The organism is Shimazuella alba (assembly GCF_009831235.1).
Classification (GTDB): Bacteria; Bacillota; Bacilli; order Thermoactinomycetales; family Thermoactinomycetaceae; genus Shimazuella; species Shimazuella alba.
Window position 1 is genome coordinate 1 of record NZ_WUUL01000006.1, and the last position, 57671, is coordinate 57671.

General features: G+C 39.0%; 50 protein-coding genes, 3 tRNA genes, 2 pseudogenes and 1 other annotated feature. Of the genes and pseudogenes, 17 read left to right on the forward strand and 38 right to left on the reverse strand.

Annotation, left to right across the window (positions count from 1 at the left end; all coding sequences use genetic code 11):
- Window positions 1-102: 102 nt before the first annotated feature.
- The 3 genes from GSM42_RS09950 to GSM42_RS09960 all read right to left on the reverse strand — a co-directional run bounded on the left by GSM42_RS09950 (window position 103) and on the right by GSM42_RS09960 (window position 2863).
- Window positions 103-684, reverse strand: coding sequence for a hypothetical protein (locus GSM42_RS09950; RefSeq protein ID WP_160801396.1), 582 nt, complete (start codon window positions 682-684; stop codon window positions 103-105).
- A gap of 132 nt (window positions 685-816) precedes the next feature.
- Window positions 817-1578 (reverse strand): nucleotidyltransferase domain-containing protein, encoded by a 762-nt coding sequence (locus GSM42_RS09955; protein ID WP_160801397.1) that lies wholly within the window; start codon window positions 1576-1578, stop codon window positions 817-819.
- A gap of 367 nt (window positions 1579-1945) precedes the next feature.
- Window positions 1946-2863: an NAD(P)-dependent oxidoreductase gene (locus GSM42_RS09960; protein ID WP_160801398.1), complete on the reverse strand. Its 918-nt coding sequence runs from the start codon at window positions 2861-2863 to the stop codon at window positions 1946-1948.
- A 136-nt stretch (window positions 2864-2999) separates the two neighbouring features.
- Between GSM42_RS09960 and GSM42_RS09965 the strand changes: the two genes are divergently transcribed.
- Window positions 3000-3368 (forward strand): MerR family transcriptional regulator, encoded by a 369-nt coding sequence (locus GSM42_RS09965; RefSeq protein WP_160801399.1) that lies wholly within the window; start codon window positions 3000-3002, stop codon window positions 3366-3368.
- A gap of 448 nt (window positions 3369-3816) precedes the next feature.
- Here GSM42_RS09965 and GSM42_RS09970 read toward each other — a convergent pair whose 3' ends face one another.
- Complete coding sequence (locus GSM42_RS09970) at window positions 3817-3981, reverse strand: hypothetical protein (RefSeq protein WP_160801400.1); 165 nt, start codon at window positions 3979-3981, stop codon at window positions 3817-3819.
- Window positions 3982-4161: 180 nt separating this feature from the next.
- Between GSM42_RS09970 and GSM42_RS09975 the strand changes: the two genes are divergently transcribed.
- Window positions 4162-5511, forward strand: a complete 1350-nt coding sequence (locus GSM42_RS09975; RefSeq protein WP_160801401.1) for a tetratricopeptide repeat protein — start codon at window positions 4162-4164, stop codon at window positions 5509-5511.
- Window positions 5512-5733: 222 nt separating this feature from the next.
- Here the strand turns inward: GSM42_RS09975 and GSM42_RS09980 are convergent, their stop codons facing one another.
- Window positions 5734-5931, reverse strand: coding sequence for a hypothetical protein (locus tag GSM42_RS09980; protein ID WP_160801402.1), 198 nt, complete (start codon window positions 5929-5931; stop codon window positions 5734-5736).
- Window positions 5932-6587: 656 nt separating this feature from the next.
- On the opposite strand from GSM42_RS09980, the gene GSM42_RS09985 reads away from it, so the two are divergent.
- Window positions 6588-6866, forward strand: a complete 279-nt coding sequence (locus GSM42_RS09985; RefSeq protein ID WP_160801403.1) for a hypothetical protein — start codon at window positions 6588-6590, stop codon at window positions 6864-6866.
- Window positions 6867-7326: 460 nt separating this feature from the next.
- Here the strand turns inward: GSM42_RS09985 and GSM42_RS09990 are convergent, their stop codons facing one another.
- Window positions 7327-8211, reverse strand: coding sequence for an Rpn family recombination-promoting nuclease/putative transposase (locus GSM42_RS09990; protein WP_160801404.1), 885 nt, complete (start codon window positions 8209-8211; stop codon window positions 7327-7329).
- A 272-nt stretch (window positions 8212-8483) separates the two neighbouring features.
- Between GSM42_RS09990 and GSM42_RS09995 the strand changes: the two genes are divergently transcribed.
- Window positions 8484-10430 carry an MATE family efflux transporter gene (locus tag GSM42_RS09995; protein WP_160801405.1) on the forward strand — a complete coding sequence of 649 codons (1947 nt, stop codon included), beginning with the start codon at window positions 8484-8486 and terminating at the stop codon, window positions 10428-10430.
- Window positions 10431-10824: 394 nt separating this feature from the next.
- Here GSM42_RS09995 and GSM42_RS10000 read toward each other — a convergent pair whose 3' ends face one another.
- The gene (locus tag GSM42_RS10000; protein ID WP_160801406.1) at window positions 10825-11286 is read right to left on the reverse strand and encodes a DinB family protein; all 462 of its coding nucleotides are present in this window, start codon (window positions 11284-11286) and stop codon (window positions 10825-10827) included.
- Between the two features lie 189 nt (window positions 11287-11475).
- On the opposite strand from GSM42_RS10000, the gene GSM42_RS10005 reads away from it, so the two are divergent.
- Together GSM42_RS10005 and GSM42_RS10010 are read left to right on the forward strand one after the other, a co-directional pair.
- Window positions 11476-12387: a LysR family transcriptional regulator gene (locus GSM42_RS10005; protein WP_160801407.1), complete on the forward strand. Its 912-nt coding sequence runs from the start codon at window positions 11476-11478 to the stop codon at window positions 12385-12387.
- Window positions 12388-12594: 207 nt separating this feature from the next.
- Window positions 12595-13278, forward strand: a complete 684-nt coding sequence (locus GSM42_RS10010) for a hypothetical protein (protein ID WP_160801408.1) — start codon at window positions 12595-12597, stop codon at window positions 13276-13278.
- Window positions 13279-13581: 303 nt separating this feature from the next.
- On the opposite strand, the gene thrS is transcribed toward GSM42_RS10010, so the two are convergent.
- The 7 genes from thrS to mqnC all read right to left on the reverse strand — a co-directional run bounded on the left by thrS (window position 13582) and on the right by mqnC (window position 20274).
- On the reverse strand, window positions 13582-15504 hold the full coding sequence (gene thrS / locus GSM42_RS10015) for a threonine--tRNA ligase (protein WP_160801409.1): 1923 nt from the start codon (window positions 15502-15504) through the stop codon (window positions 13582-13584).
- 40 nt (window positions 15505-15544) lie between these two features.
- Window positions 15545-15770, reverse strand: a binding site (T-box leader).
- 33 nt (window positions 15771-15803) lie between these two features.
- On the reverse strand, window positions 15804-16688 hold the full coding sequence (gene ytxC / locus GSM42_RS10020) for a putative sporulation protein YtxC (RefSeq protein WP_160801410.1): 885 nt from the start codon (window positions 16686-16688) through the stop codon (window positions 15804-15806).
- A gap of 101 nt (window positions 16689-16789) precedes the next feature.
- Window positions 16790-17395 (reverse strand): metal-dependent hydrolase, encoded by a 606-nt coding sequence (locus tag GSM42_RS10025; protein ID WP_160801411.1) that lies wholly within the window; start codon window positions 17393-17395, stop codon window positions 16790-16792.
- A gap of 169 nt (window positions 17396-17564) precedes the next feature.
- On the reverse strand, window positions 17565-17861 hold the full coding sequence (locus tag GSM42_RS10030; protein WP_160801412.1) for a hypothetical protein: 297 nt from the start codon (window positions 17859-17861) through the stop codon (window positions 17565-17567).
- A gap of 28 nt (window positions 17862-17889) precedes the next feature.
- Window positions 17890-18099 carry a hypothetical protein gene (locus tag GSM42_RS10035; RefSeq protein WP_160801413.1) on the reverse strand — a complete coding sequence of 70 codons (210 nt, stop codon included), beginning with the start codon at window positions 18097-18099 and terminating at the stop codon, window positions 17890-17892.
- Window positions 18100-18263: 164 nt separating this feature from the next.
- On the reverse strand, window positions 18264-18647 hold the full coding sequence (locus GSM42_RS10040) for a hypothetical protein (protein ID WP_160801414.1): 384 nt from the start codon (window positions 18645-18647) through the stop codon (window positions 18264-18266).
- A gap of 514 nt (window positions 18648-19161) precedes the next feature.
- On the reverse strand, window positions 19162-20274 hold the full coding sequence (gene mqnC / locus GSM42_RS10045) for a cyclic dehypoxanthinyl futalosine synthase (protein ID WP_160801415.1): 1113 nt from the start codon (window positions 20272-20274) through the stop codon (window positions 19162-19164).
- A gap of 66 nt (window positions 20275-20340) precedes the next feature.
- On the opposite strand from mqnC, the gene GSM42_RS10050 reads away from it, so the two are divergent.
- Together GSM42_RS10050 and GSM42_RS10055 are read left to right on the forward strand one after the other, a co-directional pair.
- Window positions 20341-21183: an ABC transporter ATP-binding protein gene (locus tag GSM42_RS10050; protein WP_237446556.1), complete on the forward strand. Its 843-nt coding sequence runs from the start codon at window positions 20341-20343 to the stop codon at window positions 21181-21183.
- A 357-nt stretch (window positions 21184-21540) separates the two neighbouring features.
- The gene (locus tag GSM42_RS10055) at window positions 21541-22425 is read left to right on the forward strand and encodes a putative RNA methyltransferase (RefSeq protein ID WP_160801416.1); all 885 of its coding nucleotides are present in this window, start codon (window positions 21541-21543) and stop codon (window positions 22423-22425) included.
- A 147-nt stretch (window positions 22426-22572) separates the two neighbouring features.
- Here GSM42_RS10055 and GSM42_RS10060 read toward each other — a convergent pair whose 3' ends face one another.
- On the reverse strand, window positions 22573-23490 hold the full coding sequence (locus GSM42_RS10060) for a PhzF family phenazine biosynthesis protein (RefSeq protein ID WP_160801417.1): 918 nt from the start codon (window positions 23488-23490) through the stop codon (window positions 22573-22575).
- Between the two features lie 121 nt (window positions 23491-23611).
- On the opposite strand from GSM42_RS10060, the gene GSM42_RS10065 reads away from it, so the two are divergent.
- Entirely contained in the window at window positions 23612-24493 is an 882-nt protein-coding gene (locus GSM42_RS10065; protein WP_160801418.1) for a LysR family transcriptional regulator, read from the forward strand.
- A gap of 61 nt (window positions 24494-24554) precedes the next feature.
- Here the strand turns inward: GSM42_RS10065 and GSM42_RS10070 are convergent, their stop codons facing one another.
- The 4 genes and pseudogenes from GSM42_RS10070 to GSM42_RS10085 form a co-directional block, all read right to left on the reverse strand.
- Complete coding sequence (locus GSM42_RS10070) at window positions 24555-24983, reverse strand: efflux MFS transporter permease (RefSeq protein ID WP_160801419.1); 429 nt, start codon at window positions 24981-24983, stop codon at window positions 24555-24557.
- Window positions 24984-25163: 180 nt separating this feature from the next.
- Window positions 25164-26249 carry an RNA-guided endonuclease TnpB family protein gene (locus GSM42_RS10075; RefSeq protein ID WP_160801420.1) on the reverse strand — a complete coding sequence of 362 codons (1086 nt, stop codon included), beginning with the start codon at window positions 26247-26249 and terminating at the stop codon, window positions 25164-25166.
- Between the two features lie 4 nt (window positions 26250-26253).
- A pseudogene (tnpA, locus tag GSM42_RS10080) lies at window positions 26254-26651 on the reverse strand (IS200/IS605 family transposase).
- 1173 nt (window positions 26652-27824) lie between these two features.
- Entirely contained in the window at window positions 27825-28604 is a 780-nt protein-coding gene (locus tag GSM42_RS10085) for an NUDIX domain-containing protein (protein WP_160801421.1), read from the reverse strand.
- Window positions 28605-28774: 170 nt separating this feature from the next.
- Here GSM42_RS10085 and GSM42_RS10090 point away from each other — a divergent pair, with 170 nt between their 5' ends.
- On the forward strand, window positions 28775-29911 hold the full coding sequence (locus GSM42_RS10090; protein WP_160801422.1) for a conserved virulence factor C family protein: 1137 nt from the start codon (window positions 28775-28777) through the stop codon (window positions 29909-29911).
- A 46-nt stretch (window positions 29912-29957) separates the two neighbouring features.
- Here GSM42_RS10090 and GSM42_RS10095 read toward each other — a convergent pair whose 3' ends face one another.
- Together GSM42_RS10095 and GSM42_RS10100 are read right to left on the reverse strand one after the other, a co-directional pair.
- The gene (locus GSM42_RS10095) at window positions 29958-30788 is read right to left on the reverse strand and encodes an undecaprenyl-diphosphate phosphatase (protein ID WP_160801423.1); all 831 of its coding nucleotides are present in this window, start codon (window positions 30786-30788) and stop codon (window positions 29958-29960) included.
- Window positions 30789-31896: 1108 nt separating this feature from the next.
- Window positions 31897-32235, reverse strand: a complete 339-nt coding sequence (locus tag GSM42_RS10100) for a hypothetical protein (protein WP_160801424.1) — start codon at window positions 32233-32235, stop codon at window positions 31897-31899.
- Between the two features lie 731 nt (window positions 32236-32966).
- Between GSM42_RS10100 and GSM42_RS10105 the strand changes: the two genes are divergently transcribed.
- The 3 genes from GSM42_RS10105 to GSM42_RS20365 all read left to right on the forward strand — a co-directional run bounded on the left by GSM42_RS10105 (window position 32967) and on the right by GSM42_RS20365 (window position 35211).
- Window positions 32967-33629, forward strand: coding sequence for an NAD-binding protein (locus GSM42_RS10105; protein WP_160801425.1), 663 nt, complete (start codon window positions 32967-32969; stop codon window positions 33627-33629).
- 1 nt (window position 33630) lies between these two features.
- Window positions 33631-34944, forward strand: coding sequence for a TrkH family potassium uptake protein (locus GSM42_RS10110; protein ID WP_160801426.1), 1314 nt, complete (start codon window positions 33631-33633; stop codon window positions 34942-34944).
- A gap of 96 nt (window positions 34945-35040) precedes the next feature.
- Window positions 35041-35211: a hypothetical protein gene (locus GSM42_RS20365; protein ID WP_202404873.1), complete on the forward strand. Its 171-nt coding sequence runs from the start codon at window positions 35041-35043 to the stop codon at window positions 35209-35211.
- 52 nt (window positions 35212-35263) lie between these two features.
- Here the strand turns inward: GSM42_RS20365 and GSM42_RS10115 are convergent, their stop codons facing one another.
- The 6 genes and pseudogenes from GSM42_RS10115 to GSM42_RS10140 form a co-directional block, all read right to left on the reverse strand.
- Entirely contained in the window at window positions 35264-36724 is a 1461-nt protein-coding gene (locus GSM42_RS10115; RefSeq protein WP_160801427.1) for a protein adenylyltransferase SelO, read from the reverse strand.
- A gap of 335 nt (window positions 36725-37059) precedes the next feature.
- Window positions 37060-38217 (reverse strand): MFS transporter, encoded by a 1158-nt coding sequence (locus GSM42_RS10120; RefSeq protein WP_160801428.1) that lies wholly within the window; start codon window positions 38215-38217, stop codon window positions 37060-37062.
- Between the two features lie 115 nt (window positions 38218-38332).
- Window positions 38333-38794, reverse strand: a complete 462-nt coding sequence (locus GSM42_RS10125) for an Rrf2 family transcriptional regulator (protein WP_160801429.1) — start codon at window positions 38792-38794, stop codon at window positions 38333-38335.
- Between the two features lie 1081 nt (window positions 38795-39875).
- On the reverse strand, window positions 39876-40100 hold the full coding sequence (locus tag GSM42_RS10130) for a hypothetical protein (protein ID WP_160801430.1): 225 nt from the start codon (window positions 40098-40100) through the stop codon (window positions 39876-39878).
- A 434-nt stretch (window positions 40101-40534) separates the two neighbouring features.
- Window positions 40535-40983: pseudogene (locus tag GSM42_RS21370) on the reverse strand (RNA-guided endonuclease TnpB family protein).
- A 674-nt stretch (window positions 40984-41657) separates the two neighbouring features.
- On the reverse strand, window positions 41658-42920 hold the full coding sequence (locus tag GSM42_RS10140; protein WP_160801432.1) for an NAD(P)/FAD-dependent oxidoreductase: 1263 nt from the start codon (window positions 42918-42920) through the stop codon (window positions 41658-41660).
- A gap of 578 nt (window positions 42921-43498) precedes the next feature.
- On the opposite strand from GSM42_RS10140, the gene GSM42_RS10145 reads away from it, so the two are divergent.
- Entirely contained in the window at window positions 43499-44929 is a 1431-nt protein-coding gene (locus tag GSM42_RS10145; protein ID WP_160801433.1) for an FAD-binding protein, read from the forward strand.
- 270 nt (window positions 44930-45199) lie between these two features.
- Here GSM42_RS10145 and GSM42_RS10150 read toward each other — a convergent pair whose 3' ends face one another.
- On the reverse strand, window positions 45200-45337 hold the full coding sequence (locus tag GSM42_RS10150) for a hypothetical protein (protein WP_160801434.1): 138 nt from the start codon (window positions 45335-45337) through the stop codon (window positions 45200-45202).
- A 485-nt stretch (window positions 45338-45822) separates the two neighbouring features.
- Between GSM42_RS10150 and GSM42_RS10155 the strand changes: the two genes are divergently transcribed.
- On the forward strand, window positions 45823-45990 hold the full coding sequence (locus GSM42_RS10155) for a hypothetical protein (RefSeq protein WP_160801435.1): 168 nt from the start codon (window positions 45823-45825) through the stop codon (window positions 45988-45990).
- Between the two features lie 123 nt (window positions 45991-46113).
- Here GSM42_RS10155 and GSM42_RS10160 read toward each other — a convergent pair.
- The 5 genes from GSM42_RS10160 to nrdR form a co-directional block, all read right to left on the reverse strand.
- A tRNA-Leu gene (locus GSM42_RS10160) sits at window positions 46114-46201 on the reverse strand.
- A 13-nt stretch (window positions 46202-46214) separates the two neighbouring features.
- Window positions 46215-46289, reverse strand: a tRNA-Gly gene (locus tag GSM42_RS10165).
- A gap of 2 nt (window positions 46290-46291) precedes the next feature.
- Window positions 46292-46367: transfer RNA gene (locus GSM42_RS10170), tRNA-Phe, on the reverse strand.
- 72 nt (window positions 46368-46439) lie between these two features.
- Entirely contained in the window at window positions 46440-47741 is a 1302-nt protein-coding gene (locus GSM42_RS10175; protein ID WP_160801436.1) for a DnaD domain protein, read from the reverse strand.
- Window positions 47742-47826: 85 nt separating this feature from the next.
- Window positions 47827-48333 carry a transcriptional regulator NrdR gene (nrdR, locus tag GSM42_RS10180; RefSeq protein ID WP_160801437.1) on the reverse strand — a complete coding sequence of 169 codons (507 nt, stop codon included), beginning with the start codon at window positions 48331-48333 and terminating at the stop codon, window positions 47827-47829.
- 230 nt (window positions 48334-48563) lie between these two features.
- On the opposite strand from nrdR, the gene GSM42_RS10185 reads away from it, so the two are divergent.
- Entirely contained in the window at window positions 48564-49343 is a 780-nt protein-coding gene (locus GSM42_RS10185) for an SDR family NAD(P)-dependent oxidoreductase (RefSeq protein WP_160801438.1), read from the forward strand.
- A 27-nt stretch (window positions 49344-49370) separates the two neighbouring features.
- On the opposite strand, the gene GSM42_RS10190 is transcribed toward GSM42_RS10185, so the two are convergent.
- From GSM42_RS10190 to polA, 5 genes are all read right to left on the reverse strand, one after another.
- Window positions 49371-50405, reverse strand: a complete 1035-nt coding sequence (locus tag GSM42_RS10190; RefSeq protein ID WP_160801439.1) for a glyceraldehyde-3-phosphate dehydrogenase — start codon at window positions 50403-50405, stop codon at window positions 49371-49373.
- A 156-nt stretch (window positions 50406-50561) separates the two neighbouring features.
- A complete protein-coding gene (locus tag GSM42_RS10195; protein ID WP_160801440.1) occupies window positions 50562-51173 on the reverse strand; it encodes a lytic transglycosylase domain-containing protein in 612 nt (203 codons plus the stop codon).
- Window positions 51155-51745: a dephospho-CoA kinase gene (gene coaE / locus GSM42_RS10200; RefSeq protein WP_160801441.1), complete on the reverse strand. Its 591-nt coding sequence runs from the start codon at window positions 51743-51745 to the stop codon at window positions 51155-51157. The genes GSM42_RS10195 and coaE overlap by 19 nt, the downstream gene beginning before the upstream one ends.
- A gap of 30 nt (window positions 51746-51775) precedes the next feature.
- Window positions 51776-52603 carry a DNA-formamidopyrimidine glycosylase gene (gene mutM, locus GSM42_RS10205; RefSeq protein ID WP_160801442.1) on the reverse strand — a complete coding sequence of 276 codons (828 nt, stop codon included), beginning with the start codon at window positions 52601-52603 and terminating at the stop codon, window positions 51776-51778.
- A 24-nt stretch (window positions 52604-52627) separates the two neighbouring features.
- Entirely contained in the window at window positions 52628-55288 is a 2661-nt protein-coding gene (polA, locus tag GSM42_RS10210) for a DNA polymerase I (protein ID WP_476712894.1), read from the reverse strand.
- Window positions 55289-55473: 185 nt separating this feature from the next.
- Between polA and GSM42_RS10215 the strand changes: the two genes are divergently transcribed.
- Window positions 55474-57150, forward strand: coding sequence for a YndJ family protein (locus GSM42_RS10215; protein ID WP_160801443.1), 1677 nt, complete (start codon window positions 55474-55476; stop codon window positions 57148-57150).
- The last annotated feature ends 521 nt before the right edge of the window (window positions 57151-57671 follow it).

Genomic DNA, 57671 nt, shown 5'->3' on the forward strand with positions numbered 1-57671 from the left:
GGGAGTTCTATAATAGAACTCCCTTTTATTCTATATGAATGTATTATCTTTCGGCGGGCGGATCAGCAGGTGAAGTCCTACTAACCCACCCGCACGCCGTTGCTACTTGGAGAGGAGTTCTCCGGATTCTTCCATGCACCAAGTGTGCAGCTTCTCAAAGCCGGGACCAGCATCCCGGAGGCCTCCCAGCACCTCCAACAGATCGAGCATCAGCTTCCACTGCTCCTTCTCCAGAGGAGCGAGATCAGAGCTCATCGCCCTGCTGAAGACAGCCTGGTAGTCATCGATCGAAGAGAGGTCGAGTTTCTGACCGTCGTTTCGATCCCATCGCCAGAGCAGCGAAAGGCTCTGGATGACAAGACTCCGGAGTCGTTCCCACCACCACAGGATCTGGTCGTTCTGCGAATCACGCACCTCTTCCTCAACCAGTGCATACCACTCGAACAGATCCCGTCCGGGAATCTCTTTGTGGTAGCGAAGGAGGTGGCGCAGAATGGTGCCCAAATCGCTGTCTTCTGCAAAATGCTTCTTCATCTCGCGAAGAGCGGCATGGTTGTTGAGGACGATGTAGTCGATCACATCCATGCCAACACAGTAGCTGGTCGGATCGAGACTGTACATCTCTCCCTCATTGGAGGTCCAGAAGTTCTCCTTGACAGCAACGCCGTGCTTGAAAATCGTCATCACATGCCCTTTCGGCATAGTAGCGTCGAATTACTACTATTTTAGCAATAATTTATTTTTAAAACAATGTATCAATAGGAAATGGATCTTTCGTTTTAATAAACTAACCTTGAATCATGAAGCATAGTCTGACTAAAGTTCCAACCCTTTTTGATTGATTTCCATCAATAGTTGATTGATTTTCTGATAATCAGGCGTTTTTGGAAGCTCAGACTTCTCTAAAGCAATTTGCAATTGATTCTGATACATTTCTATCATGTTCAATGCTTCTTCAAATGTATATTTATTATTTCTACAATCCAGTAGCAATTGGCGGTTAGGACGATAGGTACGAAAATCTCCTGTTTCCAAAATCTCAATTGCACTTGTAAGCAATCTAATACTATGCATGAAAAACTTCGTATCATATCCAAATTGTTGAACCAGATCTTGTCTTCCTGTATGGTTAACCTTTTTATTTTTTAACTTTTGAATTTGCGAATACGCATATCCGCTAAATTTCTTTTCCATATGTTTGGATAAAAACAAATGACGATTATCGATCAGTATCTGTCCTAGTGGTGTTACTTTCAAGTAATCTTCTGCTCTCAAAAAAAGCAGCTCGATATTGTTTGGGACCCCTTGCATCGCATCTTTTACAAACTTATTGATATGGATGATAGTCACATCTACATCATCTTTTGTATTACGAAAATTTTTTCCTCCGCTGTTATTGTACTCATTAAAAGAATCTAAGCCTAAATAATACTCGATAGGCGGAATACAGACTCCTTTATAATCCTTGTCGGAAGTTTCTGTATTAGTTCCATAGGCATAACTCCCTGTTGGTGCAAGCAAAATTGTTCTTTCCTCCAGCCACTTCAAGTTACTCTCTTTTAGATTTATCTCATGCATAAATTGATCTTCCTTTATCTAAAATCTATTCCTTGAGACGTTTTCTTCTTGCTAATCCCATTTCCTCCGCTTTACTTCATTTTGAAATTACTGCTTCCCTCTTGCAAATAATTCAGGAACATTGATCAAACCTTTTTACCAACTTGAAACTGTTACTAGTTATATTACCATCTGATAAAAAAGTAGAAAGTTCTTTTAAATCACTTGTAAAATTATCCAGTAACCAGAGTGAAAAACTCCCACTGAGTACCAGCTAAAATAATTCTTTCCACCATTCCTGCTATAACGGAAATGCGAATACTAAATATTTTTCGAGGAATGCATGTCTTCCATTAATGTTAACTAATCCCTACGTTTATAAATTAATTTATGCTCTATTAACTACCTCAACTAGGCGAGAATACCCATCAGTGCCGTATCCCTCATCAATTGCCTTTTGAGCAATAGCTTTAATAGCACTTAGTACACTTGCATCAATCCCATGACCTTGTACAGTGTGAATAATATGCTCCATTCCTGCTTTTGCTGAGATCATATTGGATTGCCCTCCGGGATACTGGCCTGTATCCACATCGTCTGCAAAATGAGTCATAATATACGGGAATGTTTTTATTAGCTCTTGGGCATATTTAGCAAAGTCTTTTGCAGCAATATTTTCCGATTTGGCAACTGCAAGCGCATGAACATAGCCGCTTATAGAGGTCCAAAACATATCGAGTAAAGAAATATCATATGCTGCAGCTCTTCCAGGATCAGTACCGAGGTAGGTCGCAGTTCCACCCAGACTTTTTAATGTTTTCTGATGTTTGTTGTAGGCGTATTCTCCTCCGCTATATAAGATGAGGGCATCAGAAGTTCCAATAGCTAAAGGCGGGGTCTGGATTGCTCCGTCTAGATAGTCAAATCCATGCTCAGAAGCCCATATTGCTGTTTTACGTGCTTTCTCTGGTGAGCTAGTCGTCAAATTCACAAGAGTTCGCCCTTTCAAATCATTCACTACTTGTGTGAGAATTGCTTGTGAAGCGTCGTAATCTAACACACAAATGACAATAAGTGAACTCGCTGTAATCGCATCAGCAACAGTGTTTGCTAGAACAGCACCTTGCTTAACAAGACTCTCTGCTTTCTCAGCTGTACGATTCCATACAGTCGTAGGGTGACCATATTTCAAAAAAGCTTCAGCCAGTGATTGCCCCATTGGACCTAATCCTAAAACGGTGACAGGTGTGCAACCTTTATCATTCTCATTGTTTTTTTCTTTTTGACTTATTTTTGTATGATCCATGACATCTATCTCCTTTAAATGAGTTTACAAATGAATTCTAAAGGATGACACTAATGTCAGAGCAATAGAAAAACCATTAGTAAACATGAAAGATATTCTTGGATTAAATAATTTTACAAGGAGGGAGCTGTTTCCAATGAAAATTAGTCAGTTGTCAAAAATCACCGGCACTAGTATTCGATCAATTCGTCACTACGAAAAGAAAAATTTACTTACTGTTTCCCGCCTAAAGAATGGTTATCGCCAGTTCGATGAATCTGCTATTCATCGTATAAAAACCATTCAGATCTATTTAGGTTTAGGACTAACTACTGATCAAATCAAGGAAATCTTAAATTGTCATGATAACTATATCTATCCTGATTATGAATATCTTTGCGGTGAATCTCATGAGATATTTGAAGAAAAATTAAATGAAATTAACAAAAAAATGGACATATTGGCCATTGCTAAACAACGTTTGAAAAAGCAAATCAACCAATTTAAAAAAAGTAATTCACACTGATTTCCTATCATCTTCAGAAAAATACACAAACTAAAAGGATAAAAACTTCTTTAAAAAAAAAGGAAATACATCTGCAAAGTTAGTCTCTCCCCGAAAAGCGAATAAGATCATCCAAGAGACTAGTGCAAGTATTCAGTATGATAAAAGACAGAGGTTCCCTCTTTTACTTATCAAGAAGAAAGAAACAAAAAGCTTGGTATGAAAATGAACAGAGGGCACAAGTGAAGTTTAATCTGAGAAAAAAGTATAAACTTCGAAACATCGTGCTATTTAGTAATTAGCCATCGTGATTCCCCCCGAAACTGGACAAGATTTTCAAATCCAAAAATACAAAAACAGCCCAACTGGGCTGTTTTTCTTATTTACACTCTATGATTTTGCTGTCATTTCATTTTATTCAGCTTTAAATACTGTAATAATCCTGTCTTGAATATAAAAAAATAAAATTCTAATCTTCATGACTAAAAATTATAGATATACCTGATGGAGTACGAAAAACAGTTACATTTTGCAGATGAATACAGGCTGATTCATATCCATCTTCACCCTCTATATACAGCATTAAATCTGACGAATGAGTTTTCGATCTAGATATATCTTGCAAGTTCAGCATGTGGAAGACTCCCTTTGATCGATTTGTATATATTAAAATTATAAAACGAAAAATAAAATAACTCAATATTTATATTTATTTGATTATTAATTATGATTATCTTCTCTTATTAAAGGAAATAGCAATTCTCTCTCGAATCTATAATAAAAAAATCTCTTTCCATTATGGGAGTTGTTTGTAATGAATAGAAAAATACTAGGAGCAAGATTAAAAGAGCGAAGAAAAGAAATAAAAGAGAGCATGGAGAGTTTAGCAGATGAATTTATTTCCGCAGCTACCATCGGAAACATCGAACGTGGATTACCAAATGTAACCGAAGAAAAAATGGAGTACTACGCAAAAAAAATCGGGATGGGTAGTGAGCTTTTTGGAATCATTAGTGAAGCAGAAAAAAAAGAAAAAGAATTAGAAGCTGAGTTACTATATTTAGAGGATATTATATCTGCTGATATTGATAATTCCTTACAAAGATTAGAAGGAGAAATGAGTTTTATAAAAAGAGATAGTAGACTTTCAGCCTTGTATCATTATTTACTGGGTCGTTGTTATTTTGTTAAAAGAAAAAAGAACAACGAAGTGATGTTACGAAAAGCGGATAAACACTATAGTGAAGCGCTTCGTCTGCTGGAAAAGAGTCCAGAATTAAGTGATTCTAATTTACAAGCTGCCTCTTTAAATGAACAAGGTAGAATTTATTACCATCTACATGACGTAGAAAAGGCTTTGAAACTTACGGAAAATGGTATAAAAGAATTTCAAAAGGATGGAAAACGGCAAGAAAATATCTATTTCCTGCTCTTAAATAAAGCAAATTACCTTGAACAATTAAACAGAGATGAACTAGCTTTAAAAACGTTAGAAGAATTATGGAAAAAGGTTTCTGCTATTGATGGAACAAAAGTTTTGACGCTAATCGGACTGGACGCCATCTTGCAAATGTATGTCATTTTTGCAGGTGTTCTTACCAAATCCAAACACTATAAAAGCGCTCTAGAATTTGCAGATGAAGGAGTAAGGATAGCGAGAATTAACGGGAAGTTCGATAAATTAGTACTACTTTGGATCACGATCGGGGAAATATACGAAAGCATGAACGATACCACTGAAGCGGAAGACTATTATATCAAAGCATTATCGATTAGAGAAAAAGTCGACGACCAAGATATTTTTTACGCACTTACTAGTCTAGGCAAACTTTACCTGACAAAACAAAAATACAAAGATGCACAGCCATTGATAAATGAAGCATTTTTAATCGCTGAACATAATAAGGATGAGTTAGCAATGCTAGATTCCTTGATATTGTTAGGAAATTGTTATCATGAGCAAAAACAGTACCAAAAAGCAATAATTCCCTTACAAAAGGCATTCAAATTAGCAAACAAATACAAATTAACCAAAAAACAACATGAAGTAATTTTAGGTTTGTGCTATGGTTATAAAAAAATAGAAGACCACGCTTCTTATATGAAGTATTTGGAAAAGATGTTTGAGCTGCAGGCACACATGAAGTGGGGGATTCAAGGGTAGGAGGTGCATCTATGGCATATTTTGGGCGCAAAGATCCTATCGGAAAATAATACATAATGAAAAAGACATCTATTATCTGGAATCATTATCCATAAGACAGCAAAGAGCTGTCTTATTTATTTACGCATGGTAAAACCTCTTATATGAAAATGGAGCGGTCGGCTAACATCACAAGACATGACATTAGCCGACCATGCACCCCCTCAGGAGCGCGTAGGTTTTTCAGCTTTGCTCGCTCTGGGTACGGTATCTGTGCACGATGGCGAACACAGCGATGGGCAGAACACCGGTCACCATGACCACCCCCCCTACGACGATGAGGATGTTCATCTGGTGCTCCAAACCATACTCGATGAAACTCCATCCCATCAGAAGGCTCACCAAGCCACTGCATTGACGGATCAAAGCTGCGATTTTCATCACAACGTCCCCTCAGCTATTCAACCTATTCGTCTATCATATCATGTTTATAACAGTATGTAGGAATTTTTTAAAGTAACTACACTTCTCATCGTGTGTGGTCTGGCCGATGAAGTTGGACTTCTTAAATATAAGAGAAATCAAGGATATCCATCACAACACATTTCTTCAGCTTTTTATAAGGTTAATCTTTGCAGCGACTCTGAGGATTCACTCACCAGCACAAGTATCATGACCACAGAGCACTACTTGCCTAAAAGAAGGGAGAGAGCAGAGACAAACCCCTGTATCTTACCGATGTTCTCTCTGCGACGGAACTTCTCAATGACTTCGCGGACTTCTTCTGTCACCGTTTCCCTTATGCCGGTTTCACTAGCCACAAGAACGTTCTTCTCAATCAATATCTATATAGAAAATCATATGTACCAGCCTGTGTCGCTTATCGATGATGATAAATGTTCCTTTTACGGATTTGATCAAGTAAAACAAGTTTTATACGAGCGGCAAGTAAGATTGGAAAGGAGGGGATAACACACAATAATGATAAAACTAATCTTAGACTTAGATAAAACTAATAGTTCAATCCATTACAAATCAAACTACAAAAATGTTTCTTTTTTCGGTTATCGGATGTATCAGATAATCAAGAAAAGCAATTGAAACTTTATGAATTGGTAAGGGAAGGAGTTCTAGAAGACTCCGGACAAAACGGGAAATTCGAATCTTTCGATCAATTTATGGACAAAATCTATTACCGTTGTTATTGGAATCATCAAAGAGATAGTCAATTCATTGCAGCAGTATACCATAACCGGATCGGTCTTAGCAGTATTACTTTGGACAGGGATAAAAAACTTGCAGTTAGTGGGCTTACTGTTGTAAAGGCAATATTCAAAGGAAACGGAATTGCTTCTATGTTGAAGAAAAAACAATAGATTATGCAAAAGAACAGGGAATCCAAAAACCCATGTACATGAGGAAAATCCCCCAATGTTAACAGTCAATCAAAGATTGGATTTCATGAAACGAAATAGATATTCCTTGATAGCTGCTAACGAGCTATCTTTTTTATTATCAACACGACAAGAAAACTGTCCCTTTGTCGCAAAGATTCTATCGGAAAATAATACATACAAATCAAATAGGTATACTTATAGACAGCATATCTGCTGTCTTTTTTTCTCATTAAATAAAAAAGCTCAAAATAACTAGACAGTTATTTCAAAGCATCTCAAGATCATACTAACTTTTAGTTTTTAGTTTTGATATCCCCAACTATTCTTTCGCTCCTGCAATAGAAGTGGCTTCATCATGGAGTGATTTTTGACGCATTTCATATAATCAGTAGGCTTCTTCATCATGATGGATCAATCTTATTTTTCCTCTCCTGTTCGACTAACTGGATTCATTTTTTCGCTTTAAACTGAAAATATTTGATTTTAGTTGCAATATAACATCTTCTGTTAAACCTGTTGCCTTCATAATCAATGGAACATCCATATTTTCTTGTAACAAAATCTTTGCTACTTTCTCTTTTTCTTCTAACTTACCTTCCTTCTTACCTTCCTCCTTCGCTCCTGCAATAGAAGAAGCCTCATCATGAAGCGCTTTTTGGCGCATTTCATATAATCGCCGTGCTTCTTCATCTTGGCTTAAATACTCCAATTCTTTCATCGCTTTCCCTAGAATGGGCTCATTCATTTTTAACACCTCCCAATATCGCTTGTTTTTTGTTTTCAAAAACAATAACCAATTGAGTAGACCACTTGTTTTAGGGGCACTTTTCCCGATAAGCTTGGATAGTTCAAGAATATGGATCTCTTCATCTTCAGAAAAAAGAATCCGTTCGCTATCTTCCCATAAACGAAATACGTTGTGATACCTCTCATTTTGGATAATCGTGAAATCAAGAATATTTATGACAACACACTTTTTGAGTCGTTTATAAGGTTCGCCTTCCTTTAGTTGTTCGGTGTACTGTTTGCCCCAATAGTACAATGCGCGCTTTTCATTATCATAACGATTAAACAGCTGCATTTCCACATTTACAATGGAACCATCAGCTCTTTTGGCTTTAATATCAAAAATGGATTGTTTATCACTCGGTGAATCCTTATCTGTATACGGATTTAACAAAACAATCTCCGTGAGCATTGGCTCCTCCACATCTTTATGCAAGATACGATTGAGAAAAGCCAGTAAAATTTCGGTGTTCTTTTCACTGCCAAAAATACGCTTAAACACAAAATCATTCTTTGGATCGAGTAAATCATAGGTCACTGGAAGTCATCCTCCATGCTTCATATTAGTATATCACGAACCACTCATCTGTTTACTTCGTATGTACGTTCGTATTATTCCAAATATGATAAAGGAATTTTTTCAAAAATCAAGCACTTTTTGGAATGTTCTTTTTTATATTTTACAAGTAAATTAAATTCCACATCGAATACTCGCACTTTTTGCAATACTCTCCGCTAAAGAGAATATGATTTATTTCATTTTTGGACTACAATTAACGTAAGTGTTCCTCTATCTAGAAAGAAAAGGACATGAAAAAGACAGAGCATCCACTAAAATCAATGGCTCGCTTTGGCTGGCAACCGACACTGCTAACCATCTGTTTGGCAATGGAAGGAATCGTTGACACCTTCTTCGTTGCCCACATCGGCCTCTCCGCGATTGCGGCTGTCACAGTCGCAACTGAAAGCATTATGGTGATCCTGTGGTGCTTCTATGCAAAGGTCGGAACTGCAGTCAGGCACTTCACTGTTACTACCAAAAATAAGGCAGACGCACTGATGATCATCATCCAAGGTGTCTACCTAAGCTGTGCTCTGAGCTTGGTGCTGGGTGGTGGGACCATCATACTAGCGAAACAACTGTTTGAGGCTTATGGGGTAGAAATCACTTCCGATGGGGTGCTGTATCTGCAAATCGTCGGTGGCAACTGTATCCTTCTTGCCTTGTTCAGCGTGCTGTCCAGTGGACTGCAAGGATGGCTGAAGGAGCAATGGTCCACCACAGTCGCTCAGATCTCCATGATGGCCATCCATCTGGGGCTGGACTATGTTCTGATCTACCGGTTCCACTTCGGACTAGTCGGGGCGGCATGTGCAACATTGCTGGCTTCCGTGATCGGAACAGGTTGGATCATCGCTAGGTTCTTTCGTCGAGCAGGAACCAACCTTATTTGGATGCCCGATTGGAAGCTCCAGAAAAGCATTCTGGGTCAAGCATTTCCACAAATGCTCTCCAGTCTTTCGAATCAGGTATCGATGATTCCCATCTTTGCCATTCTCGCTCGGACTGGCCCAGAATTCCTTGCAGCTGTCCGGATTCTCTACGTCATCCAGAGAGTCTTCTACCTCTCTTGGATGGGAGGAATCATTAACTCCATCAGCCTTACGATCGGTCCCATGATCGAAAATAAGCAACAAGTAGCCCGTTACCTCCGCTGGGCACTTGGTACCGTAATCATCGGTACACTTCTTTCATGGGCTGTTATGCTTGTGATGGCAGAACCAGCGGTCGGACTCCTCACGGACGACACAACAGTAAGCAAGTTGGCAGTCTGGCTGATCCTCTTCTACGCGTTCGTGCAGTGTCCTTGGACGATTCACGGATGTGTAGGAGAGGTGTTGGGGGTTCACAAACAAGCCAAGACCTCGTCGATCATTTACATCTTGAGCTCCGTTCTCTTGGTGATCGCATGCTGGCTCTTGCCTCCAACCCTAGAGGGAATTTCCTACGCTGAGGTCATCCAGTACATGTTCCTGGGGATCGTTTCCACCGCTTACATCAGCGGGTACTTCAAATCTGCTGGAATCGAGCTGTTCCCCATTCGTTCTTCGATCGTACGCGGATGGAGTCTTTTGAGGAATCATGCAGGGCGATTGGCAGGGACGCATATCCGTATCCAACGTGTCCCTAGTCTGTCGTTTATTCTCGGAAGGGAGACGGAGCTTACAACATATCAAGAAATGAAGCCTGTTTTTCAAGCGCTTCAAGCCTACCAAGCTCTCTCTATCCTTGAATCGATCAAGAAGTTTCAGGAAGAACTGCCTCTTGAAGACGCCATGCTCCTTGCCGAGCATTCACTCCATGATGCCTTGGCGGAAATCGCAGCAAAAAGGACCTTGCAACAATTTCTTGAGCAGGTGACGAGTACATCCTGGCCTCAAAACCGAGACTCTGCACAAGTTATCCGAAAATTCCAGGATGCTTTCGCCCACTATGCCAAAGAAAAGGCGGAGCTCCCAGAAACAACGGAAGCTGTGAGAAGGCACTTGAATAAGGTTCGACTGCTCTTGCCTGATGCCAAAACCTACAAGATCAGCAAGGATTTGCCATCGAAGCCTCTTCCCTTGTCCAGTGTAGACTTGACCAAACTCCCAATTCTTCCTCCAGAAGAAAGTGTTGGAGTACGGTCAAACATTCGTCTGCTGAGGCAATACTGGCTTGCAGAAGATAATCGGTTGTCTACGGTCGCGTCATAATCTCTAGGCGCGATCCAGTCCCCCCTGACACATTGGCAGGGGGGACTGTCATTAAATAACGCTACCGTCCAACTATAGTTCTATACGAGAAAGTCAACGTACCCTTTATAATTTTAGTCGGAAACAACTTCCCTGTTAGAGCAGGTCATTTCATTATCAGTTGAACATCCCTCTCTTGTTTTGAATACTCCATTCTTTCAGAATAGAAAAAGGAGGATCTCTTCTCCTTTCGTTATCTATTGTCGTCTCCCAATATGCTAAGTGTAAACACGATAAAGGGGAAAAATAGAAAATCTGATAAGATCCGTCATTTTCAATTTTTGATTCGCTATGTAAACACATAAAAAAAGTGCGACAAGAGAACCTTTCTCTTGTCGCACTTTTTCATCAAACATTATATCAATTTCATCTGACTTGAAATGGTACCAAGGTGAATAGCTTCATGCATCAAAGCAAAGTTGAACAGCTCACCTGCTGTATCGAATTGGAACGGTCCCATTTCATATGGTGATGACAATTTTTCATCTAGTAATTCAGGTTTCTGTTCGGAGAGACGGGAAAGCTGTTCCACTAGCAATTGTGTCAGTTCTTCCTTAGACGGCGGAGCTATCGACCAATCTGATGGTTTTGTTCCAGAGTTAAACAATGTTTCATATTGAGCTGGAATTGTGGAAGAAGTGCCAAAAGTTAAGGTTGAGTATTTATCCATCCAATAAATAATGTGACCAACATTCCAGCGAACGGTGTTATTGAATCCTTCTGGTTGAATATCTAACTTAGTTTCTGAGATACCTTGTAGTTGTCCTATAAGAATCTGACGCAAAACTTTTCCTGTATTTATGATCGATTGTGACATTATGAAACGCCTCCCAGTAAGTTGTTTTATGTGTTTCGTTTTCCTATCTAAAGTGTACATGGCTTTCCATAAAGCAACCATCACGAGATTCCGATGCAATTAATCAGTTTTAATAATGATAAATAAAAATTGCTTCCCTACAGGTTATAATAAAGCAGGATGATTGTTCATAAGAAGGGGCACTGAGAGATGGAACTTAGACAACTAGAATATTTTTCAGCCGTATGTAAAGAGATGCATTTCTCAAGAGCAGCTGAGAACCTTTGCACTACACAATCGAATTTGAGTCAACAGATTAAGTTTTTGGAGAACGAGCTTGGAACTCCACTATTCGATCGTATTGGCAGGCGGATCGCGCTAACAGACGCGGGTAAAATCTTATTGGAGCAATGTCAAATTATTTTCGAACGCATTGACTACGTAAGAGGAGCGATAACGGATTTGAAACAAATGGAAGGCGGAAAACTGGACATCGGAATTCTCCCAGGTGATGGAGACTTACTGTTTGATGCACTGTTGGTCGAATTCCATCGTACATACCCAAAGCTCTCCCTAAGTGTTACGGAAACTACGGAAGTGTACGAACAAGTTATCGAAGGCACAAGAGATCTTGGAGTTACCACCACACCTTTGAATCCGGATAATCGAATCGCTATCATCCCTTTGTTCCATGAGGAATTTGCTTTGGCCATTCGATCAGATCACCCTATTGCAAAATCAAAAGCACTCTCTTTCGAACAGTTACAACAGCTAAAAATGGTGATGTTTGGTTCTGAGCATCAGATTACAAAACTCATCCATTCATGTTGCAAAAAAAAGGGAATTACCATAAACAATTCAATTGTAACTTCTACATTATCAACACTTCTATCCTTAATTGAACAAGGGGTAGGTGCCTCTATTCTTCCTAGACTTCTACTAGATCATCTGGACCGTGATAATATTTCTGCAGTACCATTGCTCCATCCTACACCTAGTCAAGATATCTGCATCATATATCGAAAAGATAAATTCATGGGACAAGCGGCAAAACTATTCATAGAAGAATTAAAATCTTTTATCCAAAGTGTAATGAAACAAAGCACTCGGAAGTTGGGGTAAAAAGTATCCATTGCTCTATTCATACCCCCTCTAACCAAGATTTATTTATACAAAGCAGACCACCATGACGGTCTGCTCTATCCTTGTATGATAAACCAAATCACTCCTTGTTCTGCTCCCATTTTACATAATTAATACTTATTTCATTTTAATCAATAATATTTGATATTATGAATGTTGGAATTTCAAATAGGAGTGTTGTTCGGTATGGTAAATATACTATTAGATTGGCTGACGAAAGTTTTAAATTGGCTGGCAAAGAGAGATTGGAAAGACTGGGAAATGTGGGCAGCAGTTGGGCAATTAATCGGGGCGCTTGCAACCTTTTGGACTGCAAGAATAGCTTTAAAACTGGCAAGAGAATCAAAACAATATGAAAAACAAATAAGGAAAAGAGAGAAGGAGGCGATAGAAGCCGAATTATTTCCCAAAGTGGCGATTAAAGATAACGAAAACGAGAAAAAAATAATCCAATTTACCTTAGCAAATATAAAACCTACTCCTGCTTTTATCAATGATTTTATGTTTGTAAATGTGAATCGAATACCAGAGATAGAGCCCTATTCTTATGAAATAATCGAAACGGAAGCTCCAGTACGAGTTGTTTATGGAGATGCATGTAATACAAAAGTTCCATTATCGTACTTAAAACGTCTTTTAAAAGAAAATGATAGAACAGATGGCTTTTTTCAATTCCAATTTTCCATCGCTACGGGAAAAACTTATACATTTTCTGTTTATCTAAAGCAAGGGAACGTTCCTTCTGAATGGTTCGTTTACTTAGCAGATCAAGAGGTAACAAAAGAAGAAATACTCCAAACGGGAATGCATATACACTACATACAAAATAGAATTGTGAAAATAAAACGGCAGGAAGACAAAGTAAGTTAAGAATTTTTATAACATATTATGCGACAGGAGGACCTTCCCCCTGTCGCATAAAAAAACTGGCCATCCTACCGGTCAGCTTTTTAGCATCTATATACATTTTACCTATTTTCGGCGGGCAACTGATGCGATGTTCTGCTCAGTTCCCCATCCCCTAAAATATTCTCATGCTAGAAGCATGGGAAACCGAGAGGGAGATGGTCACTGACGAGAGTAGCGCTTCACGAGGAGATTCAACCATTTCATTTTCTAATAACTATTTTAAAAACAAAAGCAACAGGCTTTTTATAGCCCGTTGCTTTTCACTTACACCCGATCTCTAATCTCTTGTTTCAATCGATGTTTTAATTCTTCCAATCCTTCTGTACTCTGCTCTTTGGAGTGACGTCGTCTCACATTTACCAAACCGGCTTCTCGCTCTTTTTCCCCAACTACAAACATATAAGGAACTTTTTCCATTTCTGCTTGGCGAATCTTATATCCGAGTTTCTCATCACGATCATCAAGATTCACCCGAATCCCTGCATCTTTTAGCTGCTTCGTTACTTCCTCTGCATAATCAAGGAAAGTAGCAGATACAGGAAGGACTTTGGCTTGGACAGGTGATAACCAGAGTGGGAAGTCTCCCATATGATACTCGGTCAAAAAGGCGACAAATCGTTCCATCGTACCGACGATACCACGGTGGATAACGACTGGACGATGTGCTTGACCGTCTTTTCCGATGTATTCCAGTTCAAATTTGTTTGGCATATGGAAATCTAATTGTGCGGTGGATAGCGTCTCATCTTTTCCTAAAGCTGTTTGGACTTGGACATCGAGCTTAGGCCCATAAAATGCTGCTTCTCCCTCCGCTTCCACATATGGTAAGCCCATTTCATCCATCGTTTCTTTTAACATGCTTTGTGATACATTCCACATTTCATCGTTATCGATATATTTTTCTTTGTTCTTTGGGTCACGATATGACAAACGGAAGAAATAATCTTTGATTCCAAACACACGATATACTTCTAAGATCAACTCTACCACTCGCTTGAACTCTGATTTGATCTGTTCTGGTAAACAGAAGATATGTGCATCATTTAAGGTCATAGAGCGAACACGCTGCAATCCAGAAAGAGCTCCAGACATCTCATAGCGGTGCATCGTTCCTAGTTCCGCTACACGCAAGGGTAAATTGCGATAGCTTCTCATCTCACTTTTATAAATCATCATATGGTGAGGACAATTCATTGGGCGTAAAACCAATTCCTCATTATCGATCCGGATAGGTGGATACATATCTTCTTGATAATGACCCCAGTGACCAGAAATCTTATAGAGTTCTACATTTGCTAGATGTGGGGTGTACACATGGTCATAACCAAGGCTTTCTTCTAAATCAACGATATAGCGCTCGATTTCCCGGCGGATCTTTGCACCATTTGGGAGCCATAACGGCAAACCTTGCCCTACTTCTGGAACGAGAGAGAAAATACCAAGCTGGCTATTTAACTTTCGATGATCACGTTTCTTTGCATCTTCTAGTCGCTCCAAATATGCATCAAGCTCGGATTGTTTTTCCCACGCTGTACCATAAATCCGTTGCAGCATTTGGTTGTCTGAGCTACCTCTCCAGTAAGCACCAGCGATACTGAGTAATTTGAATGCTTTGAGTCGTCCAGTAGAAGAAACATGCGGTCCACGGCAAAGATCAAAAAATTCTCCTTGTTCATAGATCGTAATCTCAGCATCTTCTGGTAAATCACGAATCAGCTCTAATTTTAGATGATCATTGATTTCCTCATATTTGCGGATAGCCTCTTCTCTAGAAACCACAGTACGTACAAAAGCAATGTTTTCTTTGACTATTTTTTTCATTTCCGCTTCTATTTTAGGCAGATCTTCAGGAGTTAAGCGTTCTGGCAGATCAATATCATAATAAAATCCATCTTCGATCACGGGACCGATTCCCAGTTTTACATGCGGATATATTCTTTTCAGTGCTTGTGCCATTAAGTGCACCGTGCTATGACGATACACATCTAATCCCTCTTTATCGCTCAAGGTTAAAATTTTCACATCTGCACCATCTGGCACTTCTCTGCTTAAATCCACTATTTCCCCATCGATTACACCTGCAATAGCTTTCTTTTGTAACCCTTTACTAATGGATGCTGCTACATCATTTATCGTAACTTTCTCCTCATAACTGCGTTCTGAGCCGTCTGGCAACTTTACTAACATCGTACTCTCTCCTTTTTCAAAATAAAAAACGCCCAGTCCCAAAAGGGACGAGCGTTGGTCTCGTGGTTCCACCCTACTTCAACTTATCGATAAAAAATAAGTCCTCATAAGCACATATAACGGTGTGTAACCGGAGATAGATACTACAGTTCCCTATCTCAGCTCCGAGGTGGTACTTGCCAATCAGTGGGTGAAGGGGTTTTCAGCCGGTGGCCCCTCTCTCTTATCACCATTATAGGAAAGCATATCCTCATCAAAGCAATTTAGAAAAGTTGTCTGCATTATACCGAATAACGAAATCATAAGTCAAGCGTTTCCACCGCTCCGCAGGTGTTACATCCGGTACATTTTATCAGACGAGACTCAAAAATTTGTGATAAAGTTCGAATGATATTCTCTTCAGCAAACTTGGTATGCAATACAATTTTTTCTGGAGCAATGGTAAGAAGAGTACTTACAATCAAATCTTCATGGGAAAAAGAATGTTCCACGATCTCTTGCAATGTACCGCCATCGTTTAGTTGCAATGGCTTTTTTTGATCGTCGAGTAATTCAAAATTTTTCACCCCACGATGCATAATATGCACCAAGTCAATTTTGGAATCTTGCACGGAAACAAAATATTTCAAAAGGGAAATAAAGTCTTGGTACTCCTGATCCAATAAAAACTGATCAACTGCATCATGTACACATTTTGCTAATGCTTTCCGATAGTGGTCCAAACGAAAGCGAACATAACCGTCAATCATGAGCAATTTGGACTCTCGTAAAAAGTGAAAAATGGGTTTCCCAAGTCTTTCTGCCCTTTTACTGTAAGGGGTCCGAAAATAAGTATGTGTGTTTTTTTGGAATAAACGATTCGTATGTACTTTGATCTGCTCGATCTCCCGATCATAGTATTGCGGATAATGTTTTCGGATGGTTTCTTCTATTAGCAATCCTTCAAAATAAGCACAGATAAATTGGGACAATTGATCGCTGATCACACGTCTAATCTCACGCTCTTGGGATCGTCGTTTTAACTTGCATTGAATCGTATAAAAATAACGATCCACCACGCTATTTTCTTGGATTTCACAGCTAACATCCAACTTTTCCATCTGCTCAGGCAACTGCATCAGATGATGAAACAAACCAGTAGCTTGATAAGCGTTTGCTTGAGGTATGCTGATGGTAAAATCCATCTTTGCACCCCTTTCTGTCTGGTGTATCCTGCTTTAGTATATGGGAAACAAATGGCAGGTATACATTTGAAGAAAAGAAAGATGGAGTCACACACCAGAAACTAGCCCACCAGATACATCTTGCCTAAAAGATACACATAGCCCACACATGCGATGAGCAAGGTTGCACGGCCTAGAATTTTATCGGTTTCTCTGCCCGATCGAACCTTTAGACCAATCGATTTTAAACCAATCTTTTTGGGATATGGCCAGAAAAAAGGAACTCCCGCTACTGTAAAAGCATCCGCGATTAAATGAGATAAATAGCCTGCTGCTACTGCATAGAGATACGATGGTATTGCTAAGTAAATAACTACTAATACATAACCCATACCAACAATAGAGTGGGTAACACTCCGATGTGGAACATAAGCAACACCAGCACAATAAATACCAGACAAGAGTACCCAAAGTGGTAAATGTGCAAAAAACCAAAACAAACAAATAATAATGCCTATACTTGCCAACGCAAGTGATCTCCACTTTCGATTTAGCGAAGAAAACATCCATTTATTAATCTTACTTCCATCTTCATCAATATCCGGTAACATGGATGCTAAAGCAGAAATTGCTACAGTCGCTGTAAGCGTCAAAAAATTATCGCTAGTCGCAAAACCAACTGCTACCCCTGTAGCTAAACCAATCCTCAGATGTGTTTTCCCCTGCATGATGTCATTCCTTTTATGTAGAATTCATGAACTATTCATATGATAGTACATTTTTTTCTATTATGAAAAGAAAAAACTAGCCCAACGATCGCTAGTGTAGAAAATCTATTTGTTATACCATTATTTATGAGGGGCGACGGATTGGGAACCGTCGCCTGTTATCACTCGCCTATAGGTATGGTGCACCTGTCGATCGAAGCAATCCTTCCAACTCTAGTATTTCGGAGAAGCTAAAGATCATTGGATTTTTCTTTGTCGTTGCCTTCATTCTCTTTTTCTTCTGAAAATCGTAGTGGAGGATAGGCCCATCTGCGTAAATTACCGTTAGATACTGATAGCAGAATTCATAACAGTACACACCTTTCGAGTGAGAACAGACAGAATGAAAACTAATTTTCATTTTCCCTGTCTGCATGGAGAGATAATAATCATCATCATCCTTGTACACCTGATACTTTGCAGTCATCCGCATATATCTCTTTGAGAAAGACTGGTTACTCCACATGGATGATCGAGGGGAGAGAATCCCACATTCTAGGGTAAGACCAGCATCCAAGTGACTTAAGCACTTGATTGTCAGTGGGATAAATGGGATGGAAGTTATAGATCGTCAGCCTATCCAACTGAACACGACGGTGAGAGTTATGTTGGTGTGGTTTCGGATTCAGATGCTTTGTGTCTTCTACAGCTAATTGCAGCTTCAAGATCTTCTACCGTTCTCTCGATGAGTGGTCTCATTTTCATATCGCAAAAAAGAGACCCAACAGAGTCCCTTTCTTATCTATATCATTCTATCATTTTATTATCTGTGGGACGACGGCTGGCAACCGTCGCCCTTCTCTTCTAGCTATTACTAGCTAAAGAAGTGTCAAGACGTGAGAAATCGTTCCAACTTGGCCGGGTATCGAAGAATAGAGAAAGCGAACTTGATGTCTGCCTTCTTCTTCATGGTTCGCAGCAATTTTCCCTTTTTGTCAGTGACCTCCACGATTCCATATGGGTAGTAGTCGATCCGACGGACAGGTGTATCGATGGTCAGCTTGCAGCCTTCCATCAACTGGATGTACTGCTCGTCTCGCTGGAAAATGTACCATCCTGAGAGACGTACCGCATACCCTGATGCAGCTCTCCCCTTAGAAGGGTTAATGAATCCTGCTTTGAACCTCTCCGATGATCCTTCCTTTTCGTATTCGAAATGGTTGACCACTATGATCGGTCCACTGGTAATGGGGTTCAGAACAGATGTCATCATATTTCCTCACGGATGTTCTTGCTTGATCTCATTATACCGGTTTTGAAATTATAAGTGTAGAAATTTGTAATTACAAAAGAAACTAGCCGAGGCTAGTTCACTTTAGAATACAGTTCCAATCATAAAAAAATGGAGGTGTGCAGTCCCTTTTTTAGACTGTCTCTTTAAAATGGTATCCACCTCTTGAATGGGGTTTCGCCATCATCCTAAGCACGTCACCTTCCACCAACACCGACGCTCTGATCGATTTCGAGAAAAATATCTCAGCTTGCAATGACTTACGATGTTAGACTCAATGAGTACGTAAACACTTGGAGGTCAGAAATTTGAAGCTTTATCCCCTCCAAATCAGAGCAGCCCATATGGATGGATTTCATCTATTAATCTCTCCCTCTCACTTCAAGCATGAGCTAAGTGGGTGGTGAATGTCGGTTCGGCTTTAGCCAAAAAGGAATTTGTTCGAAATATCTCCTTTTTTTGCTTCCGAGTGTATCATCAGCCTTAAAAACAACTACTAATTTTGCATCACAAAATCTTTATCTACTTGCTCTGTTCCATCAAATACGTGCAGCGTCTCATACCGCGTATTTCGTTGAGCAGGGATTTTACCCGCCTCACGTATCAGTTGTAAACAGAGATTGATGTTTACTTTATGTGTTGTGCCAGCAGCAGAAACAACATTTTCTTCCATCATCGTACTACCAAAATCGTTACAACCATATTGAAGAGACAGTTTGCCAATCTCAGGTCCCATCGTTACCCAAGATGACTGGAAGTTAGGTACATTATCGAGCATCAGTCTCGCTATTGCGACTGCCTTTAAGTATTCTCGTGGAGATAATTTTTCTCGTTTCATATTGGTGTTATCTGGTTGGAATGTCCAAACAATAAACGCGAGGAAGCCTTTGGTCTCATCTTGTGCTTCTCGAATACGCAAAAGATGTAATACTCGTTCCTCAATGCTCTCACCAAAACCGATTACCATGGTGGCAGTTGTTTTCATTCCTACACGATGTGCCGTTTGCATGACATCCATCCAGTCACGCCAAGAACCTTTTAATTTGCTGATTTTACGGCGTGTTCGATCATCGAGTATCTCCGCTCCCCCACCAGGAAGGGAATCAAGTCCAGCTTCATGGAGTTGTCGGATCACTTCTTCCAACGGGAGACCAGAAACTTCTTGCATTTTCGTAATTTCTGCTGGTGAAAAAGAGTGCATAGTAATCCCAGGAAAATGTCGCTTAATCTTCTTCAGCAAATCCGTATAGTAGGAAAAAGGTAGATTTGGATTGGTTCCACCTTGCATCAAAATTTCTGTACCACCCACATCTTGTGTTTCTTTAATTTTTTGTAGAATGGTCTCATCTGGCAAAACATAACCTTCATCAGAATCAGGTGATCGATAAAAAGCACAAAAACGACAATAAGTGTCGCATACATTGGTATAATTTATATTTCTACCAACTACAAACGTAGTTATTGGTTCTGGATGAAGTCGCTTCATTACTTCGTTAGCAGCTTCCCCTATTTTCTCCACTTCATCGCTTTCCCAAAGAGCAATTCCATCTTCTAAAGTCAGACGTTCACCATTACGCAAGCGATTTAATATTTCATCTATGTTCATCATTAACACTCCTAAGTCTCTCTTTGCTGGGTGATTAACATTTATTTTAACATAGCCAAAGCAAAATAATTGACAACGATTCTCAATGCTGATAGGTTTTTATTGGAACTTCATATAGGGAGGGCGGACATCATTCCGTTTTATACAGAAAATATCTCCATCCAATATCAAAACCATCTCGTCGTTGATCAATTAAATCTACAGATTCCGATAGAAAAAGTTACTGCTATCATTGGTGCAAATGGGTGTGGTAAGTCTACCATATTAAAGACGTTGGCTCGTATTTTAGAACCAAGTAGTGGATCTGTTTATTTAGATGGTAAACAGATCCACAAAGAATCTACCAAGCAAATTGCCAAACAACTAGCAATCCTTCCCCAATTACCGGAAGCACCTGAAGGGACCACGGTAAAAGAGTTGGTTTCCTTTGGTAGATTTCCTCATCGCAAAGGTTTTGGATACCTGAGTAAACACGATCAACATGTGATTGAGGAGACACTGGTCAAAACAGGTCTGTTGGAATTCAAAGACAAACCCGTTCATCAGCTATCCGGTGGTCAAAGACAGCGTGCCTGGATCGCAATGGCGATCACACAAGAAACACCCTATCTTTTGCTGGATGAGCCTACTACTTATCTAGACATCGCTCACCAACTTGACGTTTTATCTCTGATTAAACAATTAAACGAAGAAGAAAACCGTACCATCATCATGGTGGTACATGATCTCAATCACGCGGCCCGATATGCTGACCATATTGTGGCAGTCAAACAAGGTAAAATCTACACAGAAGGAGCTCCTTCTGATGTACTTACGCATAAAATGCTAAAAGATGTCTTCCAAGTCAAGGCAAATATTATTGTTGAACCTCATACGGGATTGCCTACCTGTATTCCCTATGAAAAAATTTAAAAAAGTGGCGGGACATCCTCCCGACCACTTTTTAACTATTCCATCTATTCCGAAATCCAATATCCTATTGTTTAAGATAAAAATTTCGTAGTAAATAGACAAAAACATATTGTTAATCTTTAAGGAGAAAAGCTTTTACTATAAAGAGATCACCTGTAAGGTATAAAAATAAGTGTGTTATAATAATGAAGGATCAAAAATTCATTTGGAGTATGAGGTTATTAATATGATCATCCAATTCATTCGTTTTCGTTAAAATCAGGTACAGAAAATGGTACTCAACTCTTATGAGGGGTGGGTTTATTTCTCTGTGCCTTTTTTCGTTCACCTGAATTACGAATGAATGGGGTGCTTTTTATGTCAAAAAACAAAAAAAAGACTATCCAAGCAAAGCTTTTGGCAAAGTCTCAAAATATTTTTCGATGTCCATTATGTTCTAACCCAATGAAAGTAGCTTATCTGTCAAGTTTAATTTGTTCAAAAAATCATTGTTTTGATCTCTCGAAAAGGGGATATGTGAATTTTTTGAGCAATTCTATCCAGACAAGATATGGAAAAACCTTATTTGAATCCAGAAAAATAGTATGGAATAGTGGATTATTTGAACGATTGAGCGAAAATATTTCTACTAAGATTTTTAATGAATTCAAACCTAAAAGTAAACAAATTACACTGTTGGATGCAGGATGTGGGGAAGGTACTCCCCTATATAGCATACGAAAAAGAATCATCCAGAATACTTCAAATGATTTTCTCGGTGTAGGCATAGATATTTCCAAAGAAGCTATCGATATTGCCTCAAAAGATTATTCGAATGTCATTTGGTGTGTTTCAGATCTTGCGAATAGTCCCTTCGAAAAAAAACAATTCAACTTTATATTGAACATTTTATCACCATCTAATTACGCTGAATTTCGCAGAATATTAGATGACGACGGTATTTTAATAAAGGTTATCCCTGAGAGAGATTACCTTCTGGAATTAAGAAATTCTTTTTTTGAACCAACAAAAAAATCGTACTCAAACGAAAAAACTTTAGCTCGATTCCAGCATCATTTTAAGATTTTAACTGCGGATCGATTGCGATACCATTTCTCCCTGGATGGTACCCTTATGGATCATTTGATCCAAATGACTCCCTTATCTTGGGGAATTAGTGATGAACGATTACTTCCTTTTTCCACAATGAATACAAAAAAAATAACTGTTGATCTAACAATCTTATCTGGTAAACCCCGCTAAAAGATTTCATCCAAGTGTCTATGCTTTAGCAAATGACAAGTAGATAGTGATTATATAATTGATTGCATATCCAAATAAAAAAGTCGTCAGGATTCTACTTCCCGCCGCTTTTTTATTTGGATCGTTTTTATTATGTTGGTTGTTCAATCAGATAAATATTTTCCCCTCTCCTACCTTTACACTCATTCCTCCTATCTTGACTTGTTTGTATTCTTTTCCTTCTTTGTAAATAAAAATATCAATAAAACTAGGACGACCCATTTCTAAACCTTGTTCACTGCGAATAATATACTGTCCATCTTCTTGAATCGGGATAAGAGAATGCTCAATAAGATAAGAACCGAGAGGTCCACTAGCAATACCAGTAGCAGGATCTTCCGTGATTCCCAACGCAGGAGCAAACATGCGACCATGAACAGTAGAACTAGCATGTACCGTTTCGGTTGTAAATGCAAATATATGTTGTGTCTCTGTATGATAAGAAAATGTTTTTTGCCATACATCGTTTCGGAAGTTGATCCGTTTCATGGCATCTAGTGACTTAACAGGTATATATAAGAAAGGAACACCAGATGATACGGTCTGAATAGGTACACTTGTATGAATATCATCGACAGATAAGGAGAGAAGATCAGCAGCAGATGAAATGCCTGAAAATATATCGCCAAACGAAGGAAGTGGTTGATTCATTTCTGCCTTTGTAATTTTGCCGTCTTCTTTATATACCCTTACAAGAATATCTCCTACTCCCTCTTCTAGGATCCATTCATTAACTCCCTCTGCTGTCTCCAACCAATTTTCCTTACCTAGTAGAAACGCAGTTCCTACTGTCGGGTGTCCTGCCACAGGGAGTTCCATCTTAGGAGTGAAGATACGAACTTGTTTTGTTTTTGTCTGATCGCTAGGTGGAAAAAGAAATACTGCCTCTGATAAGTTTAATTCCCTAGCTATTTTTTGCATCAAATCTGTTTCTAGTTGATTGGTTTCTTGGAAAACAGCTAATTGATTGCCTCCAAATTTTTCATTCGTGAAAACATCCAGTAGATGATAAGTTAATTCATTCATTTACTTTTCTCCTTTTTACTTTCTTTTAAAAATAGCATAATGCTTTTCTTTACATTAGTAAAATGAATATTTAAGATTATATATATGAATATAATTAATACATAAGAAAAGAGTTTATGCGATGACGATTATTCAAATGGAAATTCTCTTGAAAGTAGTAGAAACAGGTAATTTTACGAAAGCAGGAGAAGAGCTTGGACTATCCCAATCAGCTGTAAGTCATGCGATATCCAATTTGGAGTCAGAACTTGGATTTGCGCTTATAAGACGAAATCGAACGGGTGTAAGTATGACACCAAACGGTAAAGAGATCATAGCTTATATGCGCACCATGCTGAACATATTGGAACAAATGAAACAAAAAGCAGCAGATATACAAGGAATGCAAACAGGTACCATTCGAGTTGGTTCTTTTCCAAGTGTCTCTATCAAATGGATGCCTTTTATTTTAAAAAAGTTTCATCACGAATATCCTTCTATTCAAGTAGAAATACGAGAAGGAGGTTATGAGCAAATAGAAGAGTGGATTAGTGGAGGATTCGTTGATCTAGGATTTTTACCTTTCACCACCAAGAAATTGCCTTTTGACATGTCTCTACTTCAAAAAGATCGTCTCGTTCTTCTTCTCCCTGTTCATCATGCTCTATCTCAAATAAAGATTCCTAACTTAGAACAGATTGCAAAAGAGCCTTTTATTATGCCGAAAAAGGGATGTGATGTACAAATAAGAAAGATGTTTAAAGAGAAAAAGTTAAAACCAAATGTCCTCTTGGAAATAGGTGATGATCATGCTATTGTTGCAATGGTTCAAGCAGGGTTAGGTGTTAGTATTTTACCAGAGATGACATTACCAAATGCGATAGAAAACATACATGCTACCTATATTGGCGAGGAAACATATCGAACAATTGGCATCGCTGCTTCTACATTTGCCACACTCTCTCCAGCAGCTCAGAAATTTTTAGATCTAACCGAAACCTGGATAAAAGGACAAGCTCAATAAACCAGCAAAAAAGACGACTTCTTAATTCAAATGACTAAGAAATCGTCTTTTATCATATTTTTTACTTTGTTACTGTCTCTTCTTTTTTTGATTCTTCTTTCTTCCCAATAAAGAACGAGATAAAAAGTGCAAACAATGCTAACCACATGGAAATATAAAATACATCTCCCATTGCTTGTACGGTCGATTGAATTTGTATCTGACCGGTGATATATCCAATTGCGGATGAGCGTGCTTCCGCGAAACTTTGACCCATTCCCATATATACATTTTGCATCTGCTGGACAATGCCTTGAGAGAAGTCCGAAAACATATTGTACTTATCAGAATAATTAGCTGTGTGAAATATCTGGCGATTTGTCCACAGCAAGGTTGCCCACGCGATTCCAAATGAAGCTGCAACTTGGCGAATAGTATTACTCAGTGCAGTAGCTTGAGCTACCAAATGATTTGGGACTGCATTCATTCCTGCTGTTGAAATTGGCATCATGACTAATGATATTCCGATACCTCTTGACACTCCCACGGCTGAAGCCGATGGGATTCTTGGGTAGTTAACGTTCGCAATCCGTTTCCGTTTTGAACAACTCCCAAGTTTAGGGCTGTGTCATCAGCCCATCCCATACAGTTAGAATGTACCCATATGGGCGGCATACCTGTTACCAGTATGCTAGGCAGCTTTGCCTTTTTTCTTTTTCTTCTTACTAGATAGTCCCGAAATGGCTTTACCAATATTAATCGCTCCATTTAAGTCAGCATGAGCGGTATAGCCACACGACTTACACTTAAACACTAAACCTTTTCTATTGGACTTCTCACGGTGTTTACATTTGCATGTCTGACTAGTATATTTAGGGTCTACTTCTTCGAAGCGAATCCCTACCATTTCTGCTTTATATTTGATGAACTCTTTCAATTGGTAGAAAGACCATGAGTGGAGATTACGACCAGATTCCTTTTTAGATTTAGCAGTGTTTCTAATGTCTGTTAAGTCTTCCATGCGAATGACACCCACACCGTGGATCAAAGCATGGTTCATTATTTGACGGCTAATCTTATGATTCTGGCTTTTCATCCATCTGGATTCCGTGTTTTTTGACTTGCGAATAGCATCTAGTTTCTTGGTTTGCCCAAGCTTTATACGTCTAGATGAGAAACGTCTCCGAGTGAAAGCAACTTGATTTCCTTTGAAAAACAGTGATTTCGTTCCAACACTTGCTACAGCTATATACCTTAATCCAAGATCAACACCCATTGCTTTTTCCTTATTGCTTCCAGCCACCTCAAAGGTGATGGGAATAGCTAAGTACCATTTTCTTTTCTTCTGGCATAACTTACCTGCTCCCTGTTTAGCTGTGCCGTTCATGATTCGCTCCAGCCAAGCTTGTTGATACGGCTTTACTACAACTGGAACACCTACTTTCTTTTCAAATGTTGGGAAGGCAACTGTGTAGAGATCTCCTTTCTTTTCAACCTTTAGGTTCTGGTTATTGAAACAGCACCATAGCTTTTTGAAGGTTTTAGCACCTTGTTTCTTCTTTTGCGACTTAACTTCTCGGATCGTTTGATTAACTACAGCGGAAGGGAATTTTTGAAGCGAATACTCTTTGAAAATCATACTAGTCGCTTTGTTTATTTCTGGGTGCATTAATAACCAGTTGGCAAAGTCTGTATGAACAGCAGTCATTTGTTGGTACATTTCTCGCTTTGCTTGTGTTGGTTTATGTAGTTCTAGCTTTAATGTGATCGTGGACATGTTCTCACCCCCGTTTCTTTTGATCTTCTACGTATTGCTTAACAGTTTCACTAGAAACGTTCCCAGCAGTACTAACAAAAAATGAGCGTGTCCAAAGGCTTTGCAAGTGTTTTAACTGGGAGAATTCCTGACGAAGTTTTCTAGAAGTTACTCCTTTTAATTTCGCCATAATATCCGATGGAGAGTCTGTAGGAAGACAGTTTAAGAACAAATGACAATGGTCAGGCATAACTTCCATTGCTATAACTATCCAATCATTTTCCCTACAGATATCATAACTATCTCTTTGAACCGTTCCTCTACCTTATCCGTTAATACCTTACGGCGGTATCTAGGGCAGAAAACAAAATGAAAATTAATCAGTGATACAGTAGTTTTCGTTCTTCTATATTCTTGACTCATGTATTTGTTGTATCAGTTACTCTTATATACCGCAACATAAAGGTATATAAGAGTTGTTCTAAGAACCGCCCTAAAAAACAGGGCGATACCGAACAACGCAGCCTTTCATCCCACGATTGAAACCGTGGGCTTTCAGCCTGCATGGCTCTGTAAATTCGCTCTCAAAGGAAGTATAAATTTAGATTTATCCATTCCATCTCCATAGACGTTCAAAGAGCAACTAATTCAACTCCATAAAGAAGTAGATCGATTCAGATTTCAAAACCTATGCCGGAAACATCTGCTTCTCGTATAGTGTTTGCAGTTTATAGGCAGTATTAAAAACTGGCAACGGCGAATGAATCGTCATAATCAGGTCAGGAGAATTGCGCAAACTTAAAACGAGAGATGTTCCAAGGCTAATTCACCTACAAAAGGATGATGAACCACCTCTTCCCTTCTGGGTTATCCAATACATCATGTTGCTTCACCAACTGCTAAATAATGGGCTTACCGAATGTAGTTCTTCGATTAGCTCCATCCACCAAGGCCCCCTGCATACCTCCATTAGAGCGAAACTGAGCTGAACGATCACGGGCTAATCTTCCCTTTGATCTTGGCGTAGTTGCTGAATTAGGGCAGAAGTAAAGCTCTCCACCCTGTATTTGGATCACGCTCTGACATTTCATCATAATTACCAAACACATAACAAGTTTCTTTATTCCATGCCACCGGTAATCGGTAATATAAGCTGGATGAGCCACTTGATGATCTAAGTGTTTCTGTAGACTGCAACTATCTGCACTTCAGCAGGTAGAGAAATAGCAGGTGTTTGTTGCAAGGCAAGATGATAGAGATGTTTCCTTTCATTGGCATCCAACTGTAACGCTCTTGCGAGATTTTCCAATACTTTTGAAGATACATTAATATCTCGTCGGAGCAGTACTTGGTGTAGCTATCGTTGGAGCATTTTTGACTGGAAGCTCAGTTCTTTTTTAAGAGGACTTCATTACACTCTGCTGATTATTAGTGTGATCCTTGTAATGGGAGAAATCTCTTCTATTACCTTCATGAAAAGAAAATAAGTGCACCTTAACTAAAAAGCATAATCAGACCAGTCTCTAAATAAAAACAGCGGGCCCTTGGCATTTGCTGCATATACCAAGGGCCCACCGCAAAACCGAGTTACTGCTACTACCGCCAATTCAAAACGGTGAGCCACCGCCTGATTCGAGCGGAGAACTTGCGTCGGTACTTTCCGTAGAGATGCAGGCTGAGTACTAGCTTTGCGGATGCCGATCCAGTAGATTCCAGCTCTCCGAAGGCCTTTTTGAACGGAACCACCATCACACGGGTCCGCTCCCCTTCCTCGAGAAGACCGCCAACCTGACCCTCAAGGTCCTTCAACAGCCTCCGAGGCGCATTGGAGATGGTGACCATCATGCTTGCTCTTTCGTCGGAGGTACCCGAACTGACCACGTAAGGCAGCTGGTGTCCGTGTACTGCCTCTGCCAGATCGACCAATTTCCCCGGCGGCAGCTTGGTACCGGTTTCTTCCTTTTGCTCGCGGACTGAAGCATCTTTTTTCGACTGGCCTTGGTCGATCATCCCAGAAGGACCAGAGAGGGTACAACCTCCTCCCGGAACACGAAGCTGGAGGACGAGAACGACGTAGTCACGACCTCGAATATTCAGAACCGTCAGTACAACTACCGTGTCTCCACGGAGGGTGGTGATGCCGCCAAGCTTCCTTCCTTCCAAATCGTAGGCTTCAGCCTCCAGTTGGATCATCTTGATCTCTTTGGGCTCTCCCCACTTGTAGACGGCAGGGATGTGGACACTCTTGAGAAAAATCTCCCCACTGTTTGCGATCCTCTTCCACCACTGCTGGAAGAGGTAAGACTGCCGGATTTCTTCCTCGTTTGCGTTTTGGACACCGTCTCCGAGGATGATGGTGGGCAGAGATAAGTTCACTTGAAAAGTCCTTTCGGATTTGCGGACATCATGGATTCGATCCAATTATACAACAATGAAAGAATAATCGAAATAAAGTAATTTTAAAGCGCACTTTTTTTATTGGGTTTGGAAATTTCTCTCGCACACGATACAATACAGATGAAAAGTATCTACAAGGAAGTGTTGTCATGAAGATTGTATCTATCGAACCAACTCCAAGCCCTAATGTGATGAAGTGTAACCTCGACCAATCTCTTCCCACTGGGACTCGGCATGAATATACGAAAGCAACAAAAGAATATGCTCCCGATCATCTGAAACAGGTGCTAAATATAGAAGGAGTTACAGGTGTGTTTCAAGTACTCGACTTCCTTTCCATCGAGCGGCATCCAAAAGCTGATTGGGAACAGCTTCTCACACAAGTACGTCAAATTTTTGGCGAGGACCAAGCAGAGAACAATGCTTCTGTTGCGGCGGAATTAGACTCATTTGGCGAAGTACAAGTGTTGATCCAAACCTTGCGTGGTATCCCTTATCAAATAAAGCTGGTACATCACCATACAGAAAATCGATTTGCCTTACCTGATCGTTTTCAGCAAGCTGTACTACAGATCCAAGGGGTCACTTCTAATGTGATCTTAGAAAGAAAATGGATGGACCAAGGCATTCGTTACGGAGAGCCACAAGATATTGGGAAGCAGTTAACAGCTGAATATGAAGCAATGTATACCAATGATCGTTTAAAACGTTTAGTAAAACAAGCGCTGTCTCCTAAACCTGAGCCTAACACAACTGAGCAAAAAAAATCTGCTGAGGAAGTGCGTGCTGCTTTCCAACAAGATAATTGGGAAATTCGTTATGCTGCTTTGATGCTTTGGGAACCCGTTGAAGAAGAAATAGATATCTTAGCAACCGCATTGGATGATACATCTGCGACAATCCGAAGACAAGCAGTGGTGTTCCTCGGATATATGGAAAGCAAATCAGTTTTGCCATATCTCTATAAAGCAATGAAAGATTCTTCCGCTGTTGTTCGTCGCACTGCTGGTGACACGATCTCCGATATTGGTGATCCTGATGCAATTGAAGTCATGTGCCAAGCACTTGAGGATAAAAACAAACTCGTCCGTTGGCGTGCAGCGCGCTTTTTATATGAAGTAGGAGATGAAACGGCAATTCCTGCCTTACAGCTAGCAATTGGCGATCCCGAGTTTGAAGTGAAGATGCAAGCACAAATTGCTTTGCAACGTATTACAGAAGGGGAAGAAGCAAGCGGAACCGTTTGGCAGCAGATGACACAATCGTATCGATCCAAAGAAAACTAAAAAAATCCCCAACGAATACCATTTCGTTGGGGATTTTCTATCTTTTTTATAGAAATACAAAATAGATTACAGCAGCTAATACGATTCGATAAATAGCAAATGGTACTAATTTGATCTTATTGATCAATTTGAGGAAGAAACGAATGGAGATTAAAGCAAACACAAATGCCGTAATAAAACCAGCGATAAAAAATGGCAAATCCGCGAGGGTAAAATATTGCCAATTTTTAATAAGGGAGATGGAACTGGCTCCGAGCATAATTGGTACTGCCATGATAAACGTAAAATCAGAAGCAGCTCGGTGGCTTAATCCCATGAGAACTCCACCTGAAATAGTCGATCCGGAACGAGAAAAACCTGGCCACAAAGACAAGCACTGAAACAATCCAATACTGATCGCTTGCTTATAGGTAACCTGGTCTACTGTCTCTGCTTTTGGTCGTGCTGGACGGAAAAAATCAGCCACTAACATCAAGACGGCACCTATTATCAAGCCGAACACTACCGTATTAATCGAAAATAAATGCTCATCGATATAATCTTCAAATAAAAACCCAAGAACCCCTGCTGGCAGTAGTGCAACAATCACTTGTTTTAATTCCAACCGATTGCTACTATCTACGGATTCACGAGCAGCTTTGGTTAGTCCTAAAAGATTAATAAATCGATCTTTAAAAACGATAATAACAGCCAAAATAGACCCTAACTGTATAACTACTTTAAAGGTATTTGCTGCTTCTGGAGAAAATAATTCTTTTGTTTTCAGAAGCAAATCATCTACGATAATCATATGTCCAGTAGAAGAAACAGGCGCAAACTCTGTAAGACCCTCTACCATTCCTAAAATAATTCCAACAAAAATTTCCCATAAATTCATCTGCATCACACCTCATTAATTCAAAACTTATCTTCTTTCTCATTCAGTATGTAAGAGAAAATGAAATCATAAATGAAGAAAAACTGAAGAAAAATTAAGAGTTATTTCCTAAAAATTTCTCCCATGCAAGAACTTATCTTCTATAACTAATTCTAAAAAAAAACAATTATGTCCCATATCTACTAATCTTTTGATGGTTTTGAACAAGAAATAGGGATATTCCCATTCTGAATATTCTTCTGTTCTATATAAAAATATTCATACCACTTGCCAATCCAATACTAGTGAAGTGACAATATGAAAAAACAACAAAAGTGAAAGACTGCGTATCTGTTGGTTATGTATATCCAAACCTACCTTCCACAAAACCTCCTATTCTGTTTATTCACGAAGAGAGCCATGGTAGTTGGTATTAGGATAACTACCAAGCCGTTTTTTCCTCACATGGGGTGTGTAACCCTGTTGTTGAATTGGTTTCATCGTGGTCTACATAATTGAACAGATACCCATATTCATTTTGGACAGTATGGGTGGATTGGATTGGCTTCCCTTTCCTATAGTACAATACAAAATGCTGTTGGTTAATACTTCTAGCTCTTGTTATACCAAGTGTCATAGGAGCGCCACAAATTTCAATGCCGATTGATTCTGACAGCTTTTTCCAGTAACCCCTTTTGAACAGGCATATGCAATGTTTTTCATTGTTTCTAGTCTTGAAACTCCCAAAAATATTATCAGCTTCTTATCGCCATATTCCACAAGCAGTCTTTGTTGGTGCAGGTCGAGATCGTCTGGTGTCTCGTGATCGTATTGACAAATTAGCTAATATACTTGAATCTACGTATATTATTTACTTACCAAATCTTTCTCACCAATCTTTTATGAGAAGCGACTACTCAAATGCTGTTAAATAAAATAAATGAAAAAGCCCCCTTTCTTCTTCAGATGATAAAGGGGCTTGTAAATTGATTATTTGTTAAGCATTCATAACTTCATCTATATGAAAATTTCTTATTTACATGGTCTGGACGATCGTGAAACTTACCGCCCAGACAATGCTTAAAGTGGAGTGAACCCCAACAATGAGCATCTTCTTTGGTAACGATGCTCACTCTCTGCCTGATGCGAACAGCTTGATGCCGAACACCTCGACGTTGTCCGAGTACTTGGCGTTGTCCGCTGTGTACTTCCGTGAAGGGTGGAAGAAGAACTTCTTCTCCTTCAGGTTGACGATTTCCACGGATTCCCCGTCGGGGTCGGGGTGAATCTCCAGCAGAGGCTTCTGACCATAGGTGAAGATGGTGAGCACGCCGAGCTTCGGAAAGTTGTAGCTCTCTTCCGGGCAAAACATCCCGAGCGGAAGCTCAATCTTCCACTCCTGATTACCACTGCGAAATCCGTGCCATCCGCCGTCGTAGCCAACGATTTCCAGAGAAGAGTGAGTCATGGTTGACCTTTCTCGTTACCAATCGATGTAATAATTATAAATGATTTTTACGATATGAGAAAGTACCTAAAAGCACTGCGGGCGGTACACGAATGTGTACCGCCCGCTTCACCCAGATCAGACTGCAAAACGCAGCTTACGGGTGAGAAAAGCTGTCACCGCAAGGAAAGGAAAGACAGCCCACCACATGTGGGTGAAGCCAGTCCAGTTTGCGATGAATGCCAGAATTCCACCACCCAAGCATGGCTCATTGAACGAATTGGAAGGAAGCCTATTTTGGTACCGAAATCGTAGGCAGTGTAGTAGGTGCTATTGACAGCACCTGCCTTCTCATCCGGCGTAGACTTGAGTGCATACGTCAGGAGAGAAAGGTTGATCGTTCCAACCCCTCCCGCCACGAGTACAGCTGCAACAAGGAGAGCGAACGTGCTGGGGATGGTAGTCATGCCTGCACAGATTGCGAACAGACACGGATGTACGAAGGTGAAGCACCCCCGCTGATCCAGCTGCTTCCCTGCCAAGGTATAGAAAAGGGAGGTTACAGCTGCCATATACGACAAAGAAAACATCATTGAAAAAACTTGACTTTGTATGCCAATGCAATAATGTATCTATAGGAAACCACATTCCAGGGTAAACTTTACAAAATCATAAATTGAAAAATATTGCTTTATCCTATTGAATAATAGTATATCTTTTATAATAAAAACCATTTTCACAAGGAGCTATTCATGTTGAAAAATAAGCAATTTGCCGTTTTCGGTTTAGGTCGTTTCGGCGGAAGTCTAGTAAAAGAACTGTATCAAAATGGAATTGAAGTATTAGCAGTAGATAATGATCAAAAAAAAGTAGATGAATATGCCAAATATGCAATTCAAGCTGTCCAAGTTCAAAAACTCGATGAAGAGACTTTACGAATGCTTGATATTACCAGTTTCGATCATGTTTTTGTTTCTTTTGGCGACAATATAGAAGGAAGTGTACTTCTCACTATGCTTCTCAAAGAGATGGGAGTAAAAAAAGTTTGGGCTAAAGCTTCCAGTGACAATCATCAAAAAGTACTGAACAAGATTGGAGCAGATCAAGTTATCCACCCAGAAAGAGATATGGCCAAAAAAATTGCTAACTACATAAGCTCAAAAAGTATTATTGATTATATCGAAATATCCAATGAACATAGTATTGTAGAAATAATAGCATCTCCTAAAATCTACAATAAAACACTGCAAGACTTAGATACACGTAATCGATTTGGTTGCAACATTATTGCTATCAAACGTAATAACGTCGTTAAAATATCACTTATTCCAAATGAGCTGATTTTAAAAGACGATGTATTAGTTGTTATTGGTCGGAAAACAGCTATCAGACGTTTTGAAGAAGAAGGAGTATAGAGTGAATTACAAACGCTTAAGTACTTCTCAGATTTTAATTTTGGTTTCAGGAACGATATTATTACTTGGAACTCTTTTGCTAAAAATGCCGATCGCTACTCAAAAACCACTTAGTTGGCTTGATGCTTGGTTTATGGCAACTTCTGCCCTTACTTGTACAGGATTAGTTACAGTAGATGTCGGTACGACTTTTACCTCTTTTGGTCAAATCATCTTATTATTACTGGTACAAATTGGTGGACTTGGTATCATGGCCTTTGCTGCGCTTTTTTTTATTTTGCTTGGTAAAAGACTTTCTTTAAAAGATCGATTGATCCTCAATTTTTCATTGAACCAAGTTACGTTCGGTAATATGACCGCATTGGTAAAAAACTTATTATTTTACGCACTTACCATTGAATTAATAGGTGCAATTATCCTATTTATATACTGGTCGCCGACACTTCCAACTGGGGAAGCAGTCTACCTATCTATTTTCCATAGCATATCTTCTTTTAACAATGGAGGTTTTGCTTTATGGCCGGATAGCATGATGCGACATTACAATGATCCTGTCTTAAATATCGTGACAACATTGCTTGTCCTTATAGGTGGACTTGGTTTTACTGTTTTATTTGATTTATGGAGAAAAAGGAATTTCAAAACACTAACTCTTCATTCCAAAATTATGATCACAGGCTCACTTGCTTTGACTATATCTGGTATGATCATATTTTTTGCGCTCGAATACAAAGACAGTAAAGCACTACACGCGTTTACATTTACGGACAAATTGTGGACTTCCTATTTCCAATCTGTTTCCTTACGTTCTGGAGGATTTAATACAGTTGATATTGGAGCCCTACAAGAATCAACCTTATTTATGATGTGCTTATTCATGTTCGTCGGAGCTGGTAGTACATCTACTGGTGGAGGGATAAAAGTTACGACCTTTGTTCTCATATTATTTGCTGTCCTAGCCTTTTTAAAAGGGAAAAGGCAAATTCATCTCTTTCACAGGTCAATTGATTCATCATCCATTTTGAAATGTTTGGCGATCTTTTTTATTTCGCTTTCCTTCGTTGCAGTTGGTGTGTTTTTTCTCTCGATTGTTGAAGAAGCACCATTTCTTATCTGCCTGTTTGAAGTAATGTCCGCATTTGGGACAGTTGGCTTATCAGCCAATCTTACTTACCAGCTCTCTGCATGGGGAACATTTATCATTGGAGTGATGATGTTTATTGGTAAAATCGGCCCACTCGCGATGTTATTTTCTATCTCACGTAGTGAAGAAAGAAATATCAATTATCCAAAAGAAGATGTACTTATCGGTTAACCGATAAGTACATCTTCTTTTTTAAGGCAATGTTCAAGTACTGAAAAATATATTCGAAATGAAATGGGCAATATGATAGGAAAAGGAGTTGGTTTCATGATAAAAAGAAATGCCAAAAAGAAAGAACCTACCATTGCTAATGGAATGGATGATCATGAGGAATTAGACAAAAAAGCCTCAAAAGAAGAAATTGAAAATGGTGATTTCACAAAAGTTGTAACTCTGTCATACGATGAAATAGAACCTTCTCATGAGAAAAATACGTAAAAAAGAACCAGCCATTTAAAATGGCTGGTTCTTTTTGTACCAGTTGCTTCCATCAGGTTCCACAATAGGTTTGGTAAGGTGTTATTTGCACAGGACAAACGGCGTATTCCTCTTGCTCTGGTGAGTGAGCGTAAGGATCAGAAAGAACTTGAAGGAGCTTATCCATTACGGTGAAATCTTTTTTATCTACAGCTGCTTCAAGCGCTTCTTCTACTCGATGATTGCGAGGGATCACTGCAGGATTGTTATTTCTCATTAACTGTTGGGAAGAGGCTTTTGATTCCTCTTGCCTTGCTAGTCGCGCTTGCCATTTTTCATTCCACCTAGCAAATTCTGGAGTTCCAAACAGGTCCTGTTCTTCCAATCGATCAAAAGTTAATGCACGAAAAGTGTTTGTGTAGTCTGCTCGGTGCTCCTTCATCATTCCAAGGAGATCTTCCACTAAAGATCCATCCTCTGCCTCTTCATTGTATATCCCAAGCTTTGCTCTCATCCCTTGAATCCAAAAGCGACGATACAATTCAGGGAAATTGGAAACTACATCTTGCGCCAATTGAACAGCCTGCTCCTGATCAGTATGTAACAATGGCAAAAGAGTCTCTGCAAAACGTGCGAGATTCCAGCCAGCAATCGAAGGCTGATTTCCATAAGCATAGCGACCTTGAATGTCAATTGAGCTGAATACAGTTGCTGGGTCGTACACATCCATGAAAGCACAAGGTCCATAATCGATCGTTTCTCCGCTAATCGTCATATTGTCTGTATTCATCACCCCATGTATAAAGCCGACGAGTTGCCATTTGGCAATTAACGCCGCTTGGCGTTTGATCACTTCTTGAAGTAATACCAGATAGCGATTTGCTACATCACTAACATCTGGATAATGACGTTGCAATGTATAGTCCGCTAAAACCTTAAGATCCTGTTCTGTACCCCAGTTTGCAGCATATTGAAATGTACCAACACGAAGATGACTTGCGGCTACTCTGGTGAGAATAGCACCTGTTAATAAACTTTCTCGAAATACAGATTCACCTGTGGTCACGACGGCAAGACTACGAGTAGTTGGAATGCCCAAAGCATACATCGCTTCGCTAATGATGTATTCACGTAACATCGGTCCAAGTGCTGCTCTTCCATCTCCACCACGGGAGTACGGTGTTTTACCTGCACCTTTCAACTGAATGTCAAAACGTTCACCCTCTGGTGCTATCTGTTCACCGATCAACAAAGCCCGCCCATCGCCTAACATGGTAAAATGACCAAACTGATGACCTGCATATGCCTCTGCAAGCGGAAGAGCTCCCTTAGGTACTTGGTTACCAGCAAGCTCCTGAATTCCAACTTCCCTTTGTAGAGCTTGTACGTCTAATCCCAAAGATGTCGCCAAGGAATGATTGAGAATAATTAACTTTGGCGAACGTACTGGCGTTGGGTTGAGGTTTGTAAAAAATGTTTTTGGTAAACGAGCATAACTGTTGTCTAAGTTCCATCCTATTTCACTAGTAATCATTGTGTCTCCTTCTCTTTACTTCGTCATAAACGATTGTTCTGCTATCTGGACGGCTATATTCAGATAGTTTTTATCGTACTTGGCAACCGTTCAATATTTCAATCATATTCTGTACTTGTTCGCTTACGCAACACACCAAATAGAATCTCATAGCTCATCTGCTAGCATAATTGATTTGTTGATGGTGGTTACCAAAATAGCTTTAGTCTTCTTTCAGTACGATTTCAGTTTGCACCATGCTATGGTTTTCCATTCCATACAAGGTACTTTTCTTTCTAGATTTCATTTATACGAAGAACAGCAGGAAAGTGCATTAATTATAAAACTTAGGCATGTTAAACAGTTTGCTTCGTTCGATCTACAAAAGAAATCCATGCTGCAACAATGGAAAGCAGAACAATCCACCCACCTGCCCATGTTGTGTTCATCACATCACTAGTTGAATTTACAATCCAACCACCTAGGGTTGCTCCCAAAGCAACCCCTAATTGAGTGAGAGAAGTATTTAAGCTAAGTGCTAGATCAGGATTTTCTGGAGCCTGCTGTACAAAATATGTTTGCATTGCTGGTGAAGTCATCCATTGAAAGCACATCCAAATGGACAGTACGAATATAGTAGTTACAATAGAAACCATGAAAACTGGTAAGAATAATAACACAATCGCATGTACGATCAGACTTAAATAAACAATCTTGGTAACTCCAAAACGATCAGTACCAACCCCACCCAAACGAGATCCTATCATCGAAAATACTCCTAAAATAAACATCGTAATACTAATCATCCATGTATTCATCTGTATGGTTTTCTGTAAGAGCGGAGTCAAGAATGTATAAACAGTTTGGGAACCTGCATTTACAAAGAGTGTGATAAGAAAGCCACTAACAATTCTTTTACTCTTAAAGACAGCCAGTTGTTGTAGAATCGGGGTTCTTTCTCCCCCTTGAATGACAGGAACCATAAGCAGAATACCAATCCAAATCAATGCGCTGAGTATAGCTATTACACCAAACGCGAATTGCCAATTGATCCATCCACTAAGCACCGTTCCTAAAGGAACACCAAAAACAAGGGAACCACTAAGTCCCATCATGATCGTACCGATTGCACTTCCCACTTTTTCTGGTGGAACTAGTTTCGAAACAGATCCCATTGCAACAACTGCAAATACGCCTCCGCTTAAACCTAAAAGGGCACGGGCAAACATGAGAACAGTAAAATTAGGGCTCCAATATGAAGCAACGTTAGCAAGAATAAAAAAGAAAAAAGCTGTTAACATGACTTTTTTCCGCTCCAATCTTGCCGTCAACGTAATAACAATCGGCGTACCAATCGCGAAAGCCAAAGCGTAGGCAGTTACAAGATACCCAACAAAAGATATAGGGACTTGGAGATCAGATGCAACCAAATCAGTCACTCCAATTAGCATAAGTTCTGCTGTAACTGCTAAAAAAGCTCCTACTGTCAAAAGATATATTCCGAATCGACTCATGTTTTATCTAACCTCACCTATTTTTTGTAAATTTTTTTCTTTCGTCAATGCATATGTTAGAAAATAAAAATCAACAAAACTAAATCAGTTACATTGCTATGCAAAAAAAATTATGTTAGAGTCGCTTTTCTGCTTCCATCAAGTTAAATTGAGCAACTGTTTCCAATAACAAATCAGAAATTGAATACTGCCTTAATTGTTGTTTCATCGCAGCTTCACTCTGATTATAGATATGATGTAATGCAGGTTGTATTCCTCTCCCAATTACACAATCCGTATTTGGTTTACTATGATGACTCTCGAAAAGAGGTTTTTGTACAACAGCTTCATACACATCTAAAAGAGTGATCTTATCTGAACTCCTTGCAAGCTTCCAGCCTGTATCTGTCCCTCCATGTTTCACAATAACCAAATTAGCTTTTGCAAGAGACCCTAATATCCGACGAATAAACACTGGACTTGTACCTACACTGACTGCTATCTGATTGGAAGTGATAAATGCATCGCTGTTACCTGTCTTCTCCGTAATAAACGTTAAAATGTGGAGTGCGACAGTATATCGACTTACTATGGCCATAGTTTTCTCCCTCCCAATGTAACCATATTAGTTCTATTGTATTTTCTTGTCAAGTTTACCTCTCCCCAATCGGAAACTATATCACTCTTCTATTCCAATAACTCTGACTTCCTCCTATTTATATTTTGTATGGCCTAACAAAATGGTTTTCTCTGCTGTCTTACCCTTACATTTCTAAGACCATCCATTAAACACGCTTTTGTAGCTTTACGATAATATTATAGTTTCAATCATCAGAAAGGATGGTACTGGTGTTTTTTAAAGAGATTATGCCTGATTATCTGCTTTTTCTTACTGACATTGCTACCGAGTATCTTTCCACAAAACAGCTTCCTAGCTTCTGAATATAACGTCAAATTGAAAGAATAGTAGATGGGGACACAGTATCTCTTCAGAACAAAGTTTTTGGGACAAAAAAGTACGGCTTGTATTCATTGATGCACCGGAAACCAACTATATGGTTATGGTCAGTTTCCTTGGGTAAAACAAGCAAAAAAAACTGATGAAATTACTTTCACTAGGAACAGAAGTAACCATACATTAGATCAGGAGGAAAAAGACAGCAATGGACGGCTGCACGCATACATTATCAAAGAAAATAATATACATATTAATAAAACTATGTTGTAAGAAGGATTTGCTGTCACGTACTACCTCTACCCCAATCTTAAATATTGGAAGGAATTTCAATCTGTTTATATATTTACGAAAAAAGGAGAAAGGAATTTGGAATTCAAATAATCCCCTGACGGAGCTTCCTTTTGAATTCCGGCTGCGTGTTTCCAATAAAAAACCGAACAAATACGTAGGGGATTATGAGAAAAAAGAATATGTAGAGCCATCAAAATACAAACACATTCCTGTTGAAAACCGAGTTTTCTTTCATTTTAAATCAGAGCCTGCCTCTGAAGGATATAAGGAAAGATAACACTTTTTGAAATATCTAGATTTATTGAGATTTCCATCATTTATGGTTTGAGGATAATGAGTATGCTTCACTAGTTGAAGGTTATTTGTTATAGTAGGGTAAAATTAGTGCAGGAGACAGAACCTATCTGTCTCCTGCTTCGGCACAGTTTATCTAAAGATCACGCTTGATCTGCTGTGCCTTGCTATAGTCTCCTTCTTCAATCGCCTCATCTAGTTCTTCAAACTTGGCACTTTTAATAGGATCGGTTTCGATGGTCAGCTTTACTTCTGGACTCTTTTCTTCACGATTCAGCTCATCAAGCTCCCGACGTACTTCCTTATTGGTCATGTCAAGATCCTTGACATCCTTGAGATAATCTTCGTAATCGTTACTCATGAGCGGATCTTTCTATCTATTTAACAGGAGTATTTCTCCTTTTTTTATTATAACACAGAAAATTTTTTATGATTCTGATGCTTGGCAGATGCATGTGTACTTGATATTGTGAAATATGCAGAGTTAAAGAATATGTTTATCGTGTGGAGTTGAATCCTCCCTCCACCTACGATAACGCCTAGAGGTGGAAAATTCTTAGGTAATCCTTGGTACCCCAAGGAAGAGTGGACCAATCTCAAACCATAGTCCCTACGGCGATTAATCTCAAACCTTCTTGCAAGTTATTCTTAGATGTGTTGAAGTCTCCGTCATGATGAACGCTACATTTTTAGGCATGTCCATTTTCTTAATTGAGGATCCTTCACTGCTTTGTTTTGAAATCCACAATAGAGTAGCGTTGGCTGGATCTCGACCTTCCCTAGCGTTCTTCCGTATCACTTTGCTTTATATTCGAGCATGGAAACAAACTCAGACCAGGATGCATCAATAATGGACTTAGCTAAATTATAATTCTTCACCATGTTTTTCACTTGCAAATCTTCCGTGCTGATCACTTTTTTTCGTGAATCAACTTCGGTAGAGAGCTTGTGAAGAATTTCATGACGTTCATTCGTGATTTTCTCATGAATCTTAGCTACTTGGATACGTGCTTCTTCCCAGTTCGAAGCCCATTGGTACGTCTAGACATGGTACGCTGAGCTTTCGCTAATTGTTTCTTATATTTTCGGAAGTATTTGGGAGCCTTTACTTTTTTCCCATCCGAAAGGATGGCAAAATGCTTTAATCCTAAGTCGATACCGACCGCTCTACCTTTCTCCACTGAAACATAAGGACAGTAGTTCCTCTCATAAAGAACCGGAACAAAGTATTTTCCGGATAGCATACGGTGAATGGTAGCAGAGAGAATACGCCCTTCTACAACAAGTGACTTGGCAAACTTTACCCATCCCAGCCTAGGGAATTTGATCTTGTTGTTCACAACACTCAAATTGATTTTTCTTTACAATCTTGGTGGTGTAGGTCTGGAGTAGGTTTCGTTTACTTTTGAAACAAGATGCATCGTTTTGCTTTTGGAAGAAACGTTGAAAAGCATCATCGAGATTCCGTAAAGAAGATTGCAGCGCATGGGCATTCGCTTCTTTTAACCATTCCAACTGTTATTTCAAGGAGGCTAGGAGATGGGCTCAAATCGGATAGGTGAACCCCTTTTCTTCCTTGTTTTTTAAAGATGATTATACATCCGAAACAAAAAAGGGAAAATATTCCGAACAAATTCCTTTCGGCTAACGCCGAACCGAAATTCACCACCCACTTCGCTAACGCTTGAAGTCGGAGTACTCTTTCGGAAAGATTGACAAATAAAAATTCAATACTATGGAGTATGAACTATTTAAATATTTAATCCCCTTCTTCGAATATACCTTCGATTCCAAATGAATTAGATTTCAATCAACATCAAAAAGAAGAGGGCTTAAGATCCCTCTTCTTTTTTATTCCTCAAATCTATGTAAGAAGGCTTATTTCTATTGTACGTCTTTCTATATATTATTCCTTTGATTATGTTGTTTTGCTTTTTACGATTTGTTCAATCGTACTATTCAATTCATTCATATTATTTGCGTAGTTGAATATACCTAAAAACTTTTCTGTGGCTTCAGGATAGGCACTTATCATCTGGTGCATCATTTTCTCTTCTGCTGTTAATTTTTGCTGTTTTGTTAGGACACCACTCAAATCAAATGGTCCTTTAAATTTTTCTACTAGATGTCGATTGTACTCATAGGCTAGGGTACTCGAACTGTATATCCAATCTGGATATTTTTTCAGTAGTTCTGCTAAGTATCGACCAGCATATATGGCATCATGTACACCTTGTCCAAGACAAGGTTCTTTAAAAATTACTGCATCACCTACTAAAGCCCACCCCTTACCTAAACCTTCATACCAATAATTAGAATAGTCCGTCAGACTTTCGACTCTCGTGGTAAGTTTTGCATGTTTTAAACGGTGTTGGAAATTTATTTGCGAAAATTCCGTTTCTAAATAGCGGAGGAATGCATCCTCTGAGGACTGTTTAAATGCCTCCATCCAACTTTGCTTGGAATGCGGAAAAATAACATACACTCCGTATTGATTCTTTGTTGTAGGGAAAACTGCAAGTATCTGATCTAAAACACGATATACTTCAAAATGTAGTGGATTCAAAGGTTCTAAGCCTGAGAGACTACCATGAAAATAAGCATAATCAGACTCCAGGTTGAGCATCGGTTGGAGGTTTAATTCTCTTCGTACAATGGAATTTCGTCCATCAGCGCCTATCACCATCTTTGCTGTATACTGAAACGTTTCTCCCAAACGATTTACTCCTGCTATTCCTACAACTTGATCCATTTGTCTTAAAAGCTTCGTAACTTGAAACCCTTGTAAGCAGGTGACGTTTTCAAAAGAAATCGCTTTCTTAAATAAGACAAAGTCCAAATCGCTGCGTTTTACTCCATAATTTCTACTTTCTTTATTCACAACTGGTACTTCGCCTTTAATACAAACCTCATCAAACTGAAATAAGATTTGTGGAACGGTTGGTGAATCAATCTCTTCGAGATAAGACTCTAAATTCAATTTTTTTAATAAATTAACAGCACTATTAAAGAAAGGATAAGTTCGAGAGGATGTTTCAGGAAAACTCATTTGATCCAATAGCAATACTTGGAATCCTGATTGTCCTAACTCAATGGCCAGAGTAGATCCAGCGAAACTAGCACCTACAATAATAACATCATAACTTTTGATTGTGGTGACGACACTGTAAGGATTGTTCATAACACTCCACCTCTAAAAGTAACTTATATTAGCTAATACTACTATAAAACCATTGAAATATCTGTGAACAAGTTCTAGGGATGCTAGCCTCATATTAGGCTAGCAATCTCGTATTTATCGATTTAGAAATGAAGGTCGTTTGATGGAAATCGTTTTATCAATTCCTTATAACCCAACTCAGATCTGTATTTGTCGATCAAAGGTTTATTCAAGATCCTACTACTAACTATAGTAGTAGCAAAAACAGATCATGGTATATAAGAGAGATCAAAGAAAATTCTTAGTATATATTTTAAATTATCTAACGGAATTTTTTTTATTTGTTAAAATCTATTTATAGTCTATATGCATATTCTTTGTCAGAGAGGGTGATCGATTTAAAAGCCTAAGTATGTTGCAAATAAAATATTCATGATTACAATAGGTCCCTAAGCCTAGGAATGATGGCTATGTATGTAATGGATTTCCCAAGCTCCATAACAATAGCAAAGGCAATAAAAGAAAATTAACTAGAACGCTATAAACATAGTGTAAGAATACCTTTTACATTCCAAGTCAAAGAAAAGAGGTTTGTCACCATGAGCTTTTCTCCCCAAGAATCACCAAACGTCATTGGACTTGATACATCAACTGGATCTTGGATTACATCAGAAGAACCAATAAGTAATTCTTTTCAAAAAATCCCACAACTGGATGGCAACTTAGTACTTGATCCCTTATCGTTAAAGAAGGCGTCTCAAGACCAAGGTAACTATATTACACGTATTCCATCTGTTATTCTCCAGCCTAGCTCACATGAGGACATTGTTAAAATGTTGCGTTTCTGCAACAAACATCACATAAGAGTAGCTCCTCAAGGAGCGAGACATACCACATATGGACAAGCTACTGTAGACCGTGGATTAGCGATTGATATGACATTTTTAAATACGATCTCGATCGGAAATGAAACTGCATGGGTTGGAGCTGGTGTTCTCTGGCGAGATTTTGTGCGTATTGGTGAATCACACGGAGTTCAACCAGCCTCTTCTACACCAGATTACCTAGGTCTCACCATTGCAGGTACGGTTTCAGTAGGAGGATTTACTCCTAGGTCTTATATAAAAGGTAACATCGCAGATAATGTTCGAAGCATGAAGGTGGTAACTGGTAAAGGAGATCTTGTCCAATGTTCTCGTGATGAAAATCAAACGCTATTTCGGGCTATGCAGGGGACTTTGGGTCAGTTTGGTATAATAGTTGAGTTAGAGATTGAGATCATTCCCGCTCCTAAGATGATTCGCACCTACACATTGGGCTATCCGAATTTAGATGTTTTCATGCGTGATCTCAACACGCTTGCAGACAGAGCAGAAGCAGGGGGACTTTTTGGAATGTTCCAACCTAATGATACGGGACTAGTACCACTACTTATGGTGGATGTGGAATATGACTCTGTTGTTCCAGATGATAATCACATTCTTCGAGGGCTTGAGGTCACTACTCCTGTTGATGCTACGAATCGTACCTATTTGGAACGAGCAGAATTTTTTGATAAAATGATGGAGAAAATGGAAGTAAATGGATGGGGAAAAGCCATTAAGCCGTGGTATGATATGATTGTTGCTGCAGAAGATGTTCCCAAGCACTTTCAAGAAACAATCGGTACCCTAAAGCCATCGGACATATCACCTACTACCTTTATTCTCCTTTTTCCAGCGAAAGTATTGGATGATAGATCACCATATCTTCGCATACCAGAGAAGGTTGTTCCTAGGGATAGAGTGTGTCTCATAGATCTTCTTGATGATAATACAGGAAACACCCATCCTGAGTATTCAAAAAAGAAACTGACAAGAAACAATGAATGGGCTAACCTTGCAGAAAAATTGGGTGGTGTGAGTTATCCGATTGGTACTCGGACTATGGATTGGAAAAAGCATTATGGATCGACTTGGGACAGTCTGAATGAACGGAAGAAACAGTTTGATCCTAAGCATATTCTTATTGGAGCACATATATTTTCTTAAGAATAGTAATGTTAGAAACCAGTATTGATCGCTCACATAGAGAACTTCTTGAGTTGAGGAACTGTATACCCTGTCTTCCCGCCTGAAATTATAAAACTGCGGACGGCTTGATTTATCAACTCGACTGGAATACCAGTGAGAGTAAATCAAGCCGTCCTTTCTGCTAACAGACCATTAGACACTATAACTTTAACCTGGAAATGATTACCTCAACGCCCTTAGGAATATGAACTGTACCGCATTTGATTTCTGTTTTGTAATCGCCTTCCGTTACTTCGCACTTTCCACATTTCCAATATAAGAAACACCTCCCTGTCCATTTCCCCATACTGCGATGCCATCAATGAATTTCACATTATCAGCGTAGTTAATTTTGACGGGGCGAATATCCACACGTCCTTGAGCCATTTGTTTTTCTTAAACCTTTACCTGAAAATTGCCAGTGTTAAACATCAAAGTGAGGGTTTCCTTCGTAGTCATCAAGTTAAAAACAAAATAGTCACCTAAAGAGAAAAAAGCCATTCTTTTCATTTCTAGAGGAAGAAAGAAGACTTGTTTATTTTTACAATTATCCCCAAAAATCTTTCTCCTATAGAAGTTAAACCATTCTACCGCTCTTATTTGCTCCACTACCTTTTTTCCATGCGAGAATTTTTGCTACGAAAAAAAAGCAAAATAATTTAGTAAGTACAAGGTTTTTTCTATGATTCAAACTTATTTCCTCTCCTCCCCCAAATATCCATCCCGAAAGTAGCATAATTAACCAAACTAGCCTGATCAGGCCAGGAAGTTAGTGATAAAATGTAGAGGAGTGGCAACCGCTACTTAACCGTCAACATGGAGGTTCTCATGTCCGGGGCAAGAAGGCACTAGCAGAGCAGGTCGTTGACGCAATGCTTCGTGCTGATCCAAATCGTCTGACACCAGAGGATCGCGCACGTCAGACTCGGATTAATGCTGGAACAGAGACAAGGCAAACCACCATCGAGTACTATGCAAATGACAGTTCCGAGGAATGGATGCAGATGCTTCTCCAGATTTACAACAGCAAGGCGAAGTAGTTGTCTTCATCCTTTTGAGAACAAAGGCACTACTAGAGATTCTAGTAGTGCCGATACAATACTGTCACATATAAATAAAAAAGCCATCCAAAACTGGACGACTTCTTTTAAAACGCTAAGGTATGGTGCCGAGGGCCGGACTTGAACCGGCACGGTGTAACCCACCGCAGGATTTTAAGTCCTGTGCGTCTGCCTATTCCGCCACCCCGGCAAGGCAGTAAAGTTGGAGCGGAAGACGGGATTCGAACCCGCGACCCTCGCCTTGGCAAGGCGATGCTCTACCACTGAGCCACTTCCGCAATGGTGGCTCGAGACGGAATCGAACCGCCGACACGAGGATTTTCAGTCCTCTGCTCTACCGACTGAGCTATCGAGCCACAAGGACTTTTCAATCCTTCAAATCATACGTTTTTAAGTCATTTCAAACTGACAAAAGTTATTATAGCATGCTACTCTTTGTTATGCAACACCTGATTTTCAGTTGAACGTAAAAATTTCATAGTAGCCTGTATGTCCTCATAAGTTCCTTGCAATTCTTCATCTGTAAAAGTAGGTTCAAGCACTTCACGAGCAATCGTTTTCGGTAATTTTTTAACACTCGGTTTTCTTCTTGCCCGAGTTGTATTGATTTGTTCTCTTGGTTGTTTGGTGTGTTCTTTGATTGCTTGCTCTCTAGCTTGTTTGGAAGTTTGAATATTTAATCGTTTCCAATGAGAAGCTATCTTCTCCACATAAGCTTTGGGCAATTTGCGATCGCATTTTAGCATGACATAATCAAGCAAGACATTCACAACTGGAGATGGTAATTGATAATCCGCCAATAATGATTGGATGAGATTCATCTCACTTTTTGGAACCGCTGCACCACCTTGGTAATGAGCTAATAGTTCAAAAGGAGAAATCGTCTCTAATAATTGAAAATGCTTTTCTTTTTGTGAAAGGCTAGACTCCGATACAACCGTTTTGCTTTCCATTTGTTGAGAAACAACATTAGTGGCAGCTACAGGGGAAGTAGTATTTAAATGATGAAATAATTTTTCTAAGTTCACAAATCCACCATAGGATACTTCAGGATTTTGTATCGCTTTAATCAGAGCCATTTCATCTAATTTAAAAAGATAGCATGCTTGTTTTAATTCTGATTCCAATTGAGCTGTCCAGCTTGTCGATTTAATAATGGTAGAAAGCCTGGACCGAACAAAACCGAAATCAATGTTAGGTGATTTTCTTTTTTTAGTAGCTTGTATTATTGGAGGGCTTGTTGTCGTTTTTTGACCAAATACTTCTTGGAAAGTTTTTGTTAAATCCACGCTAGACAACCCTTTTTCTTCTGTCCAAACTTGATTTTTCACTAACTGATACTCTTCTTTTCCCAAACGCTGTTGCAATTGAAGTGCTAAGGGTCTCGTTTGAAAGAAAGTAAGAGGTGCCAGTGGGGATACCACTTGATATTCTAAGTAATTTCCATCTGAGTGGTCGTTTTTCTCAAATGTTCTCAAAAGTCCTGCTCCTTCTAACTGGTACCTAGCTTCTAGGAGTTGGTTATGTGAAATCGCTAGTAATTTAAATAGATATGTATGGGTCAACAAAGATGAAGTTCCTTGTTCCGATGCTTGTGCATGAAGTGTCACATATAACCCAACACCCATAACGCCAACGATTGGTTGATAAAGGTGCGTTAAAGAAAAAAGATCTGTACCATCCAATGATTTTTCTTGTCGGCTACGGAATTGGATTTCTTGCCAAAACATAGAATGTGACCTCCCTTTTGGATAGCTAAACGAATAGCGGGTTTGTCCATTTTATCGCAAATCAAACTACAAATCCAATCAGTTTTTATTCTCGTTCTGTGTCATTTTCGCCCAAAAAAGTACTCGAATCTCCCTCATGTGATCTTTTTCGCAAATCCTCCAACTCTCTTACAAAAAGGTGAATATCTTGGAACTGTCTATAAACAGACGCAAATCGGACATAAGCTACCTCATCAATCTTCACTAGGCGCTCTAAAACCAACTCTCCAATTTCTGTAGTTGGAACTTCTAATATACCTATCTCACGAAGCTTTCTTTCCATATCTAACACAAGTCCTTCTAAACTACTAGTAGGAACTGGACGTTTTTCACATGCTCTGATTAATCCACGAAGTAACTTTTCTCTACTGAACTCTTCCCTGCTGCCATCTTTTTTGATTACCATCAACGGTTTTTCTTCTACCATTTCAAATGTAGTAAATCGTTCATTGCATTCTTCGCACTCCCGTCTCCTTCGAATCGCTTTCCCTTCATGCACGGGCCGGGAGTCTAATACACGACTACCGTTATGATTGCAGATTGGACATTTCATCAAATGCTACCTCCGTATTCGTTACTATTTCTTCACCTTTAAGATACCGCTAAATAGAGTTCTGCTCAATCTTGTTTTTCTGTTTAGCTTTTTAGCTATCATATTAAAAACAATATCTTAATACAAAGGATGCATAATAAATTTCATTTATTTTGAATTTTATTAGTATAATTTGCCCCAGTATTCTTTTTTCAAGTATAATAGCAAATATAATAATTCAGGGAGCGTTGATGTTGAGACGGTTTCAAGATAAAGTTGTACTTATAACAGGTGCTACAGATGGAGTAGGTTATCAGGTAGCAAAACAATTCGCGTTGGAAGGTGCTAAACTGGCACTGGTTGATAACTACAAAAATATTAGTGAAATGAGATTATCATCAAATGATCATTTCATCTCAGACAGATCCTTACTTATTTCATTTGAGGGTGGTACAGAATCAGAAACAGCAATATGTATAGATGATGTTGTACAATTTTTCGAAAAAATTGATATACTCGTCTACGCTTCACCAACTGACTTCACCGTAGGTCCTATCATGGAATTAGAAGAAACTGATTTAGACAGGGTTTTTCACCAACTAAAAGATATATCTTTACTTATCAAACATGTAATCCCTATCATGCAGAAAAACAATGGCGGTTCCATTGTTACCTATGGAACTATTGCCGCCTTGATGGGTCTTCCTATGCTTTCTTCACATGTGATGCTAAATCACGCTATAGTGGGTTTAGTAAAAACAACAGCCTTGGAAACAAGCCCGGCTAATATTCGTGTTAACGCAGTATGCTCTGCACCTATTGAATCAAGTGTAATGGATCGTATGGAAAGTAAATTAAATCCTGGGATGGAGCACCAAGTTCGAGAAGATTTTTGCCGATTTATTCCAATGAGACGATACGGAACACCTGACGAAGTAGCTAATTTGATCTTATTTTTAGCCTCAGAAGAAGCAAAATACATTACTGGAAGTGTATATACAGTAGATGGCGGTTTGTCCGCTACAAGGTAAAAACCGTTCCTATGGGAACGGTTTTTGTTATGCAGTAGCACTAACTAACTTTTTTTGGTGTAATGCCTCACCAACATATTTCACTAGATCAACCACACGACATGAATATCCCCACTCATTATCATACCAAGCAAGTACTTTTACTTGTTTTTCACCGATAACCATGGTTGATAAGGCATCCACAATAGAAGAGTTAGCATTACCTACAAAATCGGAGGATACGAGAGGAAGTTCACAATATTGAATGATTCCCTTCATCTCTTTTTCTGATGCCTCGCGGAATACTGCATTTACCTCTTCAGCAGTTACAGTCTTTTTCAAATCAACTACCAAATCAATAACGGATACATTCGGAGTTGGAACCCGTAAGGAAAAACCATTTAATTTGCCGTTTAATTCAGGAATAACTAGTCCTAGAGCTTTTGCTGCTCCTGTTTTTGTTGGGATGATAGACTGTGAACAAGCTCGGGCACGACGTAAATCTTTATGTGGATTATCCAAATTCTTCTGATCATTGGTGAAAGAATGTACCGTAGTCATTAATCCATGTTCGATTCCAAAACGATCGTTCAATACTTTTGCGACAGGAGCCAGACCATTTGTCGTACAAGATGCATTGGAAATAATATGATGATTATCTGGATCGTAAATATCATGATTGACACCCATTACAATCGTTGCATCCTCTTTTTTACCAGGAGCAGTAATTACTACTTTTTTCGCACCAGCTTGTAAATGGAGAGAAGCACCTTCACGATCGCAAAATTTGCCGGTTGCCTCTACCACTACATCTACATTCATTTGCCCCCATGGTAACTCCAAAGGATTCCGATTGGAAACCAGTTGGACAAGCTGTCCATTTACACGAAGCATTTCATCTTCCACTAAGACTTCTTCATCAAAAAATCCATGAATGGTATCAAATTTGATCAAGTGTGCCAATGTTTCTGCTGGATAACTTGCATTGATCGCTACTACCTCACAAGTTGGATCTGTTATTGCTTTTCTAAAGACCATTCTTCCAATTCGCCCAAAACCATTTATCGCAATCCGTAGCTTCATATATTTTACTTCCCTTCCGCCTCTGTTTATAACATACTAATCCTCTATTACATTATAATCAGTATGACACAATTTGCAATATAGAACATCTAATAGATCTTGCCTATTTTTCAAATACAAAATACACAAGAAAAAACGGACAAAATTATTGTCCGCCTATTCCTTCACTAAATCTTTATATAGTGATTTATATTTTTCATAGAAAAAGGTCACCCGTTGCACATAGTGTCTTGTTTCTCCATAAGGAATTTTATGTGCATTTTGCCTTGTTCCATCCCAAGTTCCATCACTGAGCCACTTCTTTACTCTTGTTGGTCCTGCATTGTAAGAAGCGATAACAGCAACTTTGTTTCCCTTAAACTGCCTATTCAAATCACTGATATACCAACTGCCTACCTGAATATTAACTGCTGGTACTTTGATGTATTGCTTCATAGAAGGAGAAAAGTTCCCATTCTTTATGACATGATCCACTGTAGATGGCATTAATTGCATTAAACCTTGTGCACCTACATGCGATTGTTTCTCTGGATCGAACTTCGTCTCTACACGAATGATAGCCATAATGAGAAAAGGATCTGTCCCAGTTTGCTTTGCACTTTTTATGATGTTACTTTCATATTCCAAAGGATATATCATGCGATTAAATAAAGGAAAAGCAATTACAAGGGATAGAATAATTAAAATAATTCCTGTGAAAATAAACCTTTTTCTTGGCAGCGCCTGCAAAGCGGGCTCTATCCATTTTTTTAGGTTAGATGATTCCATAATGCCACTACCTGTCTATTTGTTTGTTGAACTGATCCACTATTATCAATGATGTAATCAGCTAAACGTTTTTTCTCTTCTATCGATAGTTGCGATTGAATACGGGATGTGATTTCTTCTGGAGTTAAGTTATTTCGTAAGTTCAAACGAATTCGTTGCATCTGTTCAGGCACATATACCACAATAACCTTTTGGACAAAATTGGTCAAATTTTCTTCGTAAAGCAATGGAATATCCCAGATAAGAACTGCTTCTTCATTCTTTTTCGTAACAAGTTCAGATTGCTTGCCCATCTCATCCATAATAAGAGGATGGAGTAATTCATTGAGCTGACTACGAGCATTTGGATCGGAAAAAATGATTTTTGCCATCAAGTCACGTTTTAACGATCCATCTGATGAAAAGAACTGCTCACCAAAAGTTTCTCTAATCCGCCTTGCACCAATCGTATTAGGCTCTACTACTTGGCGGGAAATTACATCTGCATCAATAATCGTTGCTCCAAGAGCGCGAAACATATTCGCCACTGTACTCTTTCCTGTAGCGATACCACCTGTAAGTCCATAAATCATTCTATCACCATATGCTTTCTTGATTAATTGCTAAATCACTTGACAAGTCTTACAAATGTGCGTTCCTCTTCCACCAACAATGATTCGTGTTATGGGGTCTCCACAAGTATTGCAAGGTTCATTTTTCCTCCCATATACTTGAATCTGCAACTGAAAATAGCCCATTTCACCTTGACCATTGACATAGGAACGAACAGAAGAACCACCCGCATCAATAGCTGTTTGCAGCGTTTCTCGTATACTAAAAAAGAGGCTTGCTGCTTCTTTCTCTGTTAAACTGTTTGCAGATCTCAGTGGATGAATTTTTGCTTTGTGCAATGCCTCATCCACATATATATTTCCAAGTCCGACCAAAAAGTGTTGGTTCAATAGCAATGGCTTTATTTTTGTGGATCGTTTACGTAAACTTTTGTAAAACCAATCTAACGTAAATTGATCATCAAGTGGTTCTGGACCTAATTTTTCAAGTGGTGCTTCTTTTGTTTCCTCTCCTTGCAAAAACAAATCCATCGTCCCAAATTGACGTACATCCTTATAACGGAGCTCTGTACCATCTGTAAAGTGAAAAATAACATGGACATGCTTCTCTACTGGTTCTGTGCTATCTTTCACGCTATATTTCCCTTCCATCCGTAGATGAGACACTAAAACATACGGATGAGCAAAAAGTTTAAGAAATTTCCCTCTACGTTCTACCGCAGTAATCGTAGTACCTGCTAACTGTTCCGTAAATAAGTGAATATCATCAGGTCGTCTGATAATACGAGGTAAGGAAACCGTCACTCGTTTGATTGTTTTTCCTATCACAAGTGACGTCAATGTCCGTTTTACTGTTTCCACCTCAGGCAATTCGGGCATAACAACCTCTCCTTTCTATCATGATCATTTTGCTTCATACCAACTTTTCCCAATATTTACATCTACCTTTAAGGGAACGGATAATTGAACAGCATTCTCCATCTGCACACGTACTAACGATTTCATTTCTTCTAACTCTTCGGCTGGCACTTCAAAGATCAGTTCGTCGTGAACTTGGAGCAACATTTTACTTTTTAGTTTTCTCTTATCCATCTCACGAGACAGATTTACCATTGCGTTTTTGATAATGTCTGCAGCACTACCTTGAATAGGAGTATTCATAGCAGTTCGTTCTGCAAAACTACGAGCATTAAATTGGGATGCATTAATATCTGGTAAATATCGTCGTCGATTTAAAAGTGTAGTGACATAACCCTGTTTCCGTGCATCTACTACTACATCATCCATAAATTGACGCACATTTGGGTAAGTAGCAAAATATCGATCTATAAATTCCTTTGCTTCTTTTTGTGGAATATTTATGTTTTGGGATAAACCAAAGGCACTGATCCCATAAACGATTCCAAAGTTGACCGCTTTTGCTTTGCTACGCATCAAAGAAGATACCTCTTCTGCTTCTACAGCAAAGACATCCATCGCTGTTTGTGTATGAATATCTCGATCTTCTAGAAATGCTTTTTGAAGGATCGGATCTCGGCACAAATGGGCTAAAATTCGTAGCTCTACTTGTGAATAATCAGCGGCTAAGATACTCCAATCATCTTGAGAGGGCACAAAAACTTGTCTGATTTGACGTCCTTCTTCCAGTCGGATAGGAATATTTTGCAGATTTGGTTCTGTACTACTTAACCTGCCTGTAGCTGCTATGGTCTGGTTAAATCGTGTATGAATTTTCCCATCTGGTGATATTTCTTTCTTTAATCCTTCTATATAAGTGGAGTATAACTTCCCTACCTGGCGATAGTGCAGAATCTTTTCGACAATCTCGTGTTGTGGAGCAAGTTTTTCTAACACATCTGCACCAGTGGAATATCCTGTTTTGGTTTTTTTGATCACAGGCAGCCCTAGTTTTTCAAATAAAATCTCAGATAACTGCTTAGGAGAATTAATATTAAATGATGTACCTGCTAAGTCCGTGATCTCTTTTTCGAGCCGTTCAATTTTTTCTTTAAACGTAATACCTAGTTCTTCTAGCTTTGATTTATCTACTTTAACACCAATCATTTCCATATCAGCAAGAACACTGGCTAGTGGCATCTCTAGCTCATATAACAACTTTGTTAGATCATTTTTTTCTAATTGTTCTTCATAACGATGGTACAATGCTAATAATTTTGCAGATTTCTTTGTTACATGGACTGCTAATGGTTCCAATGCTAAAGGTCTTTTCTTAGCTCCCTTGCCATAAGCTTCATCATCCGATGGTAAATATCCAATACTTTGTTGCAAAGCTAAATCACTTAGTTCCAATTTTGTTTCAGAAGGATTGAGAACATAGGCTGCTAATAATACATCAAAGGAAAATCCAGCTACTTTCATCCCTTCTCTTTCCAATAAAATTTTACACCGTTTTAAATCATAAACCACTTTTTTCTGTTGATTATCTTGTAACCACGATTGGAAAGGACCCCAGTCTTTTGCAACCTCGAGGGGAACAAATAAATTGTCATCTTTATGGGACAATGCAATACCAGTAATACCTGCATGATGAGGATTATCTATATCTGTCTCGATTTGCAAAGCTAATGGAGAATAGTGAAAGATTTTCTCCCACTCCCCTTGATTTTCTGGGGTTATTTGTACATATTCATGCTCTTCTACTAATACCTCTGTCTCTTCGTTATCACTAGAGGAAAAGAGAGGAGACTTATCTATACGATCAATCAACGTGCGAAATTCAAGACGTGAAAATACAGAAGCTACCTTATCTTTTTGAATATCACGAAGCTCTAATTCATCGAAGGAAAAAGGCAATGGAACTTCGGTATGAATAGTCGCTAATTTCTTACTTAAGATTGCATCATCAGCAAATTCTCTTAGCTTCTCTTGCAACTTTTTGCCTGAGAAAGCATCTGGATGTGCAATAATTTCTTCCACTGTAGGAAATTTTGCTAGTAACTTTAAAGCTGTTTTCTCGCCGACTCCAGCAATTCCTGGAATATTATCAGATGGATCACCCATCAAGCCCTTTAAATCAACAATTTGCGAAGGAGCTAGTCCATATCTCTCACGAAGTGCAGCCTCGTCATAGCGATCCATTTCTGTGACCCCTTTTCGAGTATGCAATACTGTAACATGATCACCAATCAATTGGAATAAATCTTTGTCTCCACTCACAATCACTGTTGACACTTGTTCTCTCTCAGCTTCCACAGCTAACGTTCCAATGATATCATCTGCTTCAAAACCGGCTTGTCCATACGTTTGGATTGAAAAAGCTTCTAGTAGTTCGTATACAAGTGGGATTTGCTCTGCTAACTCACTTGGAGTTTTATCACGTTTTCCTTTGTATGATTCATAATCTTTATGTCGAAAAGTTGTTTTACCAATATCAAAAGCAACCAACACATGTGTTGGCTTCTCTTCTTCTAACACTTTTACTAGCATCATCGCAAATCCATATGCTGCATTGGTATGTACACCAGTTGAATTCGACAATAGTGGCAGCGCGAAAAATGCTCGATATAAGATACTGTTCCCATCTATTAACATCAGTTTTTTCAATATTCCCACAACCTATCCGTTCTTAGATAAACTCCAACCTATTGTAACATTATCCGCACAAACGTTTCCAGTTAAATTCCAGCCACAACCGATCCCTCCAGATGATGTATTTTAATTTTTCAGACAACTTCATATAGACTTTTATGATAGACTAAATAAAAAAATAGAAAAGGAATATATTTTAAATGGACAATTCTTTTGTAAAGAATCTGTTGATTTCTACTTTCTTGTGGATTGTTTTCGTTGCCCTTTGTGATGGATTGGAAAAATTACTATTGATTTCCATCTTTCTAGCAATTCCGTTGCTATTATTTTTGGTCCCTACTATTAAACGAGATGGCAGCGACTCCAGATATCATTCCTTTTTGATGGGATATCATCCTTATGTAGCTTTTACAATGGGATTATCTTTTATTTTCCCTTCAGGCGGCATGATATCTGGAATTTTGTCCATCCCTTGGGCAATTTATATGAGCAGTATAGCAGGTTATGGAATAAGACGCCTAATGGAGCGCGGATGGCATGTATTAGAAGAAAATGCGATTGACCTCGGCCTGATATATGCCGCAATTGGCGGAATCTCCCTTAGTACATATTCTTTTGGTGGAAGTTTACTCCATTACAGTGGTCAAATGCTACTTCTAACTGCCGCTCATTTTCATTTTGCATCTATTTTCACGCCTGTCTTTATGGGATTAGTAGGCAGGTTGCTTTGTGTTGACAAAAAATCCAATAACCTCTATCGCTGGACTACATTCGGAATGATAATCAGCCCTTTTTTTGTGGGCATTGGTATATATACAAATCACACTGTTGAAATAATTGCTGTTTTGATCTATACTATTTGCTTATTTATATATAGTTATTTCATTCTCATACACATTAGTAAAACCATTGAGCGTTTGACCATTCGTCTCGTCCTTCAGTCATCTGCTGTCATCGTTGTTCTTACTATTATTCTATCAGTCGTCTACAGCCTATCTAATTTACTAGGAACATCTTGGCTGAGTATCGACCAAATGATTTGGTATCATGGAGGCTCAAATGCGCTAGGTTTTGTATTGGTTGGACTGATCGGCTGGGTCTATATCAAACCAATCGAGAATACTAGTTTATATAGTCTTCCTCAGACCAATATCAACGGAGGAAAGATAATTGGAAAAGATTTCTTAGATCTGCATAATCTATCTGTTTATAAAACACAATATGCAGGTTTAGTCGATAACTTTGAAAAATTTGCCCGAAACGACTTCTTCCCAACGCAAATACATCCCAAAATAAGATCCTTTTACGAGAATACTGTTTTATATGATCTTGCAGCACAAATAACTTGGCATCGAGGCTTTCGTTTCTTTTCCAAACTATATAAGTATTGGTCTACGAAAATACAGCAGATTAATTTACCCACAAAAAGTGAAGCAGTTATCCAAGTGGATAGCAAAATTATTGGTGTATGCAATGAAGATCAGTATTGGAATAAAAATTTACGTGCTTGGATTCGCACCTATAAAGACACAGATCAAACGATGTTTTTGGCTGTTTACTCAGATTATCACCAAGATAACGAACAATACCTGCACATCACGTTGCCAATCCCAAGATGGAATCTTACAGGTATTCTACGTTTGGAACACGGCGCAGACTTAGCGCTTCAAATAACTAGTCTCCCTAGGAGAGGGAGAAAAGGAGACGAAGGCATCTATCTCATGATCAAAGGCTTTTCTCTGCGTCTCCCCTTAAATGAACACTTTCTGATCTGGGTAGATGAATATGGTAGATTACAAGCAACTCATCGCATGTGGCTGTTCGGAATTAAACTTTTGAATATAGAGTATGAAATCTCCGGAAAGTACGTTAATTGATTAATGAAAGTATCGTAACTTTTTCATTATAGGAGCCTCATACTTTCAGCGGATTTCGTCAAACTGGCTGATGTATCAAAAAAACAACTTAAGATAAATAAACCTGCAACTTTCACCGCAGTTTTTTGGAGTAAGCTCGTAAAAGACCGCTTTGGATTTGAGCTAGCTTTCGGCTGATCTGGAACAAGAGCATCCAAACTGTGAAACCCTAGTTCAGATCGTTCAACTTCATCAAGATAATCAACCACCCCCTCCAACTGACAAGCAGTTGCAGATTTTTCGAGAGTCGTTGTTCCAGTGGGTTTGCGAGGAGCTTTCACACCCGGAAAAAGTTCGAGATTTCGAGATACTAAGTTGATGGCAGTACAGTATTTCCCATGCCGAAATCTAACCGCTTCCGCCTTTCAAAGCTGGCTTCTGATATATATATTCCACTTGGACTGTACTTGGACCACAACAGAAGGCATCTGGTTCGATAATAACTACTTTCCACTTCGACACTCCCTGTCTATAGAATAGGA

Coding starts and splice junctions, on each gene's coding strand:
- GSM42_RS09965 (WP_160801399.1), top strand. CDS start 3,000: ATGAAAATTAGTCAGTTGTCAAAAATCACCGGCACTAGTATTCGATCA.
- GSM42_RS09975 (WP_160801401.1), top strand. CDS start 4,162: ATGAATAGAAAAATACTAGGAGCAAGATTAAAAGAGCGAAGAAAAGAA.
- GSM42_RS09960 (WP_160801398.1), bottom strand. CDS start 2,863: ATGGATCATACAAAAATAAGTCAAAAAGAAAAAAACAATGAGAATGAT.
- GSM42_RS10055 (WP_160801416.1), top strand. CDS start 21,541: ATGTCAAAAAACAAAAAAAAGACTATCCAAGCAAAGCTTTTGGCAAAG.
- GSM42_RS10140 (WP_160801432.1), bottom strand. CDS start 42,920: ATGAACAATCCTTACAGTGTCGTCACCACAATCAAAAGTTATGATGTT.
- GSM42_RS10125 (WP_160801429.1), bottom strand. CDS start 38,794: ATGGCCATAGTAAGTCGATATACTGTCGCACTCCACATTTTAACGTTT.
- GSM42_RS10185 (WP_160801438.1), top strand. CDS start 48,564: ATGTTGAGACGGTTTCAAGATAAAGTTGTACTTATAACAGGTGCTACA.
- nrdR (WP_160801437.1), bottom strand. CDS start 48,333: ATGAAATGTCCAATCTGCAATCATAACGGTAGTCGTGTATTAGACTCC.
- GSM42_RS10150 (WP_160801434.1), bottom strand. CDS start 45,337: ATGGCTCAAGGACGTGTGGATATTCGCCCCGTCAAAATTAACTACGCT.
- GSM42_RS10100 (WP_160801424.1), bottom strand. CDS start 32,235: ATGACTCACTCTTCTCTGGAAATCGTTGGCTACGACGGCGGATGGCAC.
- mqnC (WP_160801415.1), bottom strand. CDS start 20,274: ATGATGAACATAGATGAAATATTAAATCGCTTGCGTAATGGTGAACGT.
- GSM42_RS10195 (WP_160801440.1), bottom strand. CDS start 51,173: ATGGAATCATCTAACCTAAAAAAATGGATAGAGCCCGCTTTGCAGGCG.
- coaE (WP_160801441.1), bottom strand. CDS start 51,745: ATGATTTATGGACTTACAGGTGGTATCGCTACAGGAAAGAGTACAGTG.
- GSM42_RS10120 (WP_160801428.1), bottom strand. CDS start 38,217: ATGAGTCGATTCGGAATATATCTTTTGACAGTAGGAGCTTTTTTAGCA.
- GSM42_RS10005 (WP_160801407.1), top strand. CDS start 11,476: ATGGAACTTAGACAACTAGAATATTTTTCAGCCGTATGTAAAGAGATG.
- GSM42_RS10145 (WP_160801433.1), top strand. CDS start 43,499: ATGAGCTTTTCTCCCCAAGAATCACCAAACGTCATTGGACTTGATACA.
- GSM42_RS10025 (WP_160801411.1), bottom strand. CDS start 17,395: ATGCAGGGGAAAACACATCTGAGGATTGGTTTAGCTACAGGGGTAGCA.
- GSM42_RS10065 (WP_160801418.1), top strand. CDS start 23,612: ATGACGATTATTCAAATGGAAATTCTCTTGAAAGTAGTAGAAACAGGT.
- GSM42_RS10190 (WP_160801439.1), bottom strand. CDS start 50,405: ATGAAGCTACGGATTGCGATAAATGGTTTTGGGCGAATTGGAAGAATG.
- GSM42_RS09955 (WP_160801397.1), bottom strand. CDS start 1,578: ATGCATGAGATAAATCTAAAAGAGAGTAACTTGAAGTGGCTGGAGGAA.
- GSM42_RS09980 (WP_160801402.1), bottom strand. CDS start 5,931: ATGAAAATCGCAGCTTTGATCCGTCAATGCAGTGGCTTGGTGAGCCTT.
- GSM42_RS09950 (WP_160801396.1), bottom strand. CDS start 684: ATGACGATTTTCAAGCACGGCGTTGCTGTCAAGGAGAACTTCTGGACC.
- GSM42_RS20365 (WP_202404873.1), top strand. CDS start 35,041: ATGATAAAAAGAAATGCCAAAAAGAAAGAACCTACCATTGCTAATGGA.
- GSM42_RS10060 (WP_160801417.1), bottom strand. CDS start 23,490: ATGAATGAATTAACTTATCATCTACTGGATGTTTTCACGAATGAAAAA.
- GSM42_RS10040 (WP_160801414.1), bottom strand. CDS start 18,647: ATGATGACATCTGTTCTGAACCCCATTACCAGTGGACCGATCATAGTG.
- GSM42_RS10070 (WP_160801419.1), bottom strand. CDS start 24,983: ATGATGCCAATTTCAACAGCAGGAATGAATGCAGTCCCAAATCATTTG.
- GSM42_RS10215 (WP_160801443.1), top strand. CDS start 55,474: ATGGACAATTCTTTTGTAAAGAATCTGTTGATTTCTACTTTCTTGTGG.
- GSM42_RS10105 (WP_160801425.1), top strand. CDS start 32,967: ATGTTGAAAAATAAGCAATTTGCCGTTTTCGGTTTAGGTCGTTTCGGC.
- GSM42_RS09970 (WP_160801400.1), bottom strand. CDS start 3,981: ATGCTGAACTTGCAAGATATATCTAGATCGAAAACTCATTCGTCAGAT.
- GSM42_RS10155 (WP_160801435.1), top strand. CDS start 45,823: ATGCTTCGTGCTGATCCAAATCGTCTGACACCAGAGGATCGCGCACGT.
- GSM42_RS10095 (WP_160801423.1), bottom strand. CDS start 30,788: ATGAATTTATGGGAAATTTTTGTTGGAATTATTTTAGGAATGGTAGAG.
- GSM42_RS10030 (WP_160801412.1), bottom strand. CDS start 17,861: ATGACTGCAAAGTATCAGGTGTACAAGGATGATGATGATTATTATCTC.
- GSM42_RS10175 (WP_160801436.1), bottom strand. CDS start 47,741: ATGTTTTGGCAAGAAATCCAATTCCGTAGCCGACAAGAAAAATCATTG.
- GSM42_RS10130 (WP_160801430.1), bottom strand. CDS start 40,100: ATGAGTAACGATTACGAAGATTATCTCAAGGATGTCAAGGATCTTGAC.
- GSM42_RS09995 (WP_160801405.1), top strand. CDS start 8,484: ATGAAAAAGACAGAGCATCCACTAAAATCAATGGCTCGCTTTGGCTGG.
- GSM42_RS10000 (WP_160801406.1), bottom strand. CDS start 11,286: ATGTCACAATCGATCATAAATACAGGAAAAGTTTTGCGTCAGATTCTT.
- mutM (WP_160801442.1), bottom strand. CDS start 52,603: ATGCCCGAATTGCCTGAGGTGGAAACAGTAAAACGGACATTGACGTCA.
- GSM42_RS10115 (WP_160801427.1), bottom strand. CDS start 36,724: ATGATTACTAGTGAAATAGGATGGAACTTAGACAACAGTTATGCTCGT.
- thrS (WP_160801409.1), bottom strand. CDS start 15,504: ATGTTAGTAAAGTTGCCAGACGGCTCAGAACGCAGTTATGAGGAGAAA.
- GSM42_RS10010 (WP_160801408.1), top strand. CDS start 12,595: ATGGTAAATATACTATTAGATTGGCTGACGAAAGTTTTAAATTGGCTG.
- ytxC (WP_160801410.1), bottom strand. CDS start 16,688: ATGGATTTTACCATCAGCATACCTCAAGCAAACGCTTATCAAGCTACT.
- GSM42_RS10090 (WP_160801422.1), top strand. CDS start 28,775: ATGAAGATTGTATCTATCGAACCAACTCCAAGCCCTAATGTGATGAAG.
- GSM42_RS10075 (WP_160801420.1), bottom strand. CDS start 26,249: ATGTCCACGATCACATTAAAGCTAGAACTACATAAACCAACACAAGCA.